Source organism: Mycobacterium sp. (genome assembly GCF_044223235.1).
Classification (GTDB): Bacteria; Actinomycetota; Actinomycetes; order Mycobacteriales; family Mycobacteriaceae; genus Mycobacterium.
Window position 1 is genome coordinate 1 of sequence record NZ_JBGAME010000020.1, and the last position, 57,671, is coordinate 57,671.

Genomic DNA, 57,671 nt, shown 5'->3' on the forward strand with positions numbered 1-57,671 from the left:
GGTCTCGACGACCTCGATACCCGCCGACCGCATCGCGATCTTGAAACCGAGGTTCGCCATGACCGTCGCGACCACCGTGTGGCCGGCGAGCGCGCCGGTCCGGTCGAGCGCACCGGCGAGGATCGCCAGGATGTGGTCACCGTCGACGAGCGCACCGCTCGCGTCGACGGCCAGGCAGCGGTCGGCGTCGCCGTCGTGCGCGATGCCGGCGTCGGCGCCTTCGGCGACGACCGCCGCGACGAGCGCCTCCATGTGGGTGCTTCCCGCGTAGCGGTTGTTGTTCAGGCCGTCGGGATCGGCGTGGATCGCGATGACCTCCGCGCCGGCCGCGCGGTAGACGTCCGGACCGATCGCCGATGCCGCACCGTTGGCGCAGTCGACGACGATGCGCAGGCCGTCGAGCCGGTTGGGCAGGCTGGCCAGCAGATGCGCGGCGTACCGTTCGACCGCCTCGGGCCGGTGCCGGACGCGGCCGACGGCCGCCCCGGTCGGCCGGCTCCACGGTTCGCGCAGGCGGCGCTCGATCGCGTCCTCGATCGCGTCGTCGAGCTTGTGCCCACCGCGGGAGAAGAACTTGATCCCGTTGTCGGGCATGGGGTTGTGCGACGCCGAGATCATCACGCCGAGGTCGGCGCTGAGGTCGTCGACCAAGAACGCCACCGCCGGGGTCGGCACGACCCCGGCGAGAGCGACATCGACGCCTGCGCTGGCGAGGCCGGCGACGACCGCCGCCTCCAGGAACTCACCGCTGGCACGCGGGTCACGGCCGACGACCGCCGAGGGCCGGTGCCCGGCGAACGCCCCGGTGTCTCCCAGGACGTGCGCCGCAGCGACCGCCAGGTCCAGTGCCAGCTCGGCCGTGAGGTCGGCGTTCGCCAGGCCGCGAACGCCGTCCGTGCCGAACAGCCGGGCCACTACCGCTTGCTGTACTGCGGCGCCTTGCGGGCCTTCTTCAGGCCGTACTTCTTCCGCTCGATCGCGCGCGGATCGCGAGTGAGGAACCCGGCCCTCTTCAGCGCCGGCCGGTCCTCCGGCTGCACCAGGATGAGGGCCCGCGCGATGGCCAGGCGCAGCGCGCCGGCCTGCCCGGACGGGCCGCCGCCATCGAGGTGGGCGTAGACGTCGAAGCTCTCCAGCCGGTCGACCGTGACCAGCGGGGCCTTGATCAGCTGCTGGTGGACCTTGTTGGGGAAGTAGTTCTCCAGCGTCCGGCCGTCGAGGTTGAACTGGCCGGTCCCCGGCACCAGCCGCACCCGCACCACGGCCTCCTTGCGGCGGCCGACCGTCTGAATCGGGCGGTCGATCACCACCGGTTCGCGCTCCACGGCGTCCTCGCCGGCCTCGGGCGCCTCGACCACGTCCTCGGTGGTCGCTTCTACGGTCTCGACGGTCTCGGTCACTGACTCACCTGCTTGATCTCGTACTGCGTCGGCTGCTGGGCAACATGCGGATGCTCCGGCCCGGCGTAAACGCGCAGCTTCTTCTGGATCTGGCGGCCGAGCTTGTTCTTGGGGAGCATGCCGACGATCGCCTTCTCGACCACACGGTCGGGATGCTTCTGCATGAGGTCGCCGATGGTGCGGGACCGCAGGCCGCCGGGATAGCCCGAGTGGCGGTAGGCGAACTTGTTCTGCAGTTTGTCGCCGCTGATCGCGATCTTGTCGGCGTTGACGACGATGACGAAGTCACCACCGTCGACATTCGGCGTGAATGTCGGCTTGTGCTTGCCACGCAGCAGATTGGCTGCTGCGACGGCGAGCCGGCCGAGCACCACGTCGGTGGCGTCGATGACGTACCACGTACGCGTGGTGTCACCCGCCTTCGGCGTGTACGTAGGCACAGCGCTTACCTCTCGTTGTATCGGGGTCATCCCCCGGCGCGGATCCCGGTGACCCGGGTGCCGGTCCGGCGTGGACGGATGGGGTGATTTCTCGGCGACCGACAGTGACCCGAGGACCCGCTGGGCCCGAAAGCCCACCACACGCCAACCCGGCAGCTTACCGGCGCGCGTCGACGCAGGTCAAAACGCCCGCGGACGGGGTCATGCGGTCAACGCGACAACAAGCGCGATGACGGGGAATGACACCAGCGTCGAGATCAGGGTGGCGTCGCGCGCCAGCGCCTCGCCGCGCTGGTAGACCGCCGCATACGCGTTCAGATTCTGCGCCGACGGCAGCGCGGCCAGAACGGTGACGACCAACAGCTGGTGGTGGTCGGCGCCGAATCCCCACCGGGCGACGCAGTAGGCCACGGCCGGCATCAGGACGACCTTGAACACAATGGCCAGCGCCACCTCCGCACGGCCCGATCTGGGCACGCGGACGCCGCCGGAACTCAGCGAGATACCGAAGGCAAGCAGCACGGTCGGAATGGCCAGCGCGGAGAGCAGCTCGAGCGGATCATGAAGGACGCGGGGTAGTTCGATGCCGGTGCCGGCCAGGACCAGCCCGACCGCGCTGGCCGCGATGATCGGATTGGTCACCAATGAAAGGGCCCGGCGCCACACGGAGCGGTGTTCGGAGCGTTCGGAGTCGAGGATGGCGAAGCAGATCGGGGCCATGACGACGACCTGGAACAGGATGATGGACGAGACCTCGGTGGTGCTGCCGAGGACGTAGGTGCTCAGCGGCAGGCCGAGATTCCCCGCGTTGATGTACGACGACGCCGCGGCGCCGATGGTGGCCTCACCGCGCGGTCGTCTCAGCATTGCGGCGGAGATCAGGAAGTACAACCCGAACACCACCAGCGCGGCGATCGACGACACCAGCAGCGTCAGCGAAAACACCTGCTGCGGAGCAGCATCGGCCAGGGTGATCAACAGCAGCGCCGGAACGCCAATATGAAATGCTGTGCGGTTCAAGATGGTTCGCGCATTGGCACCGAGCACACCCGTGCGGCCGACGACGACGCCGACCGCGATGACGGTGGCGATGACCGTGAACGCCTGCAGGACAGCCAGCAACCGAAGAGTCCTCTCGAATCAGAGCGGGAGCCGATGCGGTGGGTGCGCAACACATTTCGGGTCTCAGATACACCGGTCGGCCACTCGTCGGAAGTCAGCCCGACCGATTGAGCATAGGTTCGCGGCCAGGTCTTTGACCAACGGGACATCTGGCGCTCCTCCCCCGCACCGGTCGCCCGGAGGCGGAGGCAGTGATGCAGTTTCGGTATCACCAGATCCCAAATTGGTGTTAGACGTGCATGGCCGACCGCTCGTAGCGTGTGATGTACAGAACACCCGTCAGTGAATCCGCCGAGGACCACGTTCGTCGGCGTTTCACCACATCGACCCAGGTGAGGACCTTCGTGCCTGTTGCACCAGAACGCCCGCCATTGCCCCTCCCCGCCAACGGACTCGTCGCCGTCCTGCGGGCGCCGACCGCAGAACACTTCGTCGCTGCATCGAAAGTGCTGTGGGACGCCGGGGTCAGCTGCTTTGAATACACCCTGACCACGGACGGGGCGCTCGACGCCGTCGGTAAGGTCCGCGCGGAACTGCCCGGCGCGGTCGTGGGCATCGGGACGGCCAGGACACCCGAGCACCTCGCGGCCGCCACCGACGTCGGCGCCGACTTCGCAGTCAGTCAGGTGTTCCTGCCCGAACTGCTCGACGCCGCGGTCCGCCATCAGCTGCCCTACGTCCCGGGCACGTTGACGCCCACCGAGGTGGTAACGGCGTGGAACGCCGGAGTGCCAGCGGTGAAGGTGTCGCCGATCGGTCCGCTCGGTGGGGTCGACTACTTCACCGAACTGACCCTGCCGATGCCCGACGTCTCGATCATGCCGACCGGCGGGGTCACCTTTGAGGACGCCGGGCGCTATCTGGATCTCGGGGCGGTGGCAGTCGGCGTCAGCGGTGCGCTGTTCCGCGACGCCCTGCTTTCCGGGGACCTCGACGCACTCAGAGATCGTGCGCACCAACTTGTTTCGATCGCCGCACGGAGACCGCGAAACACAGAGGAGGGCCGTTCATGAACATCGGATTCATCGGGCTGGGAATCATGGGCAAACCCATGGCGAAGAACCTGCTGGCCGCGGGTCACCAGGTCGTCGTGAGTTCGCACAACAAGGCCACGGCAGACGAACTCGCCGCCGCGGGTGCCACCGTCGCCGGCGGTCCCAAGGAGATCGCCGAACAGGTCGAGTTGGTCATCACGATGCTGCCGAACTCACCCGACGTGAAGGCCGTCGCTCTGGGTCCCGGCGGGATCATCGAAGGCGCGCACACCGGCCTGGTGTTCGTCGACATGAGCTCCATCGCACCGCTGGTGGCGCGCGAGATCCACGATGCCCTCGCCCAGAAGGGCGTACCGATGCTCGACGCACCCGTCAGCGGAGGTGAGCCCAAGGCCATCGACGGCACCCTGTCGGTGATGGTCGGGGGTGACAAAGCCGTCTTCGACGGGGTGAAGGACGTTCTCGGCACGATGGCAGCCTCCGTGGTGCACGTCGGCGACATCGGCGCGGGAAACACCGCCAAGCTGGCCAATCAGGTCGTCGTCGCGCTGAACATCGCGGCGGTGTCCGAGGCCTTCGTCCTCGCACAGAAGGCCGGGGTATCCCCGGACGCGGTGTTCGCGGCGATCCGCGGCGGTCTGGCGGGCAGCACCGTGCTGGAGGCCAAGGCGCCGATGATGCTCAACCACGACTTCAAACCGGGATTCCGTATCGCCCTGCACATCAAGGATCTTCTCAACGCCCTGGACACCAGCCACGGCGTAGGCGCCCCCCTTCCACTCACGGCGTCCGTGCTGGAGATGCTCACCGCGCTGCAGGCGTCCGGACACGGTGGGGACGACCACAGCGGTCTGGTCCAGTTCTACGAGGGCCTGGCGCAGACTTCTGTCGAAACACCCAGCGCCTGAGCGCAATTGAATTCACCACTGCCACCAGAGAGGTTATCCCGTGACGCGGACACCGACAATCGCCAAGTGCACCGTATACCCGGTCGCCGGCCACGACTCCATGGAGTTGAACCTGAGCGGCGCCCACGCGCCGTACTTCACCCGAAATATCCTCGTGCTCGAAGACACCCAGGGCAATATCGGAGTCGGTGAGGTGCCAGGTGGCGAGAAGATCGCCGCCACGTTGCGGGATTGCGCTGCCATCGTGACGGGCGCCAGCATCGCCGACTACCGCAGCGTGCTGCAGCGGGTGCAGGCCACCTTCGCCGATCGCGACGCGTCGGGGCGGGGGCTGCAAACGTTCGACCTGCGCACCACCATCCACGTGGTCACGGCCGTCGAGTCCGCGATGCTCGACCTGCTTGGCCAGTACCTGAACCTCCCGGTCGCTGCGCTGCTCGGCAGTGAGGGCCAGCAGCGGGACTCCGTGAAGATGCTGGGCTACCTGTTCTACATCGGTGACCGCAAGAAGACCGACCTGGACTACCTGAGCGATGAGAAGTCCGACATCGCCTGGTACCGGCTCCGCCATGAAGAGGCGCTGACGCCGGAGGCGGTCGTCGCACTCGCGGAGGCCACGCGGGAACGCTACGGCTTCAAGGACTTCAAACTCAAGGGTGGAGTCCTGGAGGGTGCTGAGGAGGTCAAGGCGGTCACCGCATTGAAGAGGCGATTCCCCGACGCGCGGATCACGTTGGACCCCAACGGGGCATGGTCGCTGGACGAGGCCGTTGCGCTGTGCGGAGACCTGCACGACGTGCTGACGTATGCCGAGGATCCCTGCGGTGCGGAAGCCGGCTTCTCCGGCCGCGAGATCCTCGCCGAATTCCGCACGGCCACCGGCCTTCCGACCGCCACCAACATGGTTGCGACCGACTGGCGCCAGCTGCGCCACTCGCTACAACTGCACAGCGTCGACATTCCCCTCGCAGACCCGCACTTCTGGACCATGCAGGGTTCCGTTCGCGTCGCGCAGATCTGCAAGGATCACGGCCTCACCTGGGGATCGCACTCCAACAACCACTTCGACATCTCGCTGGCGATGTTCACCCACGTCGGCGCCGCCGCTCCGGGCGAGTACACCGCGCTGGACACCCACTGGATCTGGCAGGAAGGGATCGACCAGCTGCTCAGGACGCCGTTGACGATCGCAGATGGTGAGGTCAAGCTTCCCGAAAAGCCCGGCCTGGGAATCGAAGTCGACTTCGACCGGCTGGAGGCGGCCCACCAGCTCTACCTTGAGAAGGGTCTGGGTGGGCGTGACGACTCCGTCACCATGCAGTACCTCATCCCGGGCTGGACGTTCGACAACAAGCGCCCCGCCCTCGTCCGATAACCGACACACGACAGCACCACACCAGGAGACCCGACATGTCCGTGAATACCGTTACCGACCGTCCGACCAGCGCGCTGTCCGCGCCCGATGCCGCCCTGAAGGCGCTCGCATCCGGCGACGCCACCGTCGACCGGATCGAGTCGGTGAAGCTCTCGTCAGTCACACTGCCGCTGCAGACTCCGATCAGTGACGCGAAGGTGCTCACCGGCCGGCAGAAGCCCATGACCGAGGTCGCATTCCTGTTCGCCGAGATCCGCACCGAACAGGGCCATGAGGGCATCGGGTTCAGCTACTCCAAGCGTGCAGGCGGGCCGGCGCAGTTCGCCCACGCGAAGGAGATCGCGCCGGTGCTCATCGGTGAGGATCCCAGCGACATCGCGAAGATCTGGACGAAGCTGGTGTGGGCGGGCGCATCGGTCGGCCGCAGCGGCGTGTCCACTCAGGCGATCGCCGCCATCGATATCGCGCTGTGGGACCTCAAGGCCAAGCGGGCCGGCCTACCGATGGCCAAACTGATTGGTGCCCATCGGGATTCGGTGCCATGCTACAACACTTCTGGAGGCTTCCTGCATACCCCGATCGAGCAGGTGCTGGAGAATGCGTCAGCCTCACTGGCCAGTGGTATCGGTGCGATCAAAATCAAGGTGGGACAACCCGACTGGCGCACAGATATCGCCCGCCTGGAGCGTGTCCGCGAACATCTCGGCGATGACGTGCCGCTGATGGTCGACGCGAATCAGCAGTGGGACAGGCCAACCGCGATCCGCATGGGCCGCATCCTGGAGAAGTTCAACCTCGTGTGGATCGAGGAGCCGTTGGACGCCTACGACGCCGAGGGCCATGCCGCGCTGGCACGCGCACTGGACACCTCGATCGCCACCGGCGAGATGCTGGCCAGCGTCGGTGAACACGTCCGCCTGATCGAGGCCGACGCCATCGACATCATCCAGCCCGACGCACCCCGGATCGGCGGCTACACCCAGTTCATGAAGCTGGCTGCCCTTGCCGAGCACAAGAACCTGCAACTGGCACCGCATTTCGCGATGGAGATCCATGTCCACCTGGCCGCGACTTACCCGCACGGCGTGTGGGTCGAGCACTTCGACTGGCTCGACCCGCTGTTCAACGAGCACCTGGAGATCCGCGACGGCCGGATGCGACTGTCGGATCGGCCCGGACTCGGCTTCACGCTGAGCGACCAGGCCCGCGCGTGGACGGTTGGCACTGCGGAGTTCGGCCGCTGACCCCATCGCAGTCCCCCACCGTCGACCGGTATGCCTGAGCCCCAATGTGGGCCGGCATACCGGTCGATTTCTTTGTAGGTCGAGTTCAGCGTGGACCACCTGCAGCCCCTCACACTCGCCTGGTCGTCGCCCCCAGGCACAGGCCGTCACCCCTGCCGAGGGTGACATAACACACGCCATCGGCGATCTGGCGTGCAACAAGTCCTCGCTCACGGCCGAGGTGAGTCCCCACACGCAGCGGGGCCACCACACGAGCGTCGACATAACGCACACCATCGACGAACTGGCGTGCGACAAGTCCACACTCACGGCGGGCGTGGCCGACGCGCATCCCGCCATCCCCCCTGAGCATGGAAACGGCCCCCGGGATCACTCCCGGGGGCCGTTGGATTGACTCAGCGATGAATCAGGACGCGTCCACTTTCGTTGGGACCGAATCCAATTGCGCCTTCTTCCGCAGCGCCCGACGGGCCAGCAGGAACTGGATACCTGGCAGCACCACGAGCATGACGAAGATCGCGAGGATCGTTCCCGACAGCGGGCGGGTCAGGAAGCCCGTCGGGTCACCGTCGAAGATCAACAGGGACCGGCGGGCGCTGGCCTCGACGATCGTGCCGAGCACGAACGCCAACACCATCGGACCCGGGTCGAAGCCGGCCTTCTTCATCAGGTAGCCGATGATGCCGAAGCCGATCATCAGGAAGATGTCGAACACCGAGTTGTTGATGGTGTAGACACCCAGCAGCGTGATCAGCGCGGTGATCGGTGCCAAAATCGCGGGACGCACCCGCAGGATCCGGACGAAGATCCCCACCAGCGGGATGCTGAGGATCAGCAGCAGCAGGTTACCGATGTACATCGAGTTGATGACGCCCCAGAAGATGTCGGGGTGCTCGTTGACCAGCTGCGGTCCCGGCGTGACGCCGAGGATCAGCAGTGCCCCGAACAGCATGGCAAGCGTCGCGTTGGCAGGCAGGCCGATCGTCAGCAGCGGGATGAACGACGACGTCGCCGCGGCGTTGTTGGCGGTCTCCGGCGCCGCGACGCCCTCCACCGCCCCCCGGCCGAACCGCTCCGGGTTCTTGGCGCGGCGCTTCTCCACCGCATAGGCGACGATCGACGACAGCACCGCCCCGCCACCGGGCAGGACACCGAGTACGAAGCCGATGATCGAACCACGCCCGATGGCACCCGACGACTGCTTGAGGTCCTTGCGTGACGGCCACACGTTGCCGACCTTGGCCGGCGTGTGCGGCTTACCGTGTCGCTGCTCGAGGTTGTAGAGAATCTCCCCGACACCGAACAGACCCATTGCCACGACGACGAAGTCGATGCCGTCGGCCAGCTGCAAGCTGTCGAAGGTGAAGCGGGAAGCACCACTGAAGTTGTCCCGCCCGACCGTCGCCAGCAGGAGACCGATGGCGCCGGCGATCATCGCCTTGAGCTTGTTGCCACTGCCGATCGTCGCCACCAGCAGCACACCCAGGAGCGCGAGGGCCGCGTATTCCGGCGGGCCGAAGTCAAGCGCGAACCCGGCGACGATCGGTGCCAGCAGCGTCAAGCCGATGATCGAGATCGTCGCGCCGACGAATGAACCGATGGCCGCGATTCCCAGCGCTGTCCCAGCTTTGCCCTGTTTAGCCAGGGCGAAGCCGTCGAACACCGTCACCACCGACGACGCTTCACCGGGCAACCGCAGCAGCACCGACGTGATGGTTCCGCCGTACTGCGCGCCGTAGTAGATGCCGGCGAGCATGATGATCGCCGCAACCGGGTCGATGCCGTAGGTGATGGGGAGCAGGATGGCGATGGTGGCGGCCGGACCCAGGCCCGGCAGCACACCGATGATCATGCCGATCAACACGCCTACCAGGCAGTAGAGCATGTTCTTCGGCTCGAGGACGAGCGCGAACCCGTCCAGAAATGCGTTGACGTCCATGGCGGCCTCAGAAAGCGATCAGGTGGGGCAGCGGGATGCGCAGCCCGTAGAGGAACAGGAGGTAGAAGACAACCACGGTGACGACGCTGATCACGATGGTGTTGCGCCAGCTTTCGCGGCCCAGAAAGCGGAGCCAGACCACCGACAGCAGCAGCGCCGGGATCTCGAAGCCGATCAGCGGCATCAGCAGACCGAAGCCGATGAAGGTGACGACGCCAACCAGCGGGAGCACGCTGGCGCGGGTGAACGCCTCGCTGTCGGCCAGGCCGCGTCCGACGATGAGTAGCAGAAACGACAGCATCGCGATCGACACGCTGACGATGAAGGGCCACAGGCCGGGGCCGGGCTCCCGCAAGCTGCCCAGGCCGTACCCGAAGGCCAGCACCGCACCGGTGACGCCGACGCCGAGTGCGACGAGAGCGCCGATCGTCTGGTAGGCGGGTCCGCCCGCCTGGGGGCGTTCCTCCTCCAGCTCGTGGGCGACCTCGGCCTCGATCTCGGCGAGGATGTCGCGGGTGTGAGGGTGCTCATGATGGTCGGTGTCGGGCGGTACCACCCCGCCCGGCACCTGAGTTTCGTTCGCCATGGCGGTGTCAGTCCTTGCCGAGCTTGATGTCGTACTGCTTGACGAGTTCTGCGTAGCGCTTCTGGTCGGCCTGCAGCTGCGCGAGAACCTCGGCACCGGGCTCCTCCATCGGGGTGAGGTTGTTCTGCTCGTTGAAGTCCTTGTAGTCCTGGGTCTCGAACGTGGCCTTCATGGCATCGGCGATGGTGTCCTGGACATCCTGCGGTGTGCCCTTCGGGACCGTCATGAATCGGTACTGCGACACCTCGACGTCGACACCTTGGGACTTGGCGGTCGGCACCTCGGGCAGGAAGGCGAGCGGCTCGGGGCTGAAGGTCGCAAGCGCCGTCAGCTTCCCGGACTTGATGTTCTCGACGGCCTCACCCACCTGCAGGGTGGCAACGTCGACCTGGTTACCCAGCACCGCGGCCAGCGCGGGCGCGCCGCCGTCGAACGGAACCGGGGTGGAGTTGACCTCGGTGGTCTTGAAGAACAGCGCCGACGCCAGCTGGGCGCCCGTGCCCACGCCGGTGGTGCCGTACTGGATGGTCTCACCGGTGTCCTGGAGGTCCTTGACGCTCTTGAAGCCGCTTTCCGAGCTGGTCACAAGTACGTAGTCGTCGCGAGACACGCCATAGACGATGTCGAAGTCGTCGATGCTGGTGGCCTCCGACGCGCTGACCGCCAACGGCGTGATGGTGAACAGGGACGCGTTCTGGATTGCGATCACCGAGCCGTCGGGATCGGCCTTGGCGACCTCGGCGGCGGCCAACGCGCCGTTGGCACCCTCGCGGTTGATCACCGGGAAGGGCTGGCCCAGCTTCTCGCTGAGCCCCTTGGAAACGGCACGGCTGATCAGGTCGCTGGAACCGCCGGCCGATGCGCCGACGTACATCTCGACCGGGCCCGACGGATAGGCGGAGCTGTCTCCACCACCGCCTGTGGTGGTCTGCACCCCGCCACAGGCGGTCAGAAGAAGGCCCGCGGCGACACTCGCCCCGAGACCGGCGCGGATGCGGCAACCACGCGAAATGGTGTGGGTAACCATGAGAATTCACTCCTGTCGTTGAGCGGCGGAAGTTACACCAGCGCGGCCGCTGTGGCCGCCGTCACCTAAAACTAGGAGCCGTAGCGATACCTGTCCAAGGCTAATCCGGCATCGTTTGATACTTTCGATGCATGACGGTGACTATGGACCAGGTTCGTTGCTTCATCGCCGTCGCCGAGGAACTCCACTTCGGCCGCGCCGCTGAACGGCTGGCCATGACCCAGCCACCGCTGAGCCGGCAGATCCAGAACCTGGAGCGCGCCGTCGGGGCCCGTCTGCTCGACCGAGACAACCGCCGGGTGCAGCTCACCCCGGCCGGCAGCGCCTTCCTCGAGGATTGCTACCGCGTCACCAACACCCTGGATGCCGCGACCGCACACGCCCAGCGAGTGCAGGGCGGTTCGGCGGGAACGGTGCATCTGGGCTTCACCGCGGTTTCCGCGATCGGCCTGCTGGGCCCACTGCTGCGACTGTTCGGCAGTGAACTCCCCGACGTCGAAGTCGTCCTCCACGAGGGCGTGACCGGAGTCCAGGTCGACGGCATCCGGCGGGGCGAACTCGACCTCGGACTCGCGCGCCCGCCGTTCGACACCTACCTTCTGTCGTCGCGGATCGTGGCCCGCGAACCGCTGCGCGCCGCGGTACCCGCGAACCATCCGCTCGCCGCGGCCACCCACCCCCTCACCCCCGAGGATTTCGACGGTCTGCCCGTGATCAGCTACCACCCGGTGCGGGCGCGGTACTTCCACGAGTTGACCGTCCAGTTTCTGTTCAACGGCCATCCGGTGATCAAGCAGCGGGTCCAGCAGATTCTCACCGCGGTCCTGCTGGTTGCGGCCGAAGAAGGGGTCGCCCTGGTCCCCGCAAGCGCGACGGCCCTCCGGGTGGACGGTGTCGTCTACAAACCACTCGCCGTTGTCGGCACCGGCCACTCCGACGGTGACCCCGCACGACCGGTGGAACTGCACGCGATCTGGGCGGTCGGCGGTTTGACGCCATTGCAGCGCCGGGTGCTGGATCTGATCCAACGGTCCGCTGAGCACCTCGAACATCTCATCGGGTGAGCCCAACGAGTACGGCGCGCCTACACTCACGCGATGCTGGTCGACCTCCTGCTGACCTGCGCGCCGCTTGCCGCGCTGGCCCCGGCTGTCGTCAGCTTCGTCACGCGCCGCACCGATTTCGCCGGGAAGACAACCGTTCAGCGCCGTCTCTACCGCTCCCTGCTACTCGCCGAGAAGCTGCCGCCCGCTGTGCCCGGAGCGCGACAGATCGCTTCCGACATCGAACGGCAGACGCTGCATCTGGCCTATCTCACCCAGTTCCCACAGCGTGCGCAGGACCTCACTGCGATCACGGTCATCGGACTCGGCTCGGCCGCGGCCACTGTTGCCTACTACGTTGCGCTATGGGGAGATTCGGGGTGGATCACGGTCCTGGCGTTGCTCGGCATCGCCGTCGCCGCCGCATTGTGGCTGAACCGCGCCGTGCGCAACTTCGGTCATAACGATGCGCTGACCCGCGACCTGTTCGTCGCGCTCGGCGCCCCCGCGTCCCTGACCCGGGAGCGCACCGAACTCCTGGCGAACGCCCACGCCCTGCCCCTCGACGCACTCCTGCGGCGCGCCGCCGACATCCGCGATGCCAACCACCGATCGGCGATGACGACGGTGTCGGCGGTCAATGCGGCACTGGAATCGCTGCACTCCCATCGCCTGCAGCGACTGGACCCGCGCGCGCTGACACGTGTCATCGCCGACACCGACTATCCGCAGCTCGCCAGATCGGCTGCGATGAAAGCGTCTTCGTGGGCGATGGTCGGCTACCGCTGGACCGTGCTGCGGCTGCTCGACCCCTTCTTCGACATCCGAGTGCACTACCTCAACGATCGTGAACGACGTCGTATCGCCAAGGCAGAGAGCACGGGCGACGTGTACAAGGCCGCCTGGCTGGCCACCCACTACCGCTTCGAGCGCGAGCGGATGGCCACCCACCGCGGGTTCGTCGGAGGCGCGGGCCGGGCTCACCGATAGTCGATGACGACACGCCCGTCGATCTGCCCGCGCTTCATCCGGTCGAACACGTTGTTGATCTCGTCGAGGGTGGTGGCCTCCACGGTGGGATGGATCAGGCCGCGGGCGTAGAAGTCCAGCGCCTCGTCCATGTCCTGGCGGGTACCGACGATGGAACCGCGGATGGTCAGGCCCTTCAGCACGATGTCGAAGATCGGCGCGGGGAAGTCGCCCGGCGGTAGTCCGACGAACACGATCGTCCCTCCACGCCGCGCCAGCCCGATGGCCTGTCCGAACGCCTCGGGATGCACGGCGGTGACCAGCACCCCGTGAACGCCGCCGGTCACCGTTTGGACGTCGGCGACGACATCGGACGTGGCCGCGTTGACGGTGACCTCAGCGCCGAGCCGCTCCGCCAGGGCGAGTTTGTCGTCGTCGATATCGATGGCCACCACCCGCAGCCCCATGGCATGGGCGTACTGGATGGCGACGTGCCCGAGTCCGCCGATACCGGAGATCGCCACCCACTGCCCCGGTCGGGTGTCGGTCACCTTCAGGCCTTTGTAGACCGTGACACCCGCGCACAGGATCGGCGCCACCTCGACGAGGTCGACACCATCGGGGATCCGCGCCGCGTAAGCGGCGTTGACGAGCATGTACGCTCCGAAGCTGCCGTTGACGCTGTAGCCGCCGTTCTGCTGGCGCTCACAGAGGGTCTCCCATCCGGTGCGGCAGAACTCGCAGCTGCCGCAGGCCGACCACAGCCATGCGTTGCCGACCTTGTCGCCGACCTTCAGATCGGTCACTCCGTCGCCGAGTGCGACGACTGTGCCGCATCCCTCGTGGCCGGGAATGAAAGGCGGCCGGGGTTTGACCGGCCAATCCCCTTGCGCCGCATGCAGATCGGTGTGACAGACCCCCGAGGTGTCGAGTTTGACCAGCACCTCGCCGAAGCCGGGGACGGGCACGTCGACGTCCTGGACATCCAGCGGCGCACCCAGTTCTGTCACGACGGCCGCACGCATCCGGTCCGTCGCCGCCTTCTCGGACGGGGAGTTCATGATCTGAGTCATACCCCGATTTAATCGCCGTGAGAGCCCCCGAATCCACCCCCACTCGGAGGCAATTCACGCCAAGACGCAGACAGCCCCCCGACCGGGGAAATCGGGGGGCTGCTGCTTCCTCGCGCAAGCGCTCGTCAGGTCCCACGGTTCCTCGCGCAAGCGCTCGTCAGGTCCCACGGTTCCTCGCGCAAGCGCTCGTCAGGTCCCACGGTTCCTCGCGCAAGCGCTCGTCAGGTCCCACGGTTCCTCGCGCAAGCGCTCGTCACGGCGCAAGCGTTGGTCAGAAGAATCCGAGGGCCTTGCTGCTGTAGCTCACCAGCAGGTTCTTCGTCTGCTGGTAGTGGTCGAGCATCATTGCATGGTTCTCACGACCGATGCCGGACTGCTTGTAGCCACCGAACGCCGAGTGCGCGGGGTACTGGTGGTAGCAGTTCGTCCACACGCGGCCGGCCTTGATGTCCCGGCCTGCGCGGTAGGCGGTGTTGCCGTCGCGGCTCCACACCCCTGCGCCCAGGCCGTACAGCGTGTCGTTGGCGATCGAGATGGCATCCTCGTAATCCGTGAACGAGGTCACCGCCACCACAGGGCCGAAGATCTCCTCCTGGAAGATGCGCATCTTGTTGTTGCCGGTGAAGATCGTCGGGGCAACGTAGTAGCCGCCGTTGAGGTCGCCACCGAGCTCGGCGCGCTCACCACCGGTGATCACCTTGGCGCCTTCGCTCTTGCCGATCTCGATGTAGGACAGGATCTTCTCCAGCTGATCGTTGGACGCCTGCGCACCGATCATGGTGGTGGTGTCCAGCGGATCGCCCTGGCGGACGGCCTTGGTGCGGATGGCGGCCATCGCGAGGAACTCGTCGTAGATATCGGCCTGGATCAGCGAACGCGACGGGCAGGTGCAGACCTCGCCTTGGTTGAGGGCGAACATCGTGAAGCCCTCGAGCGCCTTGTCCTGGTAGTCGTCGTTGGCGGCCAGCACATCGCTGAAGAAGATGTTGGGGCTCTTGCCGCCGAGCTCCAGAGTGACCGGGATCAGGTTCTGCGCCGCGTACTGCATGATCAGGCGGCCGGTGGTGGTCTCACCGGTGAACGCGATCTTGGCGATGCGGTTGCTGGAGGCCAGCGGCTTGCCCGCCTCGACACCGAAGCCGTTGACGACGTTGAGGACGCCGTCCGGAAGCAGGTCGGCGATCAGCGAGATCAGGTACAGCACCGACGCGGGGGTCTGCTCGGCGGGCTTGAGGACGATGGCGTTGCCGGCGGCCAGCGCGGGGGCAAGCTTCCAGACGGCCATCAGGATCGGGAAGTTCCAGGGGATGATCTGGCCGACGACACCCAGCGGCTCGTGGAAGTGGTAGGCCACGGTGTCGTCATCGATCTGCGACAGCGAACCCTCCTGCGCGCGGATCGTGGCGGCGAAGTAGCGGAAGTGGTCCACGGCCAGCGGGATGTCGGCGTTCAGCGTCTCGCGGATCGGCTTGCCGTTGTCCCACGACTCGGCCAGCGCGACGGCCTCGAGGTTCTCCTCGATCCGATCGGCGATGCGGTTGAGGATGAGCGCGCGCTCCGCGGCGCTGGACTTACCCCAGGCGGGGGCTGCGGCGTGAGCGGCGTCGAGAGCCTTCTCGATGTCGGAGGCGTCCGAACGGGCCACCTCGCAGAACACCTCACCGGTGACCGGCGTGCGGTTCTCGAAGTACAGGCCACCGCTCGGCGGCACCCACTGACCGCCGATGAAGTTGTCGTACCGGGCCTGGAATGACATCAACGAGCCTTCGGTCCCGGGGCGGGCATACACGGTCATAAGTTCTCCTGCCTTCAGTCCAACAAATGTGTCGGTAGTCACTGAAGGTAGGTAGCAGAGGGTTGCAGCACAGTTGCAGACCGTTGCGTCTGTTACGCGAGATCGAAATCCAGCCCGACCAGATGACCGCGGGCCTGTGCCCTGGCCACCGAACCGGCCGGGGCGCAGTCGTGCAGCATCCGCCAGCCGTTCCGGTCGTCACGTCCCTCCGGCAGGTCCAGCCAGCGACGCAACAGCGTCAGGTCCCCCTTGGCCGATGCGGCAAGCACCGCGCCGCGCAGGCTCGCGCTGAGTTCGGTGCGCAACCGTGCGATCGCAGGCGACACCGATTGGGGCAGCAACTCCCCGGCATAGCGGGACAGCGCGGCGTGCACGTCCCCTCGCTCCAGGGCGGCGAACACATCGCCCATATCGCTGGCCACCTCGGCGAGGAGACGGTAAGGCCGCGACGCGATGTAATCGCCGCCGATGACTCTGCGCAGCCGCGACATCTCGGCGCGGATGGTCACCACGTCGAGGTCCTTGTCGTCGAGCAACATCGCGAGGTGATCGGCGCTCAGGCCCTCGGGGTGGCGGCCGAGCAGCACGAGGATGTCGGCGTGGCGACCCGCCAGCTGGCTCACTTTCGGCCCGCCGGTCTCGTCGGCGTCCCGCCATGACGGTCGATCGGCGCCAAGGACCGTCAGCCGGGCGGATGCACCGACGGGTGCGGCGACCGCCTCCCGCCCCGTGAGCCGCACCAGCGCCAGGTGGTTTTCGACGGCGACCGCGGTGGCCCGCACCAGCGCCAGCGTCTGGCGTGAGGCAACCTGTGACCCACCGGTCAGGTCGATGGCCCCCAGCAATGCCCCGGTGTTGAGGTCGTGGATCGGTGCGGCAGTGCAGTTCCACGGCTGCACGACCCGGGAGAAGTGTTCCCAGCTGCGGATCTGCAGCTCACGATCGAGGGCAAGCGCCAGCGCGGGCGCGTTGGTTCCCGCCCCGCGCTCACTCCAGTCGGCGCCGGGCACGAAGTTCATCGCCTCGGCCCTGCGGCACGCTTCGCGATCACCTTCCACCCAGAGCAGCGTCCCGTCGGCGGCCGTCACGGCCACGACGACACCGGAGTGGGCGGCATCTTCGACCAGCAACTTACGGATGACGGGCAGTGCCGTCGACAACGGGTGCGATTGCCGCAGATCGGCAATGCTCGGCGCCGCATGCGGGGACTGTGCCCCGCCCAGATCGGGATCGACGCCGGTGGCAAGGCTGCGCCGCCAACTCTCGGCCACCAGCCGCCGCAGCGGTGCCGTCTCGAGATATGAGGCGTCCACCTGACCGCCGACGAAGAGCTCGTGAACAGCGCGAACAGTCGCCGACGACGCCGGGCGCGCCGTGCCGCCACGGCCCAGCTCCTCGCTATCCGACAATGTCAAGCCGATCACGCTCCTCGCGCGTGCCACTCACCCGCTGGCTACGGCGCGGTGGCCGTCACAATAGTTTACTTTCCGGGGTACAGATCACCAGGGCGCAACTGTGCGGTCCCGGGGGCTCTCCTCCCGCCGGGACCGCACAGGCCGGTCACAGGCGCCCTGCATCCGCAGGTACACCTGATCTCGGGTCAGTAACCCCACGCGCTGGCGGCGGCGCGATCGGTAGCCGCGACGTCATCGGCGCCGTCGCGCACCGCGTTGCCCAGGCTGAACAGGATCTCGTTGAGCGAAGCGGCCGACTGATCCCACCGGGACTGCTCGGTGCTGTAGGCCTGCGCAGCCTCGCGGGTCCACGCCTGCAGCAGCGGCGCGATCTGCGATCGCAGCTCGTCGAGGGCCGCGTTGAACCGCGCCGACGTGGCGTGGATTTCCTGCCTCACCGCGTACTCGATCTCGTCGAAGTTGTACGACAGAACCTGATCCATGGACTCTCTCCAATCCGTCGGCGGGGTCTACAAGGCGGTGGCGATGCCACCGATCCGATGGGCATGCTGATCGGCGGCCTCGCGCAGAGTCCGCTCATTGAGGCGGATGGTCTCGGCGATTCGTCCGAGTGCGGCGTGCAGCGTCATCGACTCCGCGTTCCATCGGTCCACCACATCCTTGAACCGGGTCGCGGCGGCGCCGCCCCACACCGACGGCGGCACGCTGGCCATCGCGCCGATGAACGACTGCAACATGGCCCTGATCTCTTCGTTTCGGGTGTCGACCTGGTTGGCGACCGCGGTCATGAGGTCGAAGTCGGTGGATAGTGATCCGCCGGTCGGGGCAGGCCCCTGAATGGGGGTCGGGATGGGCATGATGGGTCCTTCCGGTCCGGTGTGGGGCAACGTGGGTAGGACGTGGCGGGCGCCGCGGCGGTTCCGGGCGCGGTCAGGAAACCGCGCGGGCCGTGCGGATCGCCTCGTCGCAGGCCGGCCGCACCGACGATTCCCGGCCGATCCCGCTCCGGCAGCCGATGGCGATCCGCATGTCGCCATCGAGTAACACCGCCCACAGGATGTGCCCGCCTTCGCGGATCTCGCGGTAGGTGACGACGGGTTTGTCCGCCCGACGGTCGGCCGGGTTGAACTGGGTGAACACGCCGCCCGGTTGGCCGTCGAGCGCCGCGCGGATCACGTCGGCCGCCATCTGCAACGTCTGGCCCCGACGTACCCGGGACTGCACCACAAGCACCGCCGCGTCGGCGTCCGTCGGTGAAATGACCTGAACCCGTGGCGATCCCGGACCGGAAGTGATGCGCTCGACGCGCCATGCGGCAGGGACGTCGATGCTGACGCGCCCCTCAACGAGGGTCGTCACCGGTGGACTCCCGTCACGTGCGACGCGGTGGGCGGGCTCTGCCGCCAGCGCCGCACACAGCACCGCCGCCGAGATCGCTGTCCCCGCCAGCGCGGCGATGGCTCTGCGTCGTGTACCCACGCGGCGCCCGGCGTCGCGGTCACCCGTCGGCCGTTCACCGGGCGGCACATCCCAGTCGGCCGCGCGTCGCATCACCAGGTCGGGATCGGCGATCGACGCCGCACCGCCGCCCGCACGCACCTGTTCGCAGATCGCCGATGCAAGGCGGGACGCACCGTCCACGCCCGGTGGCACATCGACGAGCACCGCGGCCTGCCCGCCGACGGCGCTCGCGACGGCCGACACCACCTCGTCGGCTTCACCGAGGCGGGGCACCACGGCGACCATCGTCGCGTCAACCGAGACGACGACCAGGTCGGGTGCGATCTCGACCAGCGTCCGCGCCGCGGATCCGCCGCCCAGCACCCGCACCCGCTCGAGCACCACGACGTTGTCGGTGTGTCCCCGCACCGCGCCGCGGATCCGGACGGTTCGCCCGGGCGGCCACCACGACGGGACGACCAGTATCGCCGCGCCGGCACCGGCGAGCGGGGCGAGGACCTCATGCAGCAGGCCGGCGACCTCCACCGGTCGGTCACCGACCAACGCCAGGTCGTCGTCGATGCAGTCGAGCGCCAACCCGGCGGTGTCGGCGTCGATTCCGGCCGGTCCGCGCAGTTCGCAGGGCCCCACCTCGATGATCACCGCGGTCACGGCGGATCGCACCAGGCGACCTGGACCAGCTGAGCGGACCGCGCCCGGGTGACCAACGTGGCACGCCCCGGCGGAAGCGGCCCCGGGCGTACCGTCCCGAACAGGACGCCCTCTTCAGGACTGCCGCTCATGATCAATCCCATGCAGCCCAGGTCTTTCATCCGTGCCAGCATCGGATCGAACATCGCACGCGCGGCTCCCCCGGATCGGCGCGCCAGCACGACGTGCAGTCCCACATCCCCGGCGTGCGGCAACAAGTCGATCAGCGGGTTGAGGGGGTTGCCCGTCGCCGCGGCCACGAGGTCGAAATCGTCGACGACGACATAGATCTCCGGGCCCGACCACCAGGATCTGGCCCGCAGCTGCCGTTGTGTGACGTCGTCGCCGGGCATCCGCGCCGTCAGCATCTCCAGCAGATCCCTCAGCTGGGAAGTCAGTGCGGTCGCCGACATCGCATATCCGCGCAGATGCGCCGATTCCACAACACCAAGCAGTGTGCGGCGGAAGTCCACGATCATCAACTGCGCCGAGTCCGCGGGGGCGTTGTGCACGATGTCTGTGCACAGCATTCGCAGCGTCGCCGTCTTGCCGCACCGCGCCTCACCCAGGATGATCAGATGCGGCTGTTCCTCGAAGTCGATTGCCGCAGGGCGCAATTCGCGTTCATCGAGGCCCAATACGATCTGGGTGGCCGGCCGGGTCCGCGCGACGGTGTCCAGCGAGTCGTACCGGATGTGCGCCGGGAGCAGCTCGATCGGCGGTGCGCACCGACCCCGGTGCTGGCGGGCCAGTAATTCGGCGCTCGCAGCGATCGACTCGGTCAGACCCGCCGTCCCCGTGTGGCCGTCGAGTCTGGGCAGGGCGAGGACGAATTCATGTCCGGTGTTGGTGATTCCGCGTCCGGGAGGACAGTCTCCGAGGTCGCGGGCCCGCCGCCGGTCCATCTCGGACTCGGCGGGGTCACCCAGTCGCAATTCGATCCTGCTGCCGAGCTGATCCTTGATGGCGGGACGTATCTCTGCCCACCGCGATGCGGCGATCACCACGTGCACGCCGAACGACAGACCCTGAGCCAGCAGCGACGTGATGCGTCCTTCCAGATCCTCGAAGTCGTGCCGCAACGTCGCCCACCCGTCGATGACCAGGAACACGTCCCCGAACGGGTCATCGGCGACCGTCGGATCCGCCACGGCACGCAGCCTTCGGTACTCCGCCATGGAATCGACTCCGATCTGCCGGAACGCGCAGTCACGCGACCGCACAAGCGATTCCAGTTCCGCCACTGTTCGGCGCACCAGATCCACGTCGAGCCGTCCCGCCACCGCCCCGACATGCGGCAGCGGTCGCAGCGACGACAACGCGCCGCCGCCGAGGTCGATGCAGTAGATCTGCACCGCCTGCGGACCATGCGTCGCGGCCAGCGCCAACACCAATGCCCGAAGGGCCGTCGACTTGCCCGATCCCGGCCCTCCCACCACTGCCGCGTTGCCATGCCGGCCTGCCAGCGAGACGAGCAACGGATCGCGTCGCTGTTCGAACGGCCGGTCGACCAGCCCGACGGCGACACTGAGGGGTTCCCGTATCGGAGTCAGCACGGCGTCCAGCGGCGGTGAATCCCGTAGCGGCGCAAGCCACACCGGGTGGGCGGGCACGCCGTGCCCGGACAGCCGGTCGAGGACGGTTTCGAGCACGGTGGGCGCGCAGGCATGGCCCTGCGGTGCCTGGTTCTCCGTCGCGGGCAGCCGGACGGGCTGCGCCGTGAACGGCTGCGGTCGGCCCGCGCCGCCCTGGAGGACGTAGGCGCTGCGCACGCCCGCGCGGCCGGAGACGAACGCGGTGCGGAACCGGGTCAGCTCCCCAGACGCGGTCCTCAGATACGCAACGCCAGGGTCTGCGGGCAACTGGGCGGCGTCGGCGATACCCAGCACGGCGCGGGATTCACTCGCGGAGAAGGTCTTCAGGCAGATCCGGTAGGACAGGTGGGTTTCCAGTCCGCGCAACCTGCCCTCGTCGAGCCGCTGGCTGGCCAACAGCAGATGCATGCCCAGCGACCGGCCCAGCCGCCCGACCGCCACGAACAGTTCGGCGAAGTCGGGGTGCTGGCTGAGCAACTCGGAGAACTCGTCGACCACGATGAGCACCGCGGGCAGCGGCGCGAGGGAGGGGTCACGGGTGCGGGCACGCGCGTACTCGGCGATGTCGGCCACGCTGCCCGCCGCCCTCAGCGCCTCCTGCCTGCGGTTCAGTTCACCCGCGAGCGCGTCCTTCATCCGGGCGACGAGTTGCGCTTCGTCCGCGAGGTTTGTAATGACGGACGCGACGTGACGCAACCGGTCGAAGCCGGGGAAGGTCGCACCGCCTTTGAAGTCGACCAGGATGAGGTTGAGCGCATCGGGCGGGTGGGTGGCCACCAAGCCCAGCGTCAGCGTGCGCAGGAATTCCGACTTTCCCGAACCCGTTGCACCGATGCATAATCCGTGCGGGCCCATGCCGTGGTGCGCCGCCTCTTTGAGATCGAGTTCCACGACAGTACCGTCGTCGGCGACACCTATGGGCACTCGCAGGCGACGCCGGGGTTCGCGGATTCGCCACAGCGTCGCGGGATCGATACGGTTCGGATCGACACCGACCAACGCGGCCCAGTCGGGTGGTGCGGAGAGCCCGCCGACGCTCTCCGCCGACGATCGGTAGCGGGCCAGCCGTCGTGCACACGTCTCCGCTTGGTCACGCGTCATCGCGTCGGGTCGTGCCCACGCCGCTACACCGCTGTCGCCGTCGACCCGTAGGCCTTCCGCGTCGATGCGCAGGTGCAGGCCCGCGGGCGCGTTGTACCCGATCGCCAGCGCGGTGACACCGGGGATGCCGCCCAATTCGGCGAACCCGGTTGCGTCACCGTCAACGACGAGCACCGTGTGTACGGACTTTCCCGCCGCGGTTGTGCACAAGTCGGCCTCGGCCTCACCGAGCGTCGGATAGGTCATCCTGACCGGTCCTGCCGCATCCGTCAGGGTGGGATGCTGATGATGCGGAAGCCATTTGAGCCAATCCCATTCCCCAGCCCCGTCTTCGCCGGCGGCCTCTGCCCCGACAGCTTCTTCCCTAACCACTTCTTCCCTAACCACTTCTTCTTCCCTAACGACTTCTCCCCTGACGACGTCTCCCCCGACCACGGCGGCGATCCTCAGGTGTTCGGGACTGTGCAGGGCCGCCAGCTGGCACACGACGGCGCGGAGCAGGCGCCGCGCCGCGCGCTCGTCACCGTCGATGGCCACCCGTGGATGCGCGCACACCGCCACGGTGCGGGGCAGGTCGGCGACGTGCGATCGGTGCCTCATCACACGTCGCAAGGCCTCGCAGGTGACGGGATCGCGTTCGCCGGTGCGACCCAGCTCCGGCATCACCAGCCTTGTCGAGAGCTCGTCTAAGCCAAGCCCGACCCGCACGCGGCAGAAGTCGGCGTCGGCAGGACGCCTTTCCCACATCCGGGCGGTCCCGGCCAGGGTCCACAATGTCGAGGGGTCCGGATGGGTCCAATGCAGCGACTCGTGCTGCCGCACCGCGGTCGCCGCTGCCGCCGCGTCAAGTTCTGCGATGTAGTGCAGATACTCACGGCGATCCTCGTTGATCTCGGCCGCCCCGCCCGCTCCGCGCGCACTGTAGGCGACCGTGCCGACCAGCGAGGCCAGCATCATCACGGGGAACAGCACCAGCATCGGACTGCGCACGCCGCCGTGGCCGGACCGCAGATACACCACGACCATCCCGACGGCGGCGACGACCATCACGGCAGGCAGCAGCCGAGCGAGCGGATTGACCGCAGTGGGCCTGCGCACCTCTGGCGGAGCCTTGACGAGGATGTCGCCGGTGACGACCGCGGGTGCGGCCAAGCGGTTTTCGGGTATGAACTCCATCGGTAAATGGACGCACCGACTGACGATCCCGTTCCCACCCGGTCAGGCCAACACAGGCCAAATTGGTGCGATGCCGCCCCGCGGCGGCCGGTTACGGTATTGGCGATCGGGGTTTCACGGGGGTGACGTCATGCCGATTTCCAAGCCGGTTTCCCGGCCGATATCCAAGCCGATATCCAAGCCGATATCCCTGTGCCGGGTCTCCATCCACACCGAGGGCGCCGACGGGCCGACCACGACCGATCTCGCGCTTCCGGCCGCATTGCCGCTCGCGATGCTGCTTCCGTCGATCGTCGACCTCCTCGCGGGCAGCACCACCAGCCCCGTCCGGTGGCGGCTCTCCCGGATCGAGGGAACGACACTCGATGAATCGATGACGTTGGCGGAAAACGATGTTCACGACGGGAACCGGCTCCTGCTGTCGGCTGTCCAGCCGCCGCACGCCGCTGCCGACAATCGCTGCCTGACCGAGGTGGTCGCGGAAACCGTCCCCAGCCGTGGGCGCCGGCATCACCTCGGGGATGCGGTGAGCGCGTGGGCGGCGCTGGCAAGCGCTTTCGCATTGGTGTCCACGGCGGGAACACCTGCCTCCGGACACCTGGTCACCGCAGCTGCGATCTGCGCCGTCGCGGCGGGATTCGCCATCGTCAGACATCGGCAAGGGACATGCCAACGGGCAGGCGGACCGGCGTGCGTGACGATCGCCGTGATCACGGTGCTGTTCGCGGCGGTGAGCGGGTTCATCGCCGTTCCCGCCGGCCCCTCGGCAGCCAACTGCCTGCTCGCGGCGGCGGTCGCGGCGACGGTCGCCACGCTGCTGCTGCGCATCACCGGTTGCGGCACAACATATTTGACGGCCCTTACGGTGGCCTCGTCGATCGTAGCGGCCGGGCTGGCGCCCGCGGTCGTGTCACCGCTGCCCGTACAAGCGATCGGCGCGGTGCTGACCACGGTCGCGCTGGTTGTGCTGGGATTGGCGGCCAGGATATCGGTGGCGGTGAGCGGTCTGTCACCGGCGCCGCCGACCGACGACGACGCGGCACTCGGGAACGACACCGACGCGGAGAACGCCCGGTTGGCGGACAGGGGCCACAGGGTCCTCACCGGCGTGGTGGTCGGATCGGCCAGCGCTGCGGCGCTCGGCGCGGCGCTGGTGACGTGGGGATGCGTGTCGGGCCCGGCGTGGCGCGGCGGGGCCGCGCTGACAGCGGTTCTCGGTGTCGCGCTGCTGCTACGCGCCCGTTCCCACGCCTGCGGATTCTGTTGGATCTCGCTGGCGATGAGCGGGATATGTTCATTGACAGCGACATTCGTACTCGTCGTGGCCGCAGCGCCCGCTCACGCGTATTGGGCCGGCGCCGTCGTCGCCGGCGCGGGAGCTGGGGTGCGTTCGTCAGCGGTACATACAATGGCCAGCCCGATCTCGCGCCGCGCGGCCGACCTGCTGGAGTACGTAGTTCTGGCAGCGGTGGTGCCGCTGGCCTGTTTGGTGGCCGGGCTGTACTCCCTTGCCCGTGGCTGGACCCTGCCGTGACCCGCAATCACACGGCGGGAATCGCGGTGCTGTGCACACTCGCGGTCGCCAATGCACCTGCGGCGCTGGCGGTGTCACCTCCGCCGGTCGACCCCGCTGTGCTGCCCAAACCCGCCCCACCCGCCCCGCCGGGCCCCACCGAGTTGACGGGCCCGTGTTTCACCGCCCTGCATGACCGCGCCGTCACCCGCGGTGGCGACCAGTTCGCTGCACTCGACCTGCCGACAGTTTGGCGGCTCGCCCGCGGAGCGGGACAAACCGTGGCCGTCGTCGACACCGGCGTCAGCCCGCACCCGATGCTTCCCCGATTGATCCCCGGCGGCGACTACGTCTCCACCGGAGAGGGCACCGACGACTGCGACGGCCACGGCACCCTCATCGCCGGGCTCATCGCAGCATCGGCCGACTCCGCTGCGGGCGGGGCCTTCACCGGCATCGCACCGGAGGCGTCGATCCTCAGCATTCGCCAGTCCAGCAACAAGTTCCGGGCCACCGACCAACTCTCCGGATCGGGATACGGTGATGTGGAGACGCTCGCGATGGCCATTCGTACGGCCACCGATCTCGGTGCCGCGGTGATCAACGTGTCATCGGTGGCGTGCGTGCCGGTGGCCGAGGCGTTCGACGACCGGGCGCTCGGTGCAGCGCTGTCCTATGCGGTCGACGTCAAGAACGTGGTCGTCGTGGCCGCCGCGGGCAATACCGGCGGGCCGGGACAGTGCGGCGATCAGAACCCCACCGACCGCGACAGGCCGGCCTGGGATGACGTCCGGGTCGTCGCGAGTCCAGCCTGGTACGACGACTACGTGCTCACGGTCAGCTCCGTCGATTCCGGCGGTGCGCCATCACGATTCAGCCTGGCGGGGCCCTGGGTCGATGTCGCCGCGCCCGGCGAACACGTGGTATCCCTTGACCCCGCTGGCGATGGGCTCATCGACGCACTTCCCGCCGAGGACGGCGCTGCGCCGATAGCCGGCACCAGCTATGCGGCCCCGGTGGTGAGCGGGATCGCCGCTCTGATCAGGTCGCGCTGGCCGCAGCTGTCCGCGCGGCAGGTCATGCGGCTGATCGAGGACACCGCACATCACCCACCGGGTGGCTGGAATCCACTCGTCGGAAGTGGGGTGGTCGACGCGCTCGCCGCGGTGAGCGGTGGGGGCGTGGGCGGGCAGGCCGCCGACCACCCCCAGCCACCCGAATTCGCCGCCGCACCACCGCCGGCGCAGACGGACTCGCGGCCGCGTCGAGTCGCATTCGCTGGTGCCGCCGTATGTATCGCGGTGGCGACGGTGTCGGCGTTGAGCGCACTCGCGCGGCGGTCAGGCCGGCGTGCCGTCCCGCAAGACTGAGGCCGCCGCCTTGCTGAGTTCGGGACCGCGCGGCAGCCGGGCCAGCATCGGCCATGGCGCCGGTCGCGGCTGCCCGGACAGCCCGAGATGGGCGGCGGTGTCAGCATCCCGAACGCCGAATAGCACACCGAAGTCGGTGAGCATGAACAACGATCCGCCCACACCTCCGTCGCCGGTGACACCGGCCGAGCGGACATAGGCGCTACGGCCCGCGGGCATGGCGAACGCATCGACGGCGGGGCCGTCGCCATCGGCCTGAACCAGTTCGACCACGGCTGCCGACCCGTCGACCGGAAGCGAATCACCCACCGTGATCGACGTATTCGTCCTGCCACTGCCGCCATGCGGTGCCCATCCGGCACACAGCACCCGGCCGTCGACGACGCCTGTCCGCCGAGGAAATGTGCCGACGGGCAGCGTTTCCGCGGTGTGCGCCACGGCGATCGTATCCGCGGCGACGGTGCGGATGTCACCTGCGGGCTGCGCGACGGTGAATCGGATCAGATCGGCGGCCACCTCACCGATGCGTTGCACGGCACCGGCCAACACGACGTAGTACTCGGTCGCGTGGGCTCGCTCCAGCCGCACGACGGTTCCGACGGTGAAGCCCGCCAGCCCGGGAGACCCCGCGGCGGCGACTCGCGGTACCGCAATCGGCGGCGCCTCCGGCACCGATTGCAGTAGCGCGGGTGAAACCGGTCGTGGGACAACACCCTCCAACCCCAGCACGCGCACGACCGTCGCGTCCCGCAGGTCGACCCTGGCCCGCCAGCCGTCGTAGATCAGGTAGGTCGCCGACCCGTCCGTCACCAGGACGTTCCCATCCGAATCCGGCCCCGCCGTCGCATTCTGCGGATTCGTGCGGCCCACGATCAACGTTGTCGTTGATGCAGAATCGCAGATGGCCCAACTGATTTCATCGGATGAGAGCGGTTCGCCGATCGTTGCGGGCGCCCCGGCGATCCCCACCTGCGGTCCCCTCTTGGCGGCGGTGATCGCACCGGCGTGCACCGCACGGGGCACGTCGGGCGAGCCGACGATCAGCCGAGCGGAGGCCAGGTTGGATACCGGATGCCACGTGTCGCCGATCCGGACATACAGCGCCCCGGAGTCCCGGTCCATCACGATCGGCGCGGCATCGAGCGCGCCGAGCGGGCGAAGGAATGCCAGCACCGCGCACACCGCCACGATGATCGCCGCGACGCCGGCCCCGGCGATCAGTGAGAGCGACTGGCCGCGCAGCGGATCGTCGAGCATCCGGATGTCGCCGCGCACCAGCGCGTGCTCCATCCGTCGCACCAGGAATCGGTATCCGCTGAGTTCCAGCCGCGTTGTCGGTTTTCGTCCCATCGAGCCCCCAACCCTCGACCCTAATGGCGCGGCGGAAGGGTGATCGTCACCAATCGAGCACTGACGTGCTCGATTGGTTGCCGACTGCGCCGGCCACCGATGTCAGCGGCAGCGAGCCCACACATAGGGCACCAGCGACCGGAGAAAGTCCAGATCGGCACAAGGCCGGGCGTCGGCGAAGGCCTGTTCGAAGTACGCCTCGGCGACCAGCAGGATACCCTCGGCGTACTTGCGGGTGAAGTCGATGCTTCCAAGGTCGTCCATCAGGGTACGAACCTGACGCACCATCTCCTCGGTTCGCTCGACGCGGGTGCGGCGCAGATAGTCCCGCACCATTGCGCGGTTCTCACCCCGGGATGCGTCGAGCAGATGCATCAACGGAAGTGTCCGCTTGCCCTCGTACAGGTCTCCGAGGATCTCTTTGCCATAAGTGCGTTCGTCCCCTATCAGGTTGAGCAGGTCATCGCGGATCTGGAAGGCAGCACCGATGTGAAATCCGAAGCGCACCATAGGCTCCAGTGCCACAGCGCCACCCGATCCGATGATCGCGCCTACCCGCAGTGGGTGAATGGTGGTGTACCAGCACGTCTTGTGCATGATGAGCTCGAGATAGTCCTCGGGACCTAGGCCGTCGACGTCGTCTCTCTGCCAACCGATCTCGGTGGCCTGACCTTCGAGTGTTCGCAGGGCCATCGTGTCGAATTCGGCCCAAACCACGTCCGCCAATCGCCGGTCCATCTGTCGGGTAGCTTTGCGTAGCACTTGGCCGGCCAGCATTGCGACGCCGTCACCGGCGTTCAGCGCAACGCCCAGACCGTGGCTCGCCGCAAGTGTGGGCCTGCCCCTGCGCATCTCACTACCGTCAACGATGTCGTCATGGATGAGGAAGGCATTGTGAAGCAGTTCGATAGCGACCGCGACCCCCAGCAGCGAATCAGGCTCGGCGCCGAATGCATGGCCCGCCGACAAGCACAGGGCAGGGCGCAGTGCCTTGCCAGATCGCGACGGGTACTCGCGCATCGGACCGTACAGCCATTGATGCGGTTCGCCATCGGGCATCGCATCGAGCATCGAGTTGCGGACGAGCTTACCGATCTCCCGCAGCCGGTCCTCGACCCGGGCGATATGTACCGAACGGTCGGTGGCACCCGTCATTTCGCCGACAGTGCCACGGTGAGCACCACCGGCAGCCAATTGTCCAGATGGCCTCCGATCAGCAACGTGCCGCGGTACACGCCGTCCGCGACGTGTTCATCTACCTCGATGCGCACGCAGATCCCCCGGCTGCAACGCGGCGGCATCGGCACGGTCTGGGGATCCAGCGCGATCCGCCCCGAGTCGATCACGTCGCCGTCATGGGACAACAGGTCGCTGCAGCGAATCACGATGGCGCTCAGGTCCGTCGGTCCCTCGTTTTGCAACCAGACCTCGGTGGAGACCGGACCGGGCTGCGTCGCTTTGATAGTGACGCTGCTCCCGGAGCGGCCGCCGGCCAGGTCGAACATCGCTCTCGGTTCTGGCGGTCCACCCCCCCGCAACGAGTCCGCGAGTTGGCTTGCGATCGTCCTCCAGGACTCGACAAGCCGGTTGATGTCGGGATTCATTGTGCTGCTTAAAGTTTCACTCGCAGGATCGCCCAGCTCGGGCCCGGTGGTATTCCGCCGGCCGCTGCGAGCACTGGGTTCTGCGACCCGGACGAACCGATCGACGAGGTCGGCGGCGGCCCGGAATCCACGCGCCTGAATCTCGCCGAGCGCGCGCACATTAACCGCCGGATCAAACAACAAAGCCCACGGAACGTCCGATATCGCACCGTCTGCCCCGCGACCACCCTCCGTCAAGGGACGAACCTCGCCGTTATCCCGGTAATTCCCCGCCACAACGGTATGCTAAGCCCTTGACAGGGGGTCGTGGACAATGTCGATACTGCACAGTCAGATCGCCGTCTACGGCGAGATCGACAAACTCGTTGTCGAGGCTAGAAAAGGTCTGCTACCGAACTCGGTCTTGCCTGCCGTGGAGGCGATGCTTCCCAACTCCACCGGCTTCGGCGAGGCGGGCTGGTTCAGCGAGTTGGAGAGTTTTTTCAATCGCGAGGGCATTCGCAATCCCGACGCGCAGGGACGGATGCGGTTTCCTGACCTCGCCGCGGCGACCGAGGAACTGATACAGGTTCCACCCCCGGCTGAGCCGCCTTCGAGCGCATCCGAAGAATCAGGGCGCAGTGAACCACAGCAGACGGAACCAGATCAGAAAGGCAAGCGCGGGGCCGGTTTCGAACAACTGCTGTCCTACGACTCTCTGGCTGACCCCGCGCTGGCACGGGCCGGATACGGCTCATTCCTCCTGCTCAAACTCGACCGCATGTTGGGGAGTCGGTCTCTATTGAGCGACGAACTGCGGGACCAGCTCGTCCGTGTGCTCGATGTCGGGGTGGCGTCATATCCGCGTCCCGACAACGGCGCGAGCAGTATCACCTCCTTCATTCTCGGCGAACTTGACAATGTCAACACCAGAGAAGAGTGGACGCGGCTCACACGCGAACAGGTCAGTGCGGCGTTCGCCGCGAATTCCAGCCCCTGCTTTGGCACGCTGCAACAGATAAACGGACAGTATTGCAGCACGGTGGTTACGAACTCGACCGCCGAGGACCTCAGCGTCACCCAGATCGAACGCGTGGTCGAACCGATGAACTGGGACAAGTGCAGCAAGTTCTTCTGCCGCATGATTCAGAACACTCCCAATCGGAACCCTGACAAATGGAGTCGCGTGCGGGAAGAGGTCGGTGCGGAATGTGATGAGTATCGGCTCATCACCGACCTCATCTTCTACAAGGTGCGGCAGTCCGACGGCAGCATCTTCCTGAACTACGACATCGATCCGGACCGCAGCGACCCCGGGTACGTCGAAGTCGACAACGGCTACCTGTGGATAACGCCCGAAAACGACACCCGCGATCCGTCGAAAATGGGTGTGCGGATACGAACGAGCAAACAGGAGCACGTCAACGGGCTCAGCCCGTGCGCAACAGCGGCGCTCGCATGCCTGATGGGGTGGGCTGATGCCGGCAAGGAGATGCTCGCGGGTACAGCTCGCAAGTTGATCGAGTTCGAAGCTCATGGCGGCAAGGAACCCGGTGTCCTCAAGCCGTTCCACCCCTCTTCCGAGAACGACCCATACGAACAAGGATGAGCGATGCCGGACGCCGTTGAGTTCCCGCCGAACTTCAAGGACACCGTCGAGGACACCCGCGACTTGGTCAACGCGCTGATCGACCGGATGGCCGCGGTCGCGGGCAACGCAGGCAAGAGATGGATCGACGGCTTCGAAAGAGCCGATGTCGAGGCGGTCGCGGAGGATATCGGCGCAAAGCTCAAGGATCAGATCATGGACGCGTGGAGCACTGCCGAGAAGAACGTCAAACCGTCCGCTGACGGAGTTAACTGATGGCAAATGAACCCGACCCCCCGGACCCACCGGACGTCATCGCGGCGCGCTACGCCGACGCTGCGAAGGGAAGCGTAACCGCGGCGGCGCGATTGGCGATGGACGTGTTCGACCAAGTCAACGGTCATCCGCCCGGAAGCTATGGCCCACACGACGCGATCACGTCGATCACCCGCCTCGCGGGTGCCGCACTCGCAGGAGGCATGTCACTCGCGCGGGTCGGATTGCAGGTGCAGTGGGATCGGCGTGTGCTCCTGGTCGCCGACAATATCGCCTCGATCGTCGGCAACGGCCTCGCCGATGCGCTGTCGGCCACCGGCAGCGCCGCGCAGGCGCTGAACGATGCTCCCAGGGACAGGCAGGTGTGGCTGGACACCGCCATCCGGCTCACCAATATCGGAATGTTGCGCGGTGCCGAGATCCTTGAAACCGCGGTGGCCGGACCTGGGGCGTACGCGAACCCGATCATCAAGCGGACATTCGCATTCCCGATGGAGGATCCCGCGGCCGAGGCGGCCCGACAGGGCATCGAAGCCAAGCTCGCGATCACGCGACTGGTCCGCACGTTGGATAACGCCGATATCAAGGCGCTCGCCACGTTTGATCCGCCGTCCTGCACACTGCGTGCCGATGAGCGCCAGTTCACTATCGTGCTCAATACAGCAGGCCTGCCCAGCGGGCTCTATGAGGGAGCTGTGAAGGCGACATACGGGGCACAAGAACCCCGCGAACTCCCGATCGCGATCGCCATCCCCGAGACAGACGACCCCGCTGAGTAATGAGTGTCGCCTCAGGGCCCCCGCGTATCGATGAACTGCTCGACCGAGCGTTTCAGGCGATCAACGAGGGTGACCGGGCGACGGCCAAAGTGCTTGCCGAACAGGTCCTGGAACTGGACGAGGGCAACGCCGACGCCGAGGATCTGCTTGCCGCCCCTATCGACCATGGTGAGATCCGCCGTCTGACCATCATGTTCGCCGATCTCGTCGATTCGACCGCCCTGTCGACCCGAACCGAGCCCGAGATTTACCGCACGGTGGTTGGTCGATACCGAGACGACGTCCTCGGGATCGTCGGTCGGTACGAAGGCCACATCATGTCCACGAAAGGCGATGGTCTGCTCGCCTTGTTCGGACACCCGCACGCCCATGAGGACGACGTCCGCCGAGCGGTGCAAGCAGGACTCGACATCACCCGCGCCGTAACAGATCTCAGCGAGCGGGTGCAGCGGCGTTACGGCTTCGGAGTCGACGTGCGGGTCGGCATCCACCGGGGCATGGTATACCTTGAAACGGCGCAGGACGATGTCTACGGCCTGGCGGCCAACCTCGCAGCCCGCGTATGCGGCATCGCGGAACCGGGCAGTGTGGCGGTGACCGAGGCAGTCGAGCGGCTGGTGCGTGGGCGTTTCGAGTTGGAGCCACGGCCACCGACATCAGTAAAGGGTGTCGACGCCCCGCTCTGCCACTTCCGCGTCACCGCGGAACACGATGCGCGACCGGCGCTCCTAAGCCCCTTGGTCAGCCGCAGCCGTGAACTGTCCTATATGGAGCAGAGCTGGCTGGCTGCCACCGATGGCCGGCTGCGAACTCCCGGTGTGTTGTTCAAGGGTGACGCGGGGATCGGCAAGAGCAGGCTGGCCTGGACGGCGGTCGCGATGGCGGAACGCTCGAACGCGGTCGTACTGCAGCTGATCGGTTCGCCATTCCACACGGACGTCGGCCTCCGGCCGGTGCGCAGACTGCTGGAGCGCCGGTGTGGCATCACCCGGGCGACCGAACCGAGCGAGCGGCTCCGCAGCCTCATCGGCGAGGTGGAGAGCTGCGGGTTGGACCGGACCAGCACCATCCCGTTGCTGGCACCGATCTGCGGTATCGAACCACGAACCGGTTACGAGCCGGTGGCAGTCGAGGGACGCAGATTATTTGATCTCATCTCCGGAGCCGTGCACCGCTACCTGCGCGCCTGCGTCCACGATCGACTCGCACTGGTCCTGGCGGAGGACCTGCACTGGTTCGACGAGGACACCCTCGAGGTTGTCGGGTCGCTGCTGACGTCCGAAACCGGGGGTCAACTGATGGTATTGATGACCAGCCGAAATAACGTACCCCTCCCTGAGGGAGCACCCGTCGAGGTCTTCGAACTGGCTCCGCTGAGCGTCGAGGATTCCGAACGTCTCATCACGGCGCTGTATCCAGCGGTCACCGAGGCTGAGAAGCACGCGATCAGGCGCCGCTGCGATGGCGTTCCCCTTTACATCGAGGAAGTCGTCGCGAAACTGAGGGACCAACCCTCGGACTCTTCGTCGACGGCAGGCGTCCCCGACACCCTGTACGAAGCTCTGTTCGTGCGCCTGCGTTCCAGCGAGAACTCGGTGAGAGTAGCCGAGGCCGCCGCCATCATAGGCAACCGTGTCGAGCGCAGTCTGCTGATATCGGCGGTCGATCTCCAGGAGGTGGAGGTCGATCACGCGCTTACGCAGTTGATAGGCAGCCGCGTACTCGAACCACTCGAGACCGATACCTGGCGCTTCAGGCACGACCTGCTGCGCGAAGTGGCCGCCGAACTGTCACCGCCGACACTGCGCCGCGAACTGCACAGCCGAATCGCCGACAGCCTGCTCGCGGCGGCAGCCGAGGGAAATCCCGATTGGCCGCTGATCGCACACCATTGCGGGCACGCGCAACGGTACGGCGAGGCTGCGATGGCCTACGGTCACACCTCCGCCAATGCCGCGCAGCGCGGGGCTCTGGGAGAGGCCCGCAATTATCTGACGCATGCCATCGAGAACACCGGGCGTGCCGCGCCGGGACCGCACCGTAATCGCACGGAAATCGCGTTTCGACTGAGGCGGGCACTGCTCGCGCAAGCCGCAGAAGGCGTCGCGAGCGTCACCGCAGCCGAGGACTTCGAGAATTGTCTTCAGTTGTGCAGCAACGATTTGCAGGATGATGACCTGTTCTCGACACTGATGTCACTCTATCCGTACTACACCATGCGCGCCGACCTCGAGCGTGCGGAACGACTGGTCCGCTCGATTCGGGCGAGCCTGACCGGATCGCGGCAGCGCTTTTTGCCCATCAACGAGTTCGCGCTCGGCATGCTTGCCTGGTATCGCGGCGAGTTTGCTTATGCGCGAACCAAACTGCATCAGGCCGAGCACAATCTGACAGAGGATGCCGCCCGCGAACTCGCGGACATGCTCTTCATGCCCAACGACCCGGCGGCGGGACTGTACACCCATCGCGCCCTTATGTGCTGTATCGACGGTGACCTGCCAGGGGCCGAGGCCGAACTCAAATCCGCGCGTCAACGCTGTGCGCGGGTGGCGTTCCCGCAGGGGGCATTCAGCCATGCGTACACGTTGCAGATCGAGGTTCTGATCCGGCTGGAGGCCGGTCAGTTCACTCGCGCGGGCACCGTCGCCGACCACCTTGCCGGCCTTGGTGAGCAGCATGGGTTCGACTCGTGGGTGCTGGCCGGCACCGCACAACGCGCAACCGCGGACGCGGCCTTCGCATTGGCGAGGTTCGACGGTGATGCGGCCACATTGCAGCCACACATCGCGACTCTCACGGCGTTCGTCGACGCCTGGCGCATGCTAGGGGTGATCTCACTGCTCACCTTCTACGACGCGTTGCTGGCCCGGTTGCTGACCTCAGCCGGTGAGCTTACCGGCGCCCGGGAGCGTATACAGATCGCGCTTGACTTGGCCGATGAAACGGGGATGCACTTCTATGACGCCGAGTTGCACCGGCTGCGCGCTCGAACAACCGACGATGCTGGCGAACGTCACGCCGATCTGGTCGCGGCGACGGAGTTGGCCAGCCGACAGCACGCCCAGGTGTTCGAATTGCGCGCCGCGCTGGACAGATTCGCGACCGAGTCAGACCGCCAGGTACTCGCCGGCGCGGTGGAACTGTTCCCGACCCACTGCGCGTGGCCCGAGGTGACGCGCGCACGGAAGCTGCTCGGGTGAGGCAGCCGGGGGGAAAGGTCGCGATCCTCGGAGGTGGGATGGCGGGATTGAGCGCTGCCTGGCGCTTGAGCGAGTCGGGATGGCGTGATCGATTCGAGTCGATCACGGTGTACCAACGCGGCTGGAGACTGGGCGGCAAGGCCGCCTCCAGCCGCGGCGATAACGGCCGTATCGAGGAACACGGTCTGCACATCTGGCTCGGCTCGTACGAGAATGCGTTCGCGCTGTTGCGCGAGTGCTATGCCGAACTCGACAGGCCGACAACTGATCCGGGTTGCCCTATTCCCGGTTGGCGTGACGCGCTACACCCGGCCAAGAACCCGGGGCTGGCCGAGCGGTTCGGAGACGATTGGCTGAGCTGGTTGGGCACCCACCCACGGGACGACGGCCTTCCCGGCGAACCGGGCGCTTCGGGCCGTGAGCTCACAGTGGTGTCGTTCGTCGAGCGTGCACTTCGATTGCTGGTCGCCTATTTCGATTCGCTGCGTGACGGCCAAGCCACCGGGATTTCGCGCACGTTCCCGAACCGGTCTCAGACGCGGTTGCCGTCGGGTTTCGGCACCGCACTCGGCGCCATACTCGCGGCCCTCGCGGCCGCAGCAGACCCCGATGTCGCCGATGACTCGGCCACCGCGCTTTTGGACGATGTGATGATCGCTGTGCGCAACGGGATTGACTATGAGAGGCAGCCCAGTCACCGGCGCGGCTGGCTACTGCTGTCGCTGCTGGTCGCCGCCGTAAGGGGCATTTTGGCCGACCACCTGGTGACCCATCCTCGAGGGTTCCGGGCGATCAACGATGAAGAGTTCGGCGACTGGGTGCTGCGCCATGGGGGACACCCCGACGTGCTCGACTCGGCGATGGTGCGGGGGCTGTACGACCTGATGTTCGGATACGCGCAGGGTGATCCCGACCGGCCTTCGGTAGCCGCGGGCCAGATGGTCTTCCTGATCGCTCAGGTCCTCTTCGGGTACCGCGGCGCGTTGTTCTGGAAGATGACCGCAGGCATGGGCGACGTGGTGATCGCTCCGCTGTACCAGGCGCTACGCCGACGCGGCGTCGAATTCGAGTTCTTCCACAGGCTCGACGCTCTGCACCTGGATTCCCGGCGGCACGCGATCGACACGATTACCCTCGGCCGCCAGGCCAACCTGGCTGACGGTGTCGAGCAATACGAGCCACTCACCCTGGTGAAGGGGCTGCCGGTATTCCCGACCAGTCCATTGGGTGACCAGCTGCAGGTCGGCTCGCTGGTGACCGATTTCGAATCGCACTTCTGCACACGCCGCGATGTCGAGATCAGAACCTTGCGGTTGGGCGCCGACTTTGATCACGTCATTCTCGCGGTATCGATGGGCATGATCCCGACGGTCGCCGCCGAACTCACGGCGGACCGGCCCGAATGGTGGGAGATGTCAAGGCGGGTTCGGACCGTCGCCACCCACGCGTTCCAACTATGGCTTCGTCCAACGGAACCCGACCTCGGCTGGCATTACCCCGGCGCGACGATCAGCGCATATCTGCACCCTTTCGAGACGTGGGCGTCTATGCCGCAGACACTGTGGGCTGAAGACTGGCCGCCGGGCGAGGTACCGGGGACTGCAGCCTACTTCTGCGGATCCCTGGACGCGCCGTGGCCCACTACCGAGCCATCACATGAATACGTGAGCCGGTACCGCGATCGGACGTACGCCGCCGCGGCCAATCACGTCGAATGCAATCTCCAGCTCTATCTACCAAAGGCGTTCACCAACAAGGGATTTAACTGGCATATCGTTCACGGCGCCCGAGGCAAAAAGGGCGTCGAGGCGATGGCCACCCAGCATGTGTCCGTGAACCTCGATCCCTCTGACCGCTATGTGCAGTCGGTACCCGGCTCGGACAAGTATCGACTCCGGCCGGATGAAAGCGGTTACCACAACCTCGTTCTGGCCGGGGACTGGACGGACTGTGGCATGAATGCCGGTTGCATCGAGGCGGCGGTGATGTCTGGACTACAAGCCGCGAACGCGTTGTTGGGCCGCGGCCGATTCCATCGCATCAGGGGCTATTGGCTGCCGTAGGCGCAGCCCCTGCCAGGGGTTACTACCCGCGGGAGCGACGTTCCCGATACGCCGCCACATGCTGACGGTTCCCGCAGTTGCCCGTATCGCAGAACATCCGCGACCGGTTTCGCGACAGATCGATGAGAACCGCCTCACAGTCGGGTGCCGCACAGACCTTCAGCCGTCGCAGCTCCCCGGCACGGATAAGGTCAGCCAGGGCCATCGCCATCTCGGCGCCCATCCGCTGCCACAGCGGATCGTGAATGGACGCGAGGTGCAGGTGCCAATCGGGCATCTCGGGATGCCGGGTCAGCCATGGTGCGGCCCTCGTGTCGGCGAGCAACGCGTTGACCTGGCCGACGACCCTGTCCTCGTCGTCGGCGGTGGCCCAGACCTTGCCGAGGCGCTCGCGCAGCCGGCGGACGGACTCCAGCTCCGCCTCGTCGCGGTCGCGTCGCCCCGTCCACCCGAAACCGCGCAGATACGCGTCCAGCGAATCGTGGTCGCCAAGCTGCTCGCCGTCCACCCGATCGGTGTTGACCAGCACACAGGCGGCCCGCAATGTGAGATCCGTGTCATGAGTAAAAATCATTTGACTCATGACTCCTCTCCGGGTTAGCGTCACGACCAAAGCGGATTTTACTCATTACATCTCCCGGGGAGGTTAAGCATGAAAGCGATGGCGCCCGCCGTCGACCAGTTCCGGCTCGGTCTGCTGTTCGCGATCGGCTCGGCCTTCACGTTCGGCATGTCGGGGCCCCTGGCGAAGGCGCTGATGGAGGCGGGTTGGAGCCCGACGGCCGCGGTCACCGCCCGCCTCGCAGGAGGTGCCGTCGTGATGGTCATCGTCGCCACGGTCATCAAGCCTGACTGGATCTTCGACGCAATGCATCACCACCGAACCGTCGTGGTCTACGGACTGGTGCCGATAGCGGGCGCCCAGTTGTGCTACTACAACGCCGTCGCCCACCTGTCCGTCGGGGTGGCGCTGCTGCTGGAATACACCGCTCCGGTGCTGGTCGTCGGCTGGCTGTGGGCGACCACCAGGCGTAAGCCGGCCAACCTGACCCTTGGCGGCGTCGCCTTGGCCATCGCCGGCATCATGCTCGTGCTCAACGTCTTCTCCGGGGCGCAGATCAATGCCGTCGGGGTGGCGTGGGCGCTGGCGGCTGCCGTCTGCGCGGCATGCTACTTCATGATGTCCGACAAGGTCGCAGCCGACGGTACTGGTCTCAACCCGCTCACCCTGGCCACCGCAGGCCTGGTCGTCGGCACCGTCGCGGTGGGTGCCCTCGGTGCCACCAACGTGATGCCGCTGACGTTCACCAGCCACGATGCCGTCGTCGCGGGGTGGACGACATCGTGGTTGGTGCCGGTCATCGCCCTCGCGCTGATACCCACGGCGATCGCCTACACCCTGGGCATCATGGGAATCGCCAGACTGCGCCCGCGGTTTGCGTCGCTGGTCGGGCTGTCGGAGGTGCTGTTCGCCGTGGTCACGGCGTGGCTGATGCTCGGTCAGGCGATCACGTTCACACAGGCGGTCGGCGGCGCCGTGGTGCTGCTCGGTCTCGCGCTGGCCCGCCAGGGCGAGGTCGTCCAGAACTCCGAGGCGGACCGCACGACCGAGAAGCTGACCACGACGATGTGGCCGGACGGCGGCCCGATCGAGGAGCTCTCGACCTGCCCTCGGCCGTGACCGCGGGCAGTCCGGCCAGGAGGCGATCGACCGCTGAGCCGGTAGCATCGTCGGGTGGGCATCGATCTTGATCTCGGACCTCTGCGACGCCGGATCGCAGGGATCGCGATTGCCGCGCCGGCCGCTTCGGTGCTGGCGCTGGCCCCGGTTGGCGCAGGGCCGGGCACCGGACCGCCATCGGCGCACGCGGATGCCTGCCCCGACGTCGAGGTCGTGTTCGCCCGCGGCACCGACCAGCCGGCCGGTGTCGGGCGGGTCGGGCAAGCCTTCGTCGACTCGCTGCGCGGACGGATCGGGGGCCGGTCGCTCGGCGTGTACGCAGTCAACTACCCGGCCACGCACGACTTCCTCGCCGCTGCCAACGGCGCCAACGACGCCAGCGCCCACATCCAGTACATGATGGCCAACTGCCCGAACACCCGGTTGGTGCTCGGCGGCTACTCGCAGGGCGCGGCGATCATCGACGTGGTCACCTCGGTGCCGTTCCCCGCAGTCGGTTTCGACAATCCCCTGCCGCCCAACGCGCCCGATTTCATCGCCGCGGTCGCGGTGTTCGGAAACCCCACGGCCAAGGTCGGCCTGCCGCTCACGGTCAGCCCGGTGTACGGATCGCGCGCCATCGATCTGTGCACGGCGAACGATCCGGTGTGCTCAAGCGGCGACGATGTCGCGGCACACAGCAATTACGGCGCCAACGGCCTCACCGACCAGGCAGCGGCATTCGTTGCCGGTCGGCTCTAACGGCCCATGCTCGAATTCGGTTCCACTCGCGCGGATATGTGAGTATTACCGCCATGCGCGAACGTCACGCAGTCACCGCGGTACTGACCGGACTGGCCACGGTGCTGACCTCAGCAGCTCTGGTGCCGGCACCCACCGCGAGGGCTCAGGCCTGCCCCGACGTCGAGGTGATCTTCGCCCGCGGGACCAGCGAACCTCCCGGTATCGGACGAGTCGGCCAGGCGCTCGTGGACCAGCTCAGGCCGCAGTTGGGCGGCCGCTCCGTGAGTGCCTACGGCGTCAACTACCCGGCGACCTACGACTTCCGTACCGCCGCCGACGGCGCATACGACGCCTCCGCGCGCGTGGCCTCCATGGCCCAGCAATGCCCGGGGACGCGGCTCGTGCTCGGCGGCTACTCCCAGGGCGCCGCGATCGTTGACATGCTGGTCGGAGTGCCGCCGCTCGGCGACCGGGTCGGCGAGTACGGGTCGGCGCCGCCCCTGCCCGGAGGCGTGGCGGGCAATGTCGCCGCGGTCGCCGTGTTCGGCAACCCGGCCCGGAAGTTCGGCAACCCGGTGTCGAATGCCGGCTCCTACGCGGGCAGATCGATCGACCTGTGCGCCAACGGCGACCCGATCTGTTCTGACGGCCGCAATCCGTTCGCGCACTCCAGCTATGAGAGAACCGACCTGGTGGCCCAGGCGGCCGGCTTCGTCGCTCGGCGGGTCTGACCCACCGGGCCGACGTCGACCCCGAGCGCGCCGAGCGCATGTTCGCAGGCGTAGCGGCGGCGTCGCGCCTCTGATTCGTCCGGGAAGTCCACCGATACCATCCCCAACCGATCGATCAGCTTCTCGATCCGCAGGTTGGCTTGCGCGCTGAGCGTCGGCGCCAGCGGCATCTCGTAGAGACCCTGCCAAAGGTTGTGCACGGCGCCGTCATTCGCCCACCGGACGTCGCGAAGGGTCTCGCGGCGCAGGGTGTTCGCGGTGGCGCGGTCCATTCCGACGTGGCTCCATTCGGCATCGGGATCGTCGGGGTCGCTGACAACCAGCCCCGCATGCTCCGCATCGGCCCACACCGGCATGGTTTCGTCGGACAGTGAGAACACGTTGAGCGTGAAGCGGCCGGCGTACTCCTCCACCAGAAACCGCCGGGTCGAGTCGAAGTCGGTCGGGAATTCGCCGGGGTATCCGACCATGAAGGACACCCGGTAGTCGATGCCGCTTGCGGACAACAGGTCGAAGGCGGTCCGGTTGGCGGTCGCCGATACCTGCTTGTTCATCAGCGACAGTGAGCGGTCGCTCATCGACTCGAAGCCAAGGGCCAGTGACGAACACCCCGACGCCTCCAGCCTGGCCACCATATCGGGACCGGTCAGGGCGTTCGCACGACTGTAGGCCTCCCAGCCGATGTCGAGCCTCTCCAACATGGGCAGCAACCGACGCAGCCGCGCAGGGGGCACCGTGAACGTCGAGTCGAGGGCCTTGATGTAGCGCGTCCCGTTGCGATCGCGGTAACGCGTGAAATCGTCGCGGATCTTCTCCGCGGATTTGTACCGCCATTTCGGCGACGCCGCGGGAAATGAGCAGAAGCGGCAACTGAACGGGCAGCCGCGCATCGACTCGTAGGGAACGACCGGCGCATCCCCCGCCACCGTCGGCGACGGCTCGAGTTCCAGGTCTGAATACTCTAGGCCGGTTTGCCGTACGGCCCCCGACGAGTCGTCGCGCAGCGCCAGATTGGGCACAGCGGACATATCGGTGCCCTTGTCGAGGGCGTTGAGCAGAGCGGGCAATGCCACCTCGGCGTCGCCGAGCACCACCGCCGTGACGCTCGGGTGCTTCGCCAGAATCTGCCGGTACTTCAAATTGCTGTACTGGCCGCCGAGGATAATCCGCACGGAAGGGAAGTACTCTTCGATCCACCGGATGGCGCGGGCCAGCGATAGCCGCTCCCAGATGAACGTCGTCGAGAGCAGGACCGCGTCGAATGGCCCGTCCGGCTCCTGCAGCGTCCCGCGCCACAGCTCGTCCGTCGCCCTGGTGACGAAGTCGACGTCGGCGTGACGCAGGATCGACTCCAGCGTCAGCGTGGTGAGATGGGGAATCGGCCGCCAGTACGGGCCGGGCGGACAGTCGAAGAGCCCGTTGGCACTCCCCCTGAACGGCCTCAGGAGCGGATAGTCCCCACCGGGGCTTCTTACCTGGAACCTGGACAGGTCATCCTGCGGAGGAACGCGCACGTTGGCGTCGAACACCGAGCCGGTGAGCAGCTCCGCTGCGCTGATGGTCGGCCCGAGGCCCGCCAGCAGCAGAACGCGCATCAGGTGCCGCCGGCCCGCGCCGCCGTCAGTAGTGGTAGCAGGAGTGGTAGCAGTGGATCGCGCCGCACCACGTCGTCGCCGTCGGGCCGGACTGCCCGTCTGTTTCCCGAGCCACCGGTTTGATCCGCCACGTTGTCTCGACAGAGTTCTCGCCCGGCCGGTTCACCGTTTCGATGAGCCTGCAGTGCAGCGCCCGCCGAGGCTTGTCGCATGTCTCCATCAGCTCCTGCTCCTCGGCGATCCCGAGCTGATGGCGGATCAAGCGCACCCCGAAACGGTCGATCTTGCCTCGGGCGCGCAGCCGCTCGGCAACCCCGGCGAGGACGGCCTCGTCGTCGCCACCGATCGGTGACGTCGGGCCGAAGTCCGCGGGGCCTGCGAACTCCATCCCGACCAGGCCGACGCCGTCGCTGACATCCTTGTCGAACCGCACGGCGGTGGCCTGCAATCCCGTCGGGGAGTACGCCGCCCGGTCGATCAGGGTGGTGTGGGTCTGCGGCGGCGAGGCGATGGCGCGTTCGACGAACACCTCACCGGGTTCCGGCAGAAAGTGCTTGTGCAGCAACCACAGTGCAAATCGCTGCCAGGCATCTGTCGCCACCAGATAATCGCCGAGCTCGTTGAGACAATCTCGGTCGTCGTCGGTCAGCACACCGACATCGGTGGCGTCCATGTCCTTCAGTTCGGCGTAGTCGTGCACTCCGTGATCGCGCATGGTCAGCATGGGAGTCTCCTGTCGCTCAGGAAATGCCCTCAACGTGGGCTTTAGGTAGCGAGAAAGTACCTCCGCCAGCCCCATGCACGCGGGATTTTCACGCAATCTTGACCTTGATTTCACCCGCCACTTTCCTGCACAGATTGCGAACGCAAAGGGTGCGCGGACATGGCGTTCCTCCGCAGCGCAACCCCACTTACCAACAGTGGGCAGAAACGCGGCCCGGCGGGGCATTATCGAGGACGAATGCGATAGCGGTCAGGCCTGTCAGCGAAACGGGAGCCGGTCATGGAGGTGCGGCTGCACGCCACCGTCGAGGATTTCCGCAAGGTCGCTGTCGACCTGTACCGGCGCGATCCGGTCCTGGCGACGGTGGAGCTGATGGTTCTGCGCGGCCGGATCGTCGACAGCAATCCGGCGCTGCTCGTCACCGTGTGGGACGGCGGGGCGGCTGTCGGCGCCGCGTTTCAGACGTTGCGCTCCCCGCTCCTGTGCGGCGGCCTTCCCGAGGACACGGTCGGGACCGTCGCTGCCAAGGTCGCCCGGGTCCGGCCGGATCTCACCGGCGCGCACGGGCCCCGGGACATCACGACGCTGTTCGCGGCGCAGTGGCACGCGGCCACCGGGGAGGTCGGCACGGTCGGCACCCGGGAGCGGCTGCACCGGCTCGGCGAACTCCGCCCGCCGGCGACGGTCACGGGCGCGATCCGGCCCGCCGAACCCGGCGACGAGCCGTTGCTCGCCCACTGGCTGCACGGGTTTCGCGCCGACGCCCTCGGCGTGAGGATCGACCCGACCGCGCACCGTGTCCGCACGGCGACGGAGCCTCCCGACCAGTTCCTGATCTGGACGGACGAAAGCCGGCCGGTGAGCATGGTGGGTGTTCGCCGACCCACGGCCGGTGTCTCGCGGATCGGCCCCCTCTACACCCCGCCCGAGCGGCGCGGCCACGGCTACGGCTCGGCGGCCACGTGCGCGGCCGCACAGTGGGCGCTGCGGGCCGGCGCCCGGGACGCGGTGCTGTTCACCGATCTGACCAATCCCGTGGTCAATGCGATGTACCCGCGCATCGGCTTCGTGCCGGTACGCGATTTCTCCCGGATCGACTTCTCGAAGCACGCCCGGGCATGAGGCGCCAGGCTGGCTACTCTGGTCCGATGGGTGCCCGGGGCCGGCTGGGGCGGCTGGTGTTCGGCGCCATGGCCGCCGAGGCAGTTTTCACGGCGGTGCGGCTGCGGATCGCCGATCTCATCGGTGACGAACAGCGCGACGGGACGCAGCTCGCCGCCGAGACCGGCACCGACGTAGCAGCGCTCACCCGGCTGTTGCGTGCGCTGGCCGCGCTCGACCTGATGTCCGAACCCGCACCCGCGCAGTTCCGCCTGACGCAGACAGGCCAATTGCTGCGGTCCGACCACCCGGAGTCCATGCACGCCTTCGTCCGCACCTTCGGCGATCCGACCGTGCTGAGGGCGTGGCGTGAACTCGGCACCGCGGTCCGGACCGGTGAGAGCACCTACGACACGGCGAACGGCACCAGCCTTTTCGAGTACCTGGCAGCCAATCCCGAAGTGTCGCAACTGTTCACCGCAACGATGCGGCAGGGTACGGTTCTGACCGGGCAGGAACTGGTGCGCACCTACGACATCGATCCGGTGCGCACCGTAGCGGACGTCGGCGGCGGCGATGGCACGCTACTGGCTGCTTTGTTGAAGGCACATCCGCACCTGCGCGGCATCCTGTTCGACACCGCCGACGGCCTCACCGGCGCCGATCGCGCACTCGGCGACGCCGGCGTCGCCGGCCGGTGTGTGATCCGGGTCGGTGACTTCTTCGCGGGCGCCCCAGAAGGGGCCGACCTCTACGTGCTCAAGAGCGTGCTGCGCGGCTGGGACGACGACCGGGCAGGCACGATCCTGGGCCACATCCGCGCCGTCATTCCCGACGACGGCAGGCTGCTCGTGATCGAGCCGGTGCTCCCCGACGTCGCCGACGGATCGCTGCAGGCCACGGTATATCTCGGCGACCTGAACCTGTTGGTGAGCGCGGGCAGGCGGCTGCGGTCCCTGTCCGACTACGAGCGCCTGTGCGAGCGGACCGGTTTCACGCTGCGGACCGTGACCCGATTGCCCCTCCCTTTCCACTTCTCGGTCCTGGAGGCGGCGCCGGCGCAGTAACCTGGGCCGATGGCGGGCGCCGGAGCACGCGGGCGGGTCGGCGCCCTGGTCTTCGGCGCCATGGCCGCCGAAGTCGTCTTCACCGCCGCGCGGCTGGGAATCGCCGATCTCATCGGGGACGCGCAGCGCACCGGGGCGCAGCTCGCCGCGGACATCGGCGCCGACGAAGCGGCGCTCACCCGGCTGCTGCGCACACTTGCCGCACTCGGCCTGCTGTCCGAACCCGCGCCCGCACGGTTCCGGCTGACGGAGACCGGACATCTGCTGCGCACCGACCATCCCGAATCGATGCACGCGTTCGTGTGCATGTTCGGCGACCCGGCGATGTTGGCCGGATGGCACGAGCTCGACGCGGCGATCCGCAGCGGCCGGGCCAGCTTCGACGCGGTCTACGGCACAAGCTTCTTCGACTACCTCTCGGCGAATCCCCAACTGTCGGAACTGTTCAACGCCGCAATGCGACAGGGCACCGTACCTGCCGCCCGCCAACTGCTCAGCAGCTACGACGTCTCGCCGTTCCACACCGTCGCCGACATCGGCGGAGGCGACGGCACACTGCTGGCCGCACTGCTACAGGCACATCCGCACCTGCGCGGCATCCTGTACGACACCGCTGACGGCCTTGCCCGCGCCGATCGCACACTCGGCGATGCGGGTGTGGTCGACCGGTGCGAATGCCGAGCCGGAGATTTCCTGGCGGGCGCCCCGGAAGGCGCCGACCTCTACATGGTCAAGAGCGTGCTGCAGGACTGGGACGACGCCAGGGCAGGCACGATCCTCGCCCACATCCGCGCTGTCATCCCCGACGACGGACGGCTGCTCATCATCGAACCGATACTGCCCGACATCGTCGACGGATCACTGCCCCCCACGATGTACCTCGGCGACCTGAACATGCTCGTCAACACGGGCGGACGGCAGCGCACCCGAGCGGAACTCGAGCGGCTTTGCGACAGTGCGGGTTTCGCGGTGAACAGGGTTTTCGCCCTGCCACCCCCGGTGGCGATTTCGGTCCTGGAGGTGCTGGCGCGCCGATAGCGGATTCCGCCCCGACGGTCACCGCATCCTGGTGGCGATCACGACCTTGCCCGACGAGTCGACCTCGACCCCCAACAGTTCGGGATGGTGGATCACGCTGTGCCGCAGCGCCTCGAGGTGTCCGTGATCGCTGTCCCCGCCGCGTACCGCGCTGCAGAACAGGATGAGCATCCCGCCGGGGCGTGCCGCGCCGACCGCCGCGCCGACATGGTCGGGGGTCAGGGCGGCTTCCGGCGTTGAGGCGATCGAGGCATCGGCGACGATCAGGTCGAACACGCCGGGATGTGACGCGAGAGTCGTTGCGGCGTCCGCGGTGTCGATACGCACGTAGGCGGGCCACCGTTCGCTGCGCGCCGCCCCGCTCGGCGCACCGTCGACCTGCACCGACACGATGCCGACGTCCGTGCGCGCGCCGAGGCCCGTGACCAGCCACGCCGTCCCGAGGCCGACACCCGTTCCGATCTCCAGAATCCGTGCACCCGAAGGTAGGTGGGCAGCCTGGAGAGCCAGCAGTCGGCCTACGCCGTCGTCACAGAGCCGCACGGCCCCGTCGCATACCGCCCGGCGTTTGGCGCGTGCGACGGGCGCGGGGACGCGGGTCAGCAGGGCGAAGAGCGCATCGCTTGCATGATCGACCATCTCGCCGATGGCCGCGTCGTGGTCACCCGACGCACCGAGCCGATACCCGTCGGACGACGCCGCCAGCAGGCAGGTCTCGACGGCCGAGCGGATCTGCGGATAGCCGTCGGCCAGTCCGGTGTCCGCAACTCCCGCAACGGCGTCGTCCAGGATCGTGAGCTGATGCCGATCGTCGAGGCCGAGCAGGACGGCGCGCGTGATGGCCACGTCCCGCCCGGCGAGGGTGGACAGTTCGTCTCGCACGGTCTGCGGGCACGGCGTGGTCTCGGCCAGCATCCGTTCGATCCTGCCGGTCTCCCGCTGATACAGGTCGAGGGCCAGGTGCAGCGTGGCGCCGTCGGGCGCGGGATCGGGTTGCAGCGTGTCCAGCTGCGAGCACAGCCAGTCGGCCAGCCCCTGCGCGACGGGGCCAAGGGTGTTCCAGCACGACGCCTGGTCCCGCAGACTGCGGCCGAGGAAGCGGGCACGCGCCAGCGCACGGCGGCTTTCCAGCATGCCGGACAGCGGGCCGTAGTCGGCTTCCAGCTGCGGTGCCCTGCGCTCGGCCACGACGGCCAGCAACGCCATGTGGACGTAGACGTGGAATGCCGCGAGCACTCGCCAGGCGTGCCAGCGGTTGGCGCCCGCGAGCATGGATGGGTTCCAGGGAACCACGACGGGGCGCTCGACGTATCTGCCCTCCGATGGCGCCAGGGTGTCCCCGCCGAGCAGGTCGTACAGCTTGAGGTGAGTCGATTCGTGCAGCAGGTGTTCGGCCACCCACCACGGGCTGCCGAGATTGTCGTTGAGGACGAGCATCCCCCCGAGGTCGGGGCGTGAACTCGACCCGAAGGAGGCTCGTGAGGCGGGCACACAGGCGACGACGCGGGCGTGATGTAATGCGCTGGGCGCCAACGACGGCAGCAGCTCTTCGAGCAGTCGCGCACCCGACCACAGCAACTCGACCGTGGCGGCGGCCGGGGTCGTCGGCAGCATTCGGTACCGGGAGCTGAGCAGCTCCCTGAAGGCGTGCCCGTACGAGTCCGCCGCGTGTTCGTCCCGCCAGATCCACGGCTGACAGCCGTCGGGACCCAGCGGCACCAACGAGCCGTCCTGCAGTGGGGTGTCGGTGCCGCCGCTTCGGACGTAGTGCGCGGCGGCGGTGAAGACCGCCGCGCAGTCGGCCACCGGCAGCAGCCGCGGCCCGCGAGGTACCCGGGACGTCAACTGCTTGTGCGCGTGGTCGATCGCCGATCGCAGTGTCGTCTCCCCTAGCAGCCGATGATGGTCACCGGGGGCGCACCCGATGGCGTCGAGGAGTCCGGCTGCCGACGCCAGCTCGGGCGAAAGCTGTTCGAGTTGCCCGAGGAGGTACTCGCGTCTGACGTCGAGGATGTGCGCGTCGTCTCCGAACGGTTGCTCGCGGGCCATCGCCTGCTCCACCGTCGCACACATCTCCATCGGCGTCCCTTCGACGCGGGGCTGCTCGAGGCGGGTGGAGCCGGCAACACCCGGCCGCCCCTCGATATCAGTAAAGACGAGGTTCGCTGGCCCGGTGCCGCGATGCGCGAGACTGGTGCAGAGGGCAGCCGCTTGGCGCTGCCGTTAGCATCGGTGCCATGCGGGTCCCGAGGGTGATCGCCGCGATGGCGGCGGTGGTGTTTGGCACTGCACTCATGACGGTGGCTGCGCCGAATGCAGCTGCCGCGCCGTGTCCGGACGCGGAGGTGGTCTTCGCCCGCGGCCGCCTGGAATCCGCGGGCGCAGGTCAGATCGGCAACGCGTTCGCCTCGGCGCTGCGCGCCAAGACCGGCAAGAACATCGGCCTGTACGCGGTGAACTACCCCGCCGATACCGAGGTGGACGAAGGCGCCAACGATATGAGCCGGCACATTCAGGCCATGGTCGCCCAATGCCCCGGCACCCGACTGGTGGTGGGCGGCTACTCGTTGGGTGCCGCCGTGGCCGACGTGGTGCTGGCGGTACCCATCCGCGCCTTTGGATTCAGTCGGCCACTGCCGTCCGGCACCGACCAACACATCGCCGCGGTGGCCCTGTTCGGCAACGGATTCCAGTGGGTCGGGCCGATCACCACCTTCAGCCCGCTCTACCAGGACCGGACCATCGAGTTGTGTCACGGCGACGACCCGATCTGCAACCCGACCAACCCCAGAAACTGGCAGGACTATTGGCCAGACCACTTGGCCCCGGCCTACATTCGGGCTGGCATGGTCAATCAGGCCGTCGACTTCGTCGCGGGCAGAATCTAGTCCTAATCTTGTCCCGGTCTAGTCGGTGACCCGCAGGTCCCTGGTTACCAAGGTGCGGGCGGCGAGCTGGTCGTCGGGGGGATAGTCGACACCGACCAGCGTCAGGCCGCGGGCCGGCGCCGCAGCGAAGTCACTCGACCTTTGCGTCAGATCGAGCAGCCCAGCGATCCAATCGGCTCCGCGCTTGCCCTCACCGACGGCGAGCAGCGCACCCACGAGCGACCGGACCATGTTCCAGCAGAAGGCATCGGCGGTGACGTGGGCGGTGATCAGGTCGCCCTCGCGCGACCAGTCGAGGCGCTGCATCTCCCGAATGGTGGTGGCACCGGCGCGGAACCGGCAGAACGCCGCGAAGTCACGTAACCCGAGCAACTCGCGGGAGGCCGCGTTGACCGAGTCGATGTCGAGCTCACGCGGCCACGGCGTGACATACCGTGCCAGCTCGGGCGCGACCCCGAACGGGGCGACGGACAGCCGGTAGCGGTAGTGCCTTCGCAGCGCCGAGAATCGTGCATCGAAACCCTCTGGTGCGCGGGCAATTCCGAACACCCGGATGTCGGGCGGCAGGAATCTGGCGAGACGACGGACGAGCGGCAGGAACTCGGGATCGGTTCCGCCGGTGTGCGGATAGGTCAGGTGCCCGCGCACGGGAGGAGCGATATGGCGCCCGCGCACGCGAGGAGCGATATGGGGCAGCGCCCCGACGGGGATGTCGACGTGAGCTACCTGACCGGTGGCGTGCACACCCGTGTCGGTGCGGCCGGCCCCGGCCGCACGGACGACCACCGGTGCCCGGAACACCGTCGACAGCGCCTTGTCGAGCACCCCGGCCACGGTCCGCTGTTCGGCCTGTGTCGCCCAGCCCGCGAAATCCGTTCCGTCATAGCCGATATCGAGCCGAAGGCGAACCACCGGAGTCGGCGAGAAACGAGCATGCCCGCCATCGTCGACGACGGCGGGCATGCTCGGTGTCTCGTGACTAGGACTTGGCCTCGTCGGCCTTGTCCTCGTCTGCGTCGGTGCTGTCTTCGACAGCACCGGACTCGGCGGTCTGGGCATCCCCGATCGCCGCGTCTTCGACCTCCGCGTCGGCGACCGTCTCCGGAGCATCCTCAACCACGGCATCCTCAACCACGGCTTCCTCGACCGGAGCGTCCTCGACCAAGGCATCCTCGACCGGAGCGTCCTCGGCAACCGGCGCGGCAGCGGCGGGCGCCGCAGCGGCCTGCGATGCGGCCGCCCGCCTTGCGCGGTTGGCCACCCCGGTTGCTTCCGACGTCACCGTCTTCTCCCGCACCAGCTCGATGACCGCCATCGGCGCGTTGTCGCCCTTACGGTTCTCGACCTTGATGATGCGGGTGTAACCGCCATTGCGGTCGGCGAAGAACGGCCCGATCTCGGCGAACAGGGTGTGCACCACATCCTTGTCGCGGATCTTCTTCATCACCTCACGCCGGTTGTGCAGCGCACCCTTCTTGGCGTGGGTGATCAACTTCTCCGCGTACGGCCGCAGCGCCCGGGCCTTGGGCTCGGTCGTCTTGATCCGGCCGTGCTCGAACAGCGACGTGGCCAGGTTGGCCAGGATCGCCTTCTGGTGTGAGGACGACCCGCCGAGGCGAGGGCCCTTGGTGGGCTTGGGCATTGCGACTTATCTCCTTGTGGGGCCGGCCCCCGTATCAGGTAGGGCCGGGACGGATTCGGGCGGGCGAAGCTGGGGTGGGAATGTGCCCTGTTAGAGCTGTTCGGTTTCGGCGTAGTCCTGGTCGGTGTCAGCGTCGTAGCCCGAGTCGTAGCCGGCATCGCTGTTCCAGGTGCCGGTGGCGACGTCGTAGCCGGCGACCTCGGACGGATCGAACGTGGCCGGGCTGTCCTTGAGGGAGAGACCCAGCTGATGCAGCTTGATCTTGACCTCGTCGATGGACTTCTGGCCGAAGTTGCGGATGTCCAGCAGATCGGACTCCGTGCGGGCGACGAGCTCGCCCACCGTGTGCACACCCTCGCGCTTGAGGCAGTTGTACGAGCGCACCGTCAGGTCCAGGTCGTCGATCGGCAGCGCGAAGCTGGCGATGTGATCGGCCTCGGCCGGCGACGGCCCGATCTCGATGCCCTCGGCCTCGATGTTGAGTTCCCGTGCCAGACCGAACAATTCGACCAGCGTCTTACCGGCAGACGCCAGAGCGTCGCGCGGGCTGATCGAATTCTTGGTCTCGACGTCGAGGATCAGCTTGTCGAAGTCGGTGCGCTGCTCGACGCGGGTGGCCTCCACCTTATAGGTGACCTTGAGCACGGGTGAGTAGATGGAATCGATCGGGATGCGGCCGATCTCGGCGCCCGAGGCCTTGTTCTGCACGGCCGGCACGTAGCCGCGACCCCGCTCGACGACGAGTTCGACCTCGAGCTTGCCCTTCTCGTTGAGGGTGGCGATGTGCATGTCGGCGTTGTGCACCGTCACGCCGGCGGGCGGAACGATGTCGCCCGCGGTGACCTCACCCGGACCCTGCTTGCGCAGGTACATGGTGACCGGTTCGTCCTCCTCGGAGGACACCACCAGCGCCTTGAGGTTCAGGATGATGTCGGTGACATCCTCCTTGACCCCCGGCACGGTGGTGAACTCGTGCAGCACGCCGTCGATGCGGATGCTGGTGACCGCCGCGCCCGGAATGGACGACAGCAGGGTGCGCCGCAGTGAGTTGCCAAGGGTGTAGCCGAATCCGGGCTCGAGCGGTTCGATGACGAACCGGGAGCGGTTCTCGGCAACAACCTCTTCGGACAGCATGGGTCGCTGAGAAATGAGCATGTGTTCTTATCCTCCTTCACGGCACCCGCTATTTGATGCCGCGTTGATCCCCCGCGCGCGGGAGATACTCCCGAACCGCCATCCGGACGGCCGGGAGAGCCTTACTTCGAGTACAGCTCGACGATCAGCTGCTCGGTGAGCGGGATGACGATCTGGGCCCGCTCGGGCAGCTGGTGCACGAGGATCCGCTGGCGTTCGCCGACGACCTGCAGCCAGGCCGGGATCGGACGGTCACCCGCGGTCTCGCGCGCGATGATGAACGGGTCGGTGTTCAGCGACTTGTCCTTGACGTCGATGATGTCGTACTGCGACACCCGGTAGCTCGGGATGTCGACCTTGACGCCGTTGACGGTGAAGTGACCGTGGCTGACCAGCTGACGGGCCATCCGACGGGTACGCGCCAGGCCGGCGCGGTACACGACGTTGTCAAGCCGGCTTTCCAGGATGCGCAGCAGGTTGTCGCCGGTCTTGCCGGGCTGGCGCACGGCCTCGTCGTAGTAGCGACGGAATTGCTTCTCCAGCACGCCGTAGGTGAAGCGCGCCTTTTGCTTCTCCTGCAGCTGCTGGCGGTACTCGCTGTCCTTGACGCGCGCGCGGCCGTGCTGGCCGGGCGGGTAGGGACGCTTCTCGAAGGACTGATCGCCGCCGACCAGGTCGACGCCGAGGCGGCGCGACTTGCGGGTCGCAGGTCCGGTGTAACGAGCCATCTTGTCTGTCTCCTCTTCCCTAGCCGACTAGACCCGACGGCGCTTGGGCGGACGGCAGCCGTTGTGCGGTTGCGGGGTGACGTCGGAAATCGCGCCGACCTCGAGGCCGGCGGCCTGCAGGGAGCGGATTGCGGTCTCGCGGCCCGAACCCGGGCCCTTGACGAACACGTCGACCTTCTTCACACCGTGCTCCTGGGCCTTGCGGGCCGCGTTCTCGGCGGCCAGCTGCGCGGCGAACGGGGTCGACTTGCGCGAGCCCTTGAAGCCGACGTGGCCCGAAGACGCCCAGGCGATGACGTTGCCCTGCGGATCGGTGATCGACACGATGGTGTTGTTGAACGTGCTCTTGATGTGCGCTGCGCCGTGCGGAACATTCTTCTTTTCCCGGCGCCGCGTCTTCTGGGCCTTCTGCCCCTTCTTGGCGGTGGCAGCGGTCGCTTTCTTCGGTGGCATCGGTTACCTGGCCTTCTTCTTGCCGGCGATGGTGCGCTTCGGACCCTTCCGGGTGCGCGCGTTGGTCTTGGTCCGCTGGCCACGCACCGGCAGACCGCGGCGGTGCCGCAGGCCCTGGTAGCAGCCGATCTCGATCTTGCGGCGGATGTCGGCCTGCACCTCGCGGCGCAGGTCGCCCTCCACCTTCAAGTTCGCCTCGATGTAGTCGCGCAGATGGGTCACCTGATCGTCGGTCAGGTCCTTGGTGCGCAGGTCCCGGTCGATGCCGGTGGCCGCCAGGATCTCCTGGGAGCGGGTACGGCCGATGCCGTAGATGTAGGTCAGCGCGATCTCCATGCGCTTGTCGCGCGGAAGATCAACGCCCACTAGACGTGCCACAGTGGTGTGTTCTTTCTCTATGCGGAGGTCTGTTCCCAGTCCGTTCCCCACCTCTTGCAGGGGGTCCGGCCTCCGTGCCGGACGTGTTGGGGTGGCCTATCCACCCGATGGACCTGGGAGGTCTGCATTCAGTTGTTGCGTGCCGACTGTCGGCCAGGTCCTTTCGGACGCCCTGGCTAACCCTGTCTCTGCTTGTGGCGGGGATCGGAGCAGATCACCATGACCCGCCCATGCCGGCGGATCACCCTGCACTTATCGCAGATGGGCTTGACGCTCGGGTTCACCTTCACGGCTTACTCGATCCTTCTGTGTTCGGGTGTGCGGTGTTCGGGCGTGACTCGCGCAGGCGCTCGTCACATAGTTGTTGCGGGTGTCGCTGTGTTTGCGTTCTTCTGGGTGCGCTGGTCGATGACTTGCGCGGGCTCGTCACTTGTAGCGGTAAACGATGCGGCCCCGGGACAGATCGTAGGGCGACAACTCCACCACGACACGGTCCTCGGGCAGGATGCGGATGTAGTGCTGCCGCATCTTGCCGCTGATGTGGGCAAGCACCTTGTGACCGTTCTCCAACTCAATGCGGAACATCGCATTGGGCAGGGGCTCGACCACGCGGCCCTCGACCTCGATGGCACCGTCTTTCTTGGCCATACTGTTCGGAGATCCTCCGTGTCTTTCTGGGTCCTTCTAGTTGTTTCGGCGCCTTCACGATTCGTCGTGCGGACGGCGAATCAGCGTCATCGCCGCTCGTGACGGCGATTTCCGCGACGGCACAGCTTTCGCTCCGACTACACAACGTGAGCGCGAAGTCGGAAATTCCGTGAAGTTCCAGGCAGGGCACACAGGAGTCGGCGCGGGGGCCGCACCGTTGGTCAATAGTACTCGCTTGGCGGCGTGCCCCAAAATCCTCGATACTGCGTCCCCGCAAGTCCCCACAATCCCCCGACCAGCTAACAGAATGGAAGGGATGGCACGACACCCGCAGCTCGAGATGCGCGCCGGAGGATTCCGTTGATACCTGTGTATGTGGCCGCGTTCGTCGTCGGAGCTATCGCGGTGTTGTCGGCGCTGCTGCTCACCGACTTCGACGTGGCCGGGCATGACGGGATGCCATTCCTGAGCCTCACCGGGGCGTCGGCCGCCTTGCTCGGTGCGGGCACCGGCGGCCTGGTCTCGACGTGGGCCGGATTGAGTGGCGTCGGCGCCGGTGCGGTGGCGGCCGGCAGCGGGGCCGCCCTGGTCGCCACGCTTCAGGGGCTGCTGTTGCCCTACCTGCGCCGACAGCAGAGCAACTCGCACCGTGGCCGGATGTCCTACATCGGCCTCCTCGGCACCGTCACGCTCGACGTATCCCCGGACGGATGGGGTGAGGTCTCATTCGTCGACGCCGACGGCAACCGGGTGCGTTCGCGCGCCAAGACGAGCGAACCGGCCGCGCTGCCCAAAACCACCCTCGTCTACATCGCCGACGTCGACGCCGACTACGTCCACGTCGTTGCCGTACCCGACCACTGATCACACCGAGAGGCTGAACTCCATGTCCACCTTCACGATCATCGTCGTCGCGGCGATCGCCGCCCTGCTCCTGCTGGTCGTCCTACCCGTCGTGTACGTCAAGAACTACATCAAGGTCCCGCCGAACGAGGTGGCGGTGTTCACCGGACGCGGCGCCCCGAAGGTGGTACGCGGCGGCGCACGGTTCCGCGTGCCCGGCATCGAACGCGTCGACATCATGAGCCTGGAACCGTTCAACGTGAGCATCAACCTGCAGAACGCGTTGTCCAACAACGGCGTTCCGGTCAACGTGGAGGCCGTCGGCCTGGTCCGGATCGGCTCGGCCGAAGAGGCCGTGCAGACGGCGGTGCAGCGCTTCTTGACCTCCGACCTGAACGAACTGCAGCGCCAGATCAACGAGATCCTCGCGGGCAGCCTGCGCGGCATCACCGCAACCATGACCGTCGAAGACCTCAACTCCAACCGCGACAGCCTGGCCCGCAGCGTGGTCGACGAGGCGGGCGGCGACCTCGCCAGGATCGGCATGGAGGTCGACGTGCTCAAGATTGCGGGCATCTCCGACCGCAACGGCTACCTGGAGTCGCTCGGCCAGCGGCGCATCGCCGAGGTGAAACGCGACGCGGCCGTCGGCACCGCCGAGGCCGAACGCGATTCGCAGATCCAGTCGGCCAGGGCCCGGCAGGAAGGCGCCATCGCCCAGGCCGAGGCCGACACCGCGATCGCGACCGCCAACCAGAAGCGCGACGTCGAACTCGCCCGGCTGAGGGCACAGACCGAGGCGGAGAACGCACAGGCCGACCAGGCCGGTCCACTGGCCAATGCCCGGGCACAGAAGGACGTCGGTATCGCCGTCGAGCAGGCCGAGGCGGCCCGGATCCAGGCCCGCATCGAGGTGGAACAGCGGCGCAGCGAGCAGGCCCAGGCGGCGTTGCAGGCCGACGTCATCGCGCCCGCGGAGGCGCAGCGCCAGGCCGACATCGCCCGTGCCGAAGGTCAGCGCCAGGCCGCGATTCTGGCGGCGCAGGCCCAAGCCGAAGGCGCCCGCCAGGCCGGACAGGCCGAGGCCGACGCGCGAAAGGCGGCCGCCGATGCGATGCGGGTCGAGCGGCAGGCGGAAGCGGACGGCATCAGGGCCAATCTGGTCGCCGAGGCCGACGGCAAGAAGGAGATCGCGGCGGCGCTGAACGCCTACAGCCCGGAGGCTGCGCGGTTGCAGACCCTCCCGGACGTCCTGGCCTCCGTGGTGAAAGCCACCGAGGCCGCGGCGATGCCGCTGTCGGAGATCGAACGGTTGTCGATCATCGGCGGCGCGGGCGACGCCCAGGAGGCGGTCGGCGGCCTGCTCGGTGTCAGTCCGCTGGCGGTGGCAAAGATCATCGAGGCGCTCAAGGCGTCCGGAGTGGACTTGGCGGCGATGCTCAATCGCGACCCCGGAGTCTTAACCAACGGCCAGGCCGTTTCGCCGACGGAGTAACAACCGGACATCGCCCGTCGACGGACTCCGCGCCGAGCGCATACTTGATGGCGTTATGACTGGTCCAGAGTCCCAGCCCCGTAAACCCATCATCCTCACCGTCGACGACGATCCCGCCGTCTCCCGCGCCGTGGCACGGGATCTGCGCCGCCACTACGGCGAGAACTTCCGGATCGTGCGGGCCGAAACCGGCCCCGACGCACTCGACACCCTCAAAGAACTCAAGCTGCGCGGCGACACCGTCTCGGTGTTCGTCGCCGACTACCGGATGCCGCAGATGAGCGGCATCGAATTCCTCGAACAGGCGATGGACCTCTACCCGATGGCGCGCCGGGTGCTGCTGACCGCCTACGCCGACACGCACGCCGCGATCGACGCCATCAACGTCGTCGACCTCGACCACTACCTGCTCAAGCCGTGGGACCCGCCCGAGGAGAAGCTCTACCCCGTCATCGACGCCCTGATCGAGGCGTGGCGTGCCGACGGTGGCCATCCGATGCCCAACACCAAGATCATCGGCCACCGGTTCAGCAGGCGGTCCTCCGAGGTCCGCGAGTTCCTGGCCAGCAACCGGCTGCCCTATCACTGGATCTTCGCCGACGACGACGAGGGCAGGCGCCTGCTGGAGGCCGCCGGCCTCGATGACCGGCATCTGCCGGTGGTCATCTCCGAGGACGGCGATCCGATGGTCGACCCGTCCAATACCGACCTGGCGGCACGGCTGGGGTTGTCGACCGAACCGCGGGAGGACTTCTACGACCTCGCCGTCATCGGTGGCGGTCCCGGCGGGCTCGCCGCGGCCGTCTACGGCGCCTCCGAAGGACTCAAGACCGTGCTCATCGAGGCGGTCGCCACCGGTGGTCAAGCCGGTCAGAGCTCGCGGATCGAGAACTACCTGGGCTTTCCCGACGGCGTGCGCGGCGACCAGCTCGCCGACCGCGCCCGAAGGCAGGCGGAAAAGTTCGAGGCCGACCTCATTACCGCGCGCGAGGCCGTGGCGCTCGAGCTGCACGGCAACACCCGCACCATCCGGTTCGCCGACGGCGGGTCGATCGACTGTCGTGCGGTGATCCTGGCGACCGGCGTGTCCTACCGCGAACTGGACGCCGACGGCTGCAACGGGGCCAACGGCGATGAGCGCAACCTGGTCGGCAAGGGCGTCTACTACGGTGCCGCCACCTACGTCGCCTCCCAATGCGAGAACGAGGAGGTCTACGTGGTCGGCGGGGCCAACTCCGCGGGCCAGGCCGCGATGAACCTGGCCAAGAAGGCCGCCAAGGTGCACCTGGTGGTGCGCGGACCCTCGCTCGAAGCGTCGATGTCCTTCTACTTGATCCAGCAGATCGAGGCCACCGAAAACATCGAGGTGCACACCAACACCCAGGTCTGCCGCGCATCCGGCACCGAGGGCCTGGAACGGCTCACGCTCGTCGACAACCGCACCGGCGAGACGACCGATGTCAACTGCACGCAGCTATTCATCTTCATCGGCGCGCAACCCCGCACCGACTGGCTGCCCCCCGAGATCGCCCGCGACGCCCGTGGCTTCGTGCTGTCGGGACCGGACTTGCGACCCGAGTCGGGGTGGCCGCTGGACCGGCCGCCACATCACCTGGAAACAAGTGTGCCCGGTGTGTTTGTTGCAGGAGACGTGCGATCTGAATCTGCGAAACGAGTGGCCGCCGCCGTGGGCGAGGGGTCGATGGCCGTGATGTTCGTCCACCGC

General features: G+C 67.2%; 52 protein-coding genes (1 of these 52 running past the window's edge). 23 read left to right on the forward strand and 29 right to left on the reverse strand.

Translation table 11 applies throughout. From position 1 onward, the window contains the following. From ADBZ6K_RS19985 to ADBZ6K_RS20000, 4 genes are all read right to left on the reverse strand, one after another. A partial coding sequence (locus tag ADBZ6K_RS19985) for a phosphohexomutase domain-containing protein (protein WP_526349888.1) occupies positions 1-915 on the reverse strand: 915 nt, incomplete at its 3' end. Next, entirely contained in the window at positions 915-1,358 is a 444-nt protein-coding gene (gene rpsI, locus ADBZ6K_RS19990; protein ID WP_526350042.1) for a 30S ribosomal protein S9, read from the reverse strand. The genes rpsI and ADBZ6K_RS19985, both read right to left, overlap by 1 nt. 38 nt (positions 1,359-1,396) lie before the next feature. Further along, the gene (gene rplM / locus ADBZ6K_RS19995; RefSeq protein WP_526349890.1) at positions 1,397-1,840 is read right to left on the reverse strand and encodes a 50S ribosomal protein L13; all 444 of its coding nucleotides are present in this window, start codon (positions 1,838-1,840) and stop codon (positions 1,397-1,399) included. Between the two features lie 201 nt (positions 1,841-2,041). After that, a complete protein-coding gene (locus tag ADBZ6K_RS20000) occupies positions 2,042-2,962 on the reverse strand; it encodes an AEC family transporter (RefSeq protein WP_526349892.1) in 921 nt (306 codons plus the stop codon). A 344-nt stretch (positions 2,963-3,306) separates the two neighbouring features. Between ADBZ6K_RS20000 and ADBZ6K_RS20005 the strand changes: the two genes are divergently transcribed. The 4 genes from ADBZ6K_RS20005 (at position 3,307) to ADBZ6K_RS20020 (ending at position 7,484) form a co-directional block, all read left to right on the forward strand. Then, positions 3,307-3,975: a bifunctional 4-hydroxy-2-oxoglutarate aldolase/2-dehydro-3-deoxy-phosphogluconate aldolase gene (locus ADBZ6K_RS20005; protein WP_526349894.1), complete on the forward strand. Its 669-nt coding sequence runs from the start codon at positions 3,307-3,309 to the stop codon at positions 3,973-3,975. Continuing rightward, complete coding sequence (garR, locus tag ADBZ6K_RS20010) at positions 3,972-4,865, forward strand: 2-hydroxy-3-oxopropionate reductase (RefSeq protein ID WP_526349896.1); 894 nt, start codon at positions 3,972-3,974, stop codon at positions 4,863-4,865. The genes ADBZ6K_RS20005 and garR overlap by 4 nt, the downstream gene beginning before the upstream one ends. A gap of 100 nt (positions 4,866-4,965) precedes the next feature. Continuing rightward, positions 4,966-6,240: an enolase C-terminal domain-like protein gene (locus ADBZ6K_RS20015; protein WP_526350044.1), complete on the forward strand. Its 1,275-nt coding sequence runs from the start codon at positions 4,966-4,968 to the stop codon at positions 6,238-6,240. A 35-nt stretch (positions 6,241-6,275) separates the two neighbouring features. After that, the gene (locus ADBZ6K_RS20020) at positions 6,276-7,484 is read left to right on the forward strand and encodes an L-talarate/galactarate dehydratase (protein ID WP_526349898.1); all 1,209 of its coding nucleotides are present in this window, start codon (positions 6,276-6,278) and stop codon (positions 7,482-7,484) included. 406 nt (positions 7,485-7,890) lie between these two features. Here ADBZ6K_RS20020 and ADBZ6K_RS20025 read toward each other — a convergent pair whose 3' ends face one another. The 3 genes from ADBZ6K_RS20025 to ADBZ6K_RS20035 are packed head-to-tail and all read right to left on the reverse strand — an operon-like array spanning position 7,891 to position 11,036. Beyond that, the gene (locus tag ADBZ6K_RS20025; protein ID WP_526349900.1) at positions 7,891-9,423 is read right to left on the reverse strand and encodes a tripartite tricarboxylate transporter permease; all 1,533 of its coding nucleotides are present in this window, start codon (positions 9,421-9,423) and stop codon (positions 7,891-7,893) included. 7 nt (positions 9,424-9,430) lie between these two features. Continuing rightward, entirely contained in the window at positions 9,431-10,009 is a 579-nt protein-coding gene (locus ADBZ6K_RS20030; RefSeq protein WP_526349902.1) for a tripartite tricarboxylate transporter TctB family protein, read from the reverse strand. Between the two features lie 7 nt (positions 10,010-10,016). Further along, complete coding sequence (locus tag ADBZ6K_RS20035; protein WP_526349904.1) at positions 10,017-11,036, reverse strand: Bug family tripartite tricarboxylate transporter substrate binding protein; 1,020 nt, start codon at positions 11,034-11,036, stop codon at positions 10,017-10,019. 131 nt (positions 11,037-11,167) lie between these two features. Here ADBZ6K_RS20035 and ADBZ6K_RS20040 point away from each other — a divergent pair, with 131 nt between their 5' ends. Next, the gene (locus ADBZ6K_RS20040) at positions 11,168-12,100 is read left to right on the forward strand and encodes a LysR substrate-binding domain-containing protein (RefSeq protein ID WP_526349906.1); all 933 of its coding nucleotides are present in this window, start codon (positions 11,168-11,170) and stop codon (positions 12,098-12,100) included. Positions 12,101-12,133: 33 nt separating this feature from the next. Further along, positions 12,134-13,069, forward strand: a complete 936-nt coding sequence (locus tag ADBZ6K_RS20045; RefSeq protein WP_526349908.1) for a hypothetical protein — start codon at positions 12,134-12,136, stop codon at positions 13,067-13,069. On the opposite strand, the gene adhP is transcribed toward ADBZ6K_RS20045, so the two are convergent. From adhP to eccCa, 7 genes are all read right to left on the reverse strand, one after another. Continuing rightward, a complete protein-coding gene (gene adhP / locus ADBZ6K_RS20050) occupies positions 13,060-14,109 on the reverse strand; it encodes an alcohol dehydrogenase AdhP (RefSeq protein WP_526349910.1) in 1,050 nt (349 codons plus the stop codon). The two genes, ADBZ6K_RS20045 and adhP, sit on opposite strands and share 10 nt — an antisense overlap. A gap of 283 nt (positions 14,110-14,392) precedes the next feature. Next, entirely contained in the window at positions 14,393-15,916 is a 1,524-nt protein-coding gene (adh, locus tag ADBZ6K_RS20055) for an aldehyde dehydrogenase (RefSeq protein ID WP_526349912.1), read from the reverse strand. Positions 15,917-16,008: 92 nt separating this feature from the next. Then, positions 16,009-17,325, reverse strand: coding sequence for a GAF domain-containing protein (locus ADBZ6K_RS20060; RefSeq protein ID WP_526350046.1), 1,317 nt, complete (start codon positions 17,323-17,325; stop codon positions 16,009-16,011). Positions 17,326-17,516: 191 nt separating this feature from the next. Then, positions 17,517-17,813 (reverse strand): WXG100 family type VII secretion target, encoded by a 297-nt coding sequence (locus tag ADBZ6K_RS20065; protein WP_526349914.1) that lies wholly within the window; start codon positions 17,811-17,813, stop codon positions 17,517-17,519. A 27-nt stretch (positions 17,814-17,840) separates the two neighbouring features. Beyond that, positions 17,841-18,188 carry a WXG100 family type VII secretion target gene (locus ADBZ6K_RS20070; RefSeq protein ID WP_526349916.1) on the reverse strand — a complete coding sequence of 116 codons (348 nt, stop codon included), beginning with the start codon at positions 18,186-18,188 and terminating at the stop codon, positions 17,841-17,843. Between the two features lie 73 nt (positions 18,189-18,261). After that, complete coding sequence (locus ADBZ6K_RS20075; protein WP_526349918.1) at positions 18,262-19,455, reverse strand: type VII secretion-associated protein; 1,194 nt, start codon at positions 19,453-19,455, stop codon at positions 18,262-18,264. Then, complete coding sequence (gene eccCa / locus ADBZ6K_RS20080) at positions 19,440-23,354, reverse strand: type VII secretion protein EccCa (protein ID WP_526349920.1); 3,915 nt, start codon at positions 23,352-23,354, stop codon at positions 19,440-19,442. Before eccCa ends, ADBZ6K_RS20075 begins: the two co-directional genes overlap by 16 nt. Positions 23,355-23,484: 130 nt before the next feature. On the opposite strand from eccCa, the gene eccD reads away from it, so the two are divergent. Then, entirely contained in the window at positions 23,485-24,888 is a 1,404-nt protein-coding gene (gene eccD / locus ADBZ6K_RS20085) for a type VII secretion integral membrane protein EccD (protein ID WP_526349922.1), read from the forward strand. Further along, on the forward strand, positions 24,885-26,237 hold the full coding sequence (gene mycP, locus ADBZ6K_RS20090) for a type VII secretion-associated serine protease mycosin (RefSeq protein WP_526349924.1): 1,353 nt from the start codon (positions 24,885-24,887) through the stop codon (positions 26,235-26,237). Before eccD ends, mycP begins: the two co-directional genes overlap by 4 nt. Here the strand turns inward: mycP and eccB are convergent. From eccB to ADBZ6K_RS20105, 3 genes are all read right to left on the reverse strand, one after another. After that, on the reverse strand, positions 26,208-27,587 hold the full coding sequence (gene eccB / locus ADBZ6K_RS20095) for a type VII secretion protein EccB (RefSeq protein ID WP_526349926.1): 1,380 nt from the start codon (positions 27,585-27,587) through the stop codon (positions 26,208-26,210). The two genes, mycP and eccB, sit on opposite strands and share 30 nt — an antisense overlap. A 102-nt stretch (positions 27,588-27,689) precedes the next feature. Beyond that, positions 27,690-28,742, reverse strand: a complete 1,053-nt coding sequence (locus tag ADBZ6K_RS20100; RefSeq protein WP_526349928.1) for a polyprenyl synthetase family protein — start codon at positions 28,740-28,742, stop codon at positions 27,690-27,692. Then, the gene (locus ADBZ6K_RS20105; protein ID WP_526349930.1) at positions 28,739-29,467 is read right to left on the reverse strand and encodes a hypothetical protein; all 729 of its coding nucleotides are present in this window, start codon (positions 29,465-29,467) and stop codon (positions 28,739-28,741) included. Before ADBZ6K_RS20105 ends, ADBZ6K_RS20100 begins: the two co-directional genes overlap by 4 nt. Positions 29,468-29,504: 37 nt before the next feature. On the opposite strand from ADBZ6K_RS20105, the gene ADBZ6K_RS20110 reads away from it, so the two are divergent. From ADBZ6K_RS20110 to ADBZ6K_RS20130, 5 genes are all read left to right on the forward strand, one after another. Then, entirely contained in the window at positions 29,505-30,779 is a 1,275-nt protein-coding gene (locus ADBZ6K_RS20110) for a hypothetical protein (protein ID WP_526349932.1), read from the forward strand. A gap of 3 nt (positions 30,780-30,782) precedes the next feature. Beyond that, complete coding sequence (locus tag ADBZ6K_RS20115; protein WP_526349934.1) at positions 30,783-31,034, forward strand: hypothetical protein; 252 nt, start codon at positions 30,783-30,785, stop codon at positions 31,032-31,034. Next, positions 31,034-31,813, forward strand: a complete 780-nt coding sequence (locus tag ADBZ6K_RS20120) for a hypothetical protein (RefSeq protein WP_526349936.1) — start codon at positions 31,034-31,036, stop codon at positions 31,811-31,813. The genes ADBZ6K_RS20115 and ADBZ6K_RS20120 overlap by 1 nt, the downstream gene beginning before the upstream one ends. A gap of 191 nt (positions 31,814-32,004) precedes the next feature. Further along, complete coding sequence (locus tag ADBZ6K_RS20125; protein WP_526350048.1) at positions 32,005-35,013, forward strand: ATP-binding protein; 3,009 nt, start codon at positions 32,005-32,007, stop codon at positions 35,011-35,013. Beyond that, positions 35,010-37,076 carry an FAD-dependent oxidoreductase gene (locus tag ADBZ6K_RS20130; RefSeq protein ID WP_526349938.1) on the forward strand — a complete coding sequence of 689 codons (2,067 nt, stop codon included), beginning with the start codon at positions 35,010-35,012 and terminating at the stop codon, positions 37,074-37,076. The genes ADBZ6K_RS20125 and ADBZ6K_RS20130 overlap by 4 nt, the downstream gene beginning before the upstream one ends. Positions 37,077-37,098: 22 nt before the next feature. On the opposite strand, the gene ADBZ6K_RS20135 is transcribed toward ADBZ6K_RS20130, so the two are convergent. Continuing rightward, entirely contained in the window at positions 37,099-37,650 is a 552-nt protein-coding gene (locus tag ADBZ6K_RS20135) for a CGNR zinc finger domain-containing protein (RefSeq protein WP_526349940.1), read from the reverse strand. 78 nt (positions 37,651-37,728) lie between these two features. On the opposite strand from ADBZ6K_RS20135, the gene ADBZ6K_RS20140 reads away from it, so the two are divergent. Genes ADBZ6K_RS20140 through ADBZ6K_RS20150 form a run of 3 tightly spaced genes read left to right on the forward strand, consistent with a single transcriptional unit; the run spans position 37,729 to position 40,211 of the window. Continuing rightward, entirely contained in the window at positions 37,729-38,757 is a 1,029-nt protein-coding gene (locus ADBZ6K_RS20140; protein WP_526349942.1) for an EamA family transporter, read from the forward strand. 60 nt (positions 38,758-38,817) lie between these two features. After that, positions 38,818-39,498 carry a cutinase family protein gene (locus ADBZ6K_RS20145; RefSeq protein ID WP_526350050.1) on the forward strand — a complete coding sequence of 227 codons (681 nt, stop codon included), beginning with the start codon at positions 38,818-38,820 and terminating at the stop codon, positions 39,496-39,498. A 53-nt stretch (positions 39,499-39,551) separates the two neighbouring features. Next, positions 39,552-40,211 (forward strand): cutinase family protein, encoded by a 660-nt coding sequence (locus tag ADBZ6K_RS20150; protein ID WP_526349944.1) that lies wholly within the window; start codon positions 39,552-39,554, stop codon positions 40,209-40,211. Here ADBZ6K_RS20150 and ADBZ6K_RS20155 read toward each other — a convergent pair. Both ADBZ6K_RS20155 and ADBZ6K_RS20160 read right to left on the reverse strand, forming a co-directional pair. Next, a complete protein-coding gene (locus tag ADBZ6K_RS20155) occupies positions 40,154-41,806 on the reverse strand; it encodes a B12-binding domain-containing radical SAM protein (RefSeq protein WP_526349946.1) in 1,653 nt (550 codons plus the stop codon). The genes ADBZ6K_RS20150 and ADBZ6K_RS20155 overlap by 58 nt on opposite strands. A 25-nt stretch (positions 41,807-41,831) precedes the next feature. Further along, positions 41,832-42,530 carry a hypothetical protein gene (locus ADBZ6K_RS20160; RefSeq protein WP_526349948.1) on the reverse strand — a complete coding sequence of 233 codons (699 nt, stop codon included), beginning with the start codon at positions 42,528-42,530 and terminating at the stop codon, positions 41,832-41,834. Positions 42,531-42,809: 279 nt separating this feature from the next. Between ADBZ6K_RS20160 and ADBZ6K_RS20165 the strand changes: the two genes are divergently transcribed. From ADBZ6K_RS20165 to ADBZ6K_RS20175, 3 genes are read left to right on the forward strand one after another with little or no spacing between them, the layout of a single operon-like run. Beyond that, positions 42,810-43,652, forward strand: a complete 843-nt coding sequence (locus ADBZ6K_RS20165; RefSeq protein WP_526349950.1) for a GNAT family N-acetyltransferase — start codon at positions 42,810-42,812, stop codon at positions 43,650-43,652. A 26-nt stretch (positions 43,653-43,678) separates the two neighbouring features. Continuing rightward, positions 43,679-44,698 carry a methyltransferase gene (locus ADBZ6K_RS20170; protein ID WP_526349952.1) on the forward strand — a complete coding sequence of 340 codons (1,020 nt, stop codon included), beginning with the start codon at positions 43,679-43,681 and terminating at the stop codon, positions 44,696-44,698. A gap of 9 nt (positions 44,699-44,707) precedes the next feature. Continuing rightward, a complete protein-coding gene (locus ADBZ6K_RS20175; RefSeq protein WP_526349954.1) occupies positions 44,708-45,736 on the forward strand; it encodes a methyltransferase in 1,029 nt (342 codons plus the stop codon). 18 nt (positions 45,737-45,754) lie between these two features. Here the strand turns inward: ADBZ6K_RS20175 and ADBZ6K_RS20180 are convergent, their stop codons facing one another. Then, positions 45,755-47,815, reverse strand: a complete 2,061-nt coding sequence (locus ADBZ6K_RS20180; RefSeq protein ID WP_526349956.1) for a hypothetical protein — start codon at positions 47,813-47,815, stop codon at positions 45,755-45,757. 185 nt (positions 47,816-48,000) lie between these two features. Here ADBZ6K_RS20180 and ADBZ6K_RS20185 point away from each other — a divergent pair, with 185 nt between their 5' ends. Further along, entirely contained in the window at positions 48,001-48,624 is a 624-nt protein-coding gene (locus ADBZ6K_RS20185) for a cutinase family protein (RefSeq protein ID WP_526350052.1), read from the forward strand. 18 nt (positions 48,625-48,642) lie between these two features. Here ADBZ6K_RS20185 and truA read toward each other — a convergent pair whose 3' ends face one another. The 8 genes from truA to infA form a co-directional block, all read right to left on the reverse strand. Further along, a complete protein-coding gene (gene truA, locus ADBZ6K_RS20190) occupies positions 48,643-49,587 on the reverse strand; it encodes a tRNA pseudouridine(38-40) synthase TruA (protein ID WP_526349958.1) in 945 nt (314 codons plus the stop codon). Positions 49,588-49,603: 16 nt separating this feature from the next. After that, positions 49,604-50,266 carry a 50S ribosomal protein L17 gene (gene rplQ, locus ADBZ6K_RS20195; RefSeq protein WP_526349960.1) on the reverse strand — a complete coding sequence of 221 codons (663 nt, stop codon included), beginning with the start codon at positions 50,264-50,266 and terminating at the stop codon, positions 49,604-49,606. Between the two features lie 90 nt (positions 50,267-50,356). Further along, complete coding sequence (locus ADBZ6K_RS20200; protein WP_526349962.1) at positions 50,357-51,421, reverse strand: DNA-directed RNA polymerase subunit alpha; 1,065 nt, start codon at positions 51,419-51,421, stop codon at positions 50,357-50,359. A 101-nt stretch (positions 51,422-51,522) separates the two neighbouring features. Continuing rightward, positions 51,523-52,128 (reverse strand): 30S ribosomal protein S4, encoded by a 606-nt coding sequence (gene rpsD / locus ADBZ6K_RS20205; RefSeq protein WP_526349964.1) that lies wholly within the window; start codon positions 52,126-52,128, stop codon positions 51,523-51,525. Positions 52,129-52,155: 27 nt separating this feature from the next. Then, entirely contained in the window at positions 52,156-52,581 is a 426-nt protein-coding gene (rpsK, locus tag ADBZ6K_RS20210; RefSeq protein WP_526349966.1) for a 30S ribosomal protein S11, read from the reverse strand. A 3-nt stretch (positions 52,582-52,584) separates the two neighbouring features. Continuing rightward, positions 52,585-52,959, reverse strand: coding sequence for a 30S ribosomal protein S13 (gene rpsM / locus ADBZ6K_RS20215; protein ID WP_526349968.1), 375 nt, complete (start codon positions 52,957-52,959; stop codon positions 52,585-52,587). Between the two features lie 176 nt (positions 52,960-53,135). Continuing rightward, a complete protein-coding gene (rpmJ, locus tag ADBZ6K_RS20220) occupies positions 53,136-53,249 on the reverse strand; it encodes a 50S ribosomal protein L36 (protein WP_003879483.1) in 114 nt (37 codons plus the stop codon). Between the two features lie 136 nt (positions 53,250-53,385). Beyond that, positions 53,386-53,607, reverse strand: coding sequence for a translation initiation factor IF-1 (infA, locus tag ADBZ6K_RS20225; protein WP_003418601.1), 222 nt, complete (start codon positions 53,605-53,607; stop codon positions 53,386-53,388). 360 nt (positions 53,608-53,967) lie between these two features. Here infA and ADBZ6K_RS20230 point away from each other — a divergent pair, with 360 nt between their 5' ends. The 3 genes in view from ADBZ6K_RS20230 to ADBZ6K_RS20240 are tightly spaced (at most 55 nt apart) and all read left to right on the forward strand, a layout consistent with a single transcriptional unit that may run on beyond the window. After that, the gene (locus ADBZ6K_RS20230; RefSeq protein ID WP_526349970.1) at positions 53,968-54,471 is read left to right on the forward strand and encodes a hypothetical protein; all 504 of its coding nucleotides are present in this window, start codon (positions 53,968-53,970) and stop codon (positions 54,469-54,471) included. Between the two features lie 22 nt (positions 54,472-54,493). Then, positions 54,494-55,945, forward strand: a complete 1,452-nt coding sequence (locus ADBZ6K_RS20235; RefSeq protein WP_526349972.1) for a flotillin family protein — start codon at positions 54,494-54,496, stop codon at positions 55,943-55,945. A gap of 55 nt (positions 55,946-56,000) precedes the next feature. Further along, positions 56,001-57,671: the 5' portion of an NAD(P)/FAD-dependent oxidoreductase gene (locus tag ADBZ6K_RS20240; RefSeq protein WP_526349974.1), read on the forward strand. It continues 18 nt past the right edge of the window; the window shows 1,671 of its 1,689 coding nt (coding positions 1-1,671); its start codon is at positions 56,001-56,003; its stop codon lies beyond the right edge, outside the window.

Coding starts and splice junctions, on each gene's coding strand:
- garR (WP_526349896.1), top strand. CDS start 3,972: ATGAACATCGGATTCATCGGGCTGGGAATCATGGGCAAACCCATGGCG.
- ADBZ6K_RS20015 (WP_526350044.1), top strand. CDS start 4,966: ATGGAGTTGAACCTGAGCGGCGCCCACGCGCCGTACTTCACCCGAAAT.
- ADBZ6K_RS20020 (WP_526349898.1), top strand. CDS start 6,276: ATGTCCGTGAATACCGTTACCGACCGTCCGACCAGCGCGCTGTCCGCG.
- ADBZ6K_RS20025 (WP_526349900.1), bottom strand. CDS start 9,423: ATGGACGTCAACGCATTTCTGGACGGGTTCGCGCTCGTCCTCGAGCCG.
- ADBZ6K_RS20030 (WP_526349902.1), bottom strand. CDS start 10,009: ATGGCGAACGAAACTCAGGTGCCGGGCGGGGTGGTACCGCCCGACACC.
- ADBZ6K_RS20035 (WP_526349904.1), bottom strand. CDS start 11,036: ATGGTTACCCACACCATTTCGCGTGGTTGCCGCATCCGCGCCGGTCTC.
- ADBZ6K_RS20040 (WP_526349906.1), top strand. CDS start 11,168: ATGACGGTGACTATGGACCAGGTTCGTTGCTTCATCGCCGTCGCCGAG.
- ADBZ6K_RS20045 (WP_526349908.1), top strand. CDS start 12,134: ATGCTGGTCGACCTCCTGCTGACCTGCGCGCCGCTTGCCGCGCTGGCC.
- adhP (WP_526349910.1), bottom strand. CDS start 14,109: ATGAACTCCCCGTCCGAGAAGGCGGCGACGGACCGGATGCGTGCGGCC.
- adh (WP_526349912.1), bottom strand. CDS start 15,916: ATGACCGTGTATGCCCGCCCCGGGACCGAAGGCTCGTTGATGTCATTC.
- ADBZ6K_RS20065 (WP_526349914.1), bottom strand. CDS start 17,813: ATGGATCAGGTTCTGTCGTACAACTTCGACGAGATCGAGTACGCGGTG.
- ADBZ6K_RS20070 (WP_526349916.1), bottom strand. CDS start 18,188: ATGCCCATCCCGACCCCCATTCAGGGGCCTGCCCCGACCGGCGGATCA.
- eccCa (WP_526349920.1), bottom strand. CDS start 23,354: ATGGAGTTCATACCCGAAAACCGCTTGGCCGCACCCGCGGTCGTCACC.
- eccD (WP_526349922.1), top strand. CDS start 23,485: ATGCCGATTTCCAAGCCGGTTTCCCGGCCGATATCCAAGCCGATATCC.
- eccB (WP_526349926.1), bottom strand. CDS start 27,587: ATGGGACGAAAACCGACAACGCGGCTGGAACTCAGCGGATACCGATTC.
- ADBZ6K_RS20100 (WP_526349928.1), bottom strand. CDS start 28,742: ATGACGGGTGCCACCGACCGTTCGGTACATATCGCCCGGGTCGAGGAC.
- ADBZ6K_RS20110 (WP_526349932.1), top strand. CDS start 29,505: ATGTCGATACTGCACAGTCAGATCGCCGTCTACGGCGAGATCGACAAA.
- ADBZ6K_RS20115 (WP_526349934.1), top strand. CDS start 30,783: ATGCCGGACGCCGTTGAGTTCCCGCCGAACTTCAAGGACACCGTCGAG.
- ADBZ6K_RS20120 (WP_526349936.1), top strand. CDS start 31,034: ATGGCAAATGAACCCGACCCCCCGGACCCACCGGACGTCATCGCGGCG.
- ADBZ6K_RS20125 (WP_526350048.1), top strand. CDS start 32,005: ATGTTCGCCGATCTCGTCGATTCGACCGCCCTGTCGACCCGAACCGAG.
- ADBZ6K_RS20135 (WP_526349940.1), bottom strand. CDS start 37,650: ATGATTTTTACTCATGACACGGATCTCACATTGCGGGCCGCCTGTGTG.
- ADBZ6K_RS20140 (WP_526349942.1), top strand. CDS start 37,729: ATGAAAGCGATGGCGCCCGCCGTCGACCAGTTCCGGCTCGGTCTGCTG.
- ADBZ6K_RS20150 (WP_526349944.1), top strand. CDS start 39,552: ATGCGCGAACGTCACGCAGTCACCGCGGTACTGACCGGACTGGCCACG.
- ADBZ6K_RS20155 (WP_526349946.1), bottom strand. CDS start 41,806: ATGCGCGTTCTGCTGCTGGCGGGCCTCGGGCCGACCATCAGCGCAGCG.
- ADBZ6K_RS20160 (WP_526349948.1), bottom strand. CDS start 42,530: ATGCTGACCATGCGCGATCACGGAGTGCACGACTACGCCGAACTGAAG.
- ADBZ6K_RS20165 (WP_526349950.1), top strand. CDS start 42,810: ATGGAGGTGCGGCTGCACGCCACCGTCGAGGATTTCCGCAAGGTCGCT.
- ADBZ6K_RS20170 (WP_526349952.1), top strand. CDS start 43,679: ATGGGTGCCCGGGGCCGGCTGGGGCGGCTGGTGTTCGGCGCCATGGCC.
- ADBZ6K_RS20175 (WP_526349954.1), top strand. CDS start 44,708: ATGGCGGGCGCCGGAGCACGCGGGCGGGTCGGCGCCCTGGTCTTCGGC.
- ADBZ6K_RS20180 (WP_526349956.1), bottom strand. CDS start 47,815: ATGGAGATGTGTGCGACGGTGGAGCAGGCGATGGCCCGCGAGCAACCG.
- ADBZ6K_RS20185 (WP_526350052.1), top strand. CDS start 48,001: ATGGCGGCGGTGGTGTTTGGCACTGCACTCATGACGGTGGCTGCGCCG.
- truA (WP_526349958.1), bottom strand. CDS start 49,587: ATGCCCGCCGTCGTCGACGATGGCGGGCATGCTCGTTTCTCGCCGACT.
- rplQ (WP_526349960.1), bottom strand. CDS start 50,266: ATGCCCAAGCCCACCAAGGGCCCTCGCCTCGGCGGGTCGTCCTCACAC.
- ADBZ6K_RS20200 (WP_526349962.1), bottom strand. CDS start 51,421: ATGCTCATTTCTCAGCGACCCATGCTGTCCGAAGAGGTTGTTGCCGAG.
- rpsD (WP_526349964.1), bottom strand. CDS start 52,128: ATGGCTCGTTACACCGGACCTGCGACCCGCAAGTCGCGCCGCCTCGGC.
- rpsK (WP_526349966.1), bottom strand. CDS start 52,581: ATGCCACCGAAGAAAGCGACCGCTGCCACCGCCAAGAAGGGGCAGAAG.
- infA (WP_003418601.1), bottom strand. CDS start 53,607: ATGGCCAAGAAAGACGGTGCCATCGAGGTCGAGGGCCGCGTGGTCGAG.
- ADBZ6K_RS20235 (WP_526349972.1), top strand. CDS start 54,494: ATGTCCACCTTCACGATCATCGTCGTCGCGGCGATCGCCGCCCTGCTC.